Source organism: Frateuria sp. YIM B11624, from assembly GCF_049727805.1.
Classification (GTDB): Bacteria; Pseudomonadota; Gammaproteobacteria; order Xanthomonadales; family Rhodanobacteraceae; genus Frateuria_A.
On record NZ_JBCNYA010000027.1, the window covers coordinates 1 to 56,052 of the forward strand.

52 protein-coding genes (1 of these 52 only partly in view) are annotated in these 56,052 nt (G+C 69.2%); 39 read left to right on the plus strand and 13 right to left on the minus strand.

The annotated features are described in order from the left end of the window. Positions 1-686: 686 nt before the first annotated feature. A complete protein-coding gene (locus tag AAIL17_RS13710) occupies positions 687-1,169 on the minus strand; it encodes a hypothetical protein (protein WP_424683414.1) in 483 nt (160 codons plus the stop codon). On the opposite strand from AAIL17_RS13710, the gene AAIL17_RS13715 reads away from it, so the two are divergent. Both AAIL17_RS13715 and AAIL17_RS13720 read left to right on the plus strand, forming a co-directional pair. After that, positions 1,168-2,466, plus strand: a complete 1,299-nt coding sequence (locus AAIL17_RS13715; protein ID WP_424683415.1) for an SDR family oxidoreductase — start codon at positions 1,168-1,170, stop codon at positions 2,464-2,466. The genes AAIL17_RS13710 and AAIL17_RS13715 overlap by 2 nt on opposite strands. Next, a complete protein-coding gene (locus AAIL17_RS13720; RefSeq protein WP_424683416.1) occupies positions 2,466-2,933 on the plus strand; it encodes a DUF2269 family protein in 468 nt (155 codons plus the stop codon). The genes AAIL17_RS13715 and AAIL17_RS13720 overlap by 1 nt, the downstream gene beginning before the upstream one ends. Before the next feature lie 54 nt (positions 2,934-2,987). Here the strand turns inward: AAIL17_RS13720 and AAIL17_RS13725 are convergent, their stop codons facing one another. Beyond that, a complete protein-coding gene (locus tag AAIL17_RS13725) occupies positions 2,988-4,934 on the minus strand; it encodes an acetyl-CoA hydrolase/transferase C-terminal domain-containing protein (protein WP_424683464.1) in 1,947 nt (648 codons plus the stop codon). A gap of 64 nt (positions 4,935-4,998) precedes the next feature. Between AAIL17_RS13725 and AAIL17_RS13730 the strand changes: the two genes are divergently transcribed. The 3 genes from AAIL17_RS13730 to AAIL17_RS13740 all read left to right on the plus strand — a co-directional run bounded on the left by AAIL17_RS13730 (position 4,999) and on the right by AAIL17_RS13740 (position 9,517). Next, the gene (locus AAIL17_RS13730) at positions 4,999-6,441 is read left to right on the plus strand and encodes a phospholipase D-like domain-containing protein (RefSeq protein ID WP_424683417.1); all 1,443 of its coding nucleotides are present in this window, start codon (positions 4,999-5,001) and stop codon (positions 6,439-6,441) included. A 163-nt stretch (positions 6,442-6,604) separates the two neighbouring features. Then, a complete protein-coding gene (xseA, locus tag AAIL17_RS13735; RefSeq protein ID WP_424683418.1) occupies positions 6,605-7,960 on the plus strand; it encodes an exodeoxyribonuclease VII large subunit in 1,356 nt (451 codons plus the stop codon). A gap of 123 nt (positions 7,961-8,083) precedes the next feature. Continuing rightward, entirely contained in the window at positions 8,084-9,517 is a 1,434-nt protein-coding gene (locus AAIL17_RS13740; RefSeq protein WP_424683419.1) for an aldehyde dehydrogenase family protein, read from the plus strand. A gap of 10 nt (positions 9,518-9,527) precedes the next feature. Here AAIL17_RS13740 and AAIL17_RS13745 read toward each other — a convergent pair whose 3' ends face one another. Then, positions 9,528-10,295 (minus strand): YdcF family protein, encoded by a 768-nt coding sequence (locus tag AAIL17_RS13745; RefSeq protein ID WP_424683420.1) that lies wholly within the window; start codon positions 10,293-10,295, stop codon positions 9,528-9,530. A 192-nt stretch (positions 10,296-10,487) separates the two neighbouring features. Between AAIL17_RS13745 and AAIL17_RS13750 the strand changes: the two genes are divergently transcribed. The 8 genes from AAIL17_RS13750 (at position 10,488) to AAIL17_RS13785 (ending at position 21,456) form a co-directional block, all read left to right on the plus strand. Then, on the plus strand, positions 10,488-11,099 hold the full coding sequence (locus AAIL17_RS13750; protein WP_424683421.1) for an IMPACT family protein: 612 nt from the start codon (positions 10,488-10,490) through the stop codon (positions 11,097-11,099). A gap of 56 nt (positions 11,100-11,155) precedes the next feature. Continuing rightward, positions 11,156-12,871 (plus strand): vWA domain-containing protein, encoded by a 1,716-nt coding sequence (locus AAIL17_RS13755; RefSeq protein WP_424683422.1) that lies wholly within the window; start codon positions 11,156-11,158, stop codon positions 12,869-12,871. 135 nt (positions 12,872-13,006) lie between these two features. Next, a complete protein-coding gene (locus AAIL17_RS13760; protein ID WP_424683423.1) occupies positions 13,007-13,561 on the plus strand; it encodes an RNA polymerase sigma factor in 555 nt (184 codons plus the stop codon). Beyond that, on the plus strand, positions 13,558-14,340 hold the full coding sequence (locus tag AAIL17_RS13765) for a hypothetical protein (protein WP_424683424.1): 783 nt from the start codon (positions 13,558-13,560) through the stop codon (positions 14,338-14,340). Before AAIL17_RS13760 ends, AAIL17_RS13765 begins: the two co-directional genes overlap by 4 nt. 198 nt (positions 14,341-14,538) lie before the next feature. Then, a complete protein-coding gene (locus tag AAIL17_RS13770; protein WP_424683425.1) occupies positions 14,539-16,527 on the plus strand; it encodes an OPT family oligopeptide transporter in 1,989 nt (662 codons plus the stop codon). Positions 16,528-16,649: 122 nt separating this feature from the next. Beyond that, the gene (locus AAIL17_RS13775; protein ID WP_424683426.1) at positions 16,650-18,422 is read left to right on the plus strand and encodes an ABC transporter transmembrane domain-containing protein; all 1,773 of its coding nucleotides are present in this window, start codon (positions 16,650-16,652) and stop codon (positions 18,420-18,422) included. A gap of 451 nt (positions 18,423-18,873) precedes the next feature. Continuing rightward, positions 18,874-19,860 carry a ligase-associated DNA damage response exonuclease gene (locus tag AAIL17_RS13780; RefSeq protein WP_424683427.1) on the plus strand — a complete coding sequence of 329 codons (987 nt, stop codon included), beginning with the start codon at positions 18,874-18,876 and terminating at the stop codon, positions 19,858-19,860. 3 nt (positions 19,861-19,863) lie between these two features. Further along, positions 19,864-21,456: an ATP-dependent DNA ligase gene (locus tag AAIL17_RS13785; protein ID WP_424683428.1), complete on the plus strand. Its 1,593-nt coding sequence runs from the start codon at positions 19,864-19,866 to the stop codon at positions 21,454-21,456. A gap of 27 nt (positions 21,457-21,483) precedes the next feature. On the opposite strand, the gene AAIL17_RS13790 is transcribed toward AAIL17_RS13785, so the two are convergent. Beyond that, entirely contained in the window at positions 21,484-22,251 is a 768-nt protein-coding gene (locus AAIL17_RS13790) for an FHA domain-containing protein (protein ID WP_424683429.1), read from the minus strand. Positions 22,252-22,348: 97 nt separating this feature from the next. On the opposite strand from AAIL17_RS13790, the gene AAIL17_RS13795 reads away from it, so the two are divergent. Together AAIL17_RS13795 and infA are read left to right on the plus strand one after the other, a co-directional pair. Then, positions 22,349-22,633, plus strand: coding sequence for a polyhydroxyalkanoic acid system family protein (locus AAIL17_RS13795; protein WP_424683430.1), 285 nt, complete (start codon positions 22,349-22,351; stop codon positions 22,631-22,633). Positions 22,634-22,716: 83 nt separating this feature from the next. Continuing rightward, the gene (infA, locus tag AAIL17_RS13800; protein ID WP_019466733.1) at positions 22,717-22,935 is read left to right on the plus strand and encodes a translation initiation factor IF-1; all 219 of its coding nucleotides are present in this window, start codon (positions 22,717-22,719) and stop codon (positions 22,933-22,935) included. A gap of 88 nt (positions 22,936-23,023) precedes the next feature. Here infA and clpA read toward each other — a convergent pair whose 3' ends face one another. Both clpA and clpS read right to left on the minus strand, forming a co-directional pair. Next, positions 23,024-25,294: an ATP-dependent Clp protease ATP-binding subunit ClpA gene (gene clpA, locus AAIL17_RS13805; protein ID WP_424683431.1), complete on the minus strand. Its 2,271-nt coding sequence runs from the start codon at positions 25,292-25,294 to the stop codon at positions 23,024-23,026. 64 nt (positions 25,295-25,358) lie between these two features. Then, positions 25,359-25,685, minus strand: a complete 327-nt coding sequence (gene clpS / locus AAIL17_RS13810) for an ATP-dependent Clp protease adapter ClpS (protein WP_424683432.1) — start codon at positions 25,683-25,685, stop codon at positions 25,359-25,361. A gap of 128 nt (positions 25,686-25,813) precedes the next feature. Here clpS and AAIL17_RS13815 point away from each other — a divergent pair, with 128 nt between their 5' ends. The 3 genes from AAIL17_RS13815 to hflD are packed head-to-tail and all read left to right on the plus strand — an operon-like array spanning position 25,814 to position 28,048. After that, positions 25,814-26,296 (plus strand): NUDIX hydrolase, encoded by a 483-nt coding sequence (locus AAIL17_RS13815; protein WP_424683433.1) that lies wholly within the window; start codon positions 25,814-25,816, stop codon positions 26,294-26,296. Further along, on the plus strand, positions 26,293-27,405 hold the full coding sequence (gene mnmA / locus AAIL17_RS13820; RefSeq protein WP_424683434.1) for a tRNA 2-thiouridine(34) synthase MnmA: 1,113 nt from the start codon (positions 26,293-26,295) through the stop codon (positions 27,403-27,405). Before AAIL17_RS13815 ends, mnmA begins: the two co-directional genes overlap by 4 nt. 19 nt (positions 27,406-27,424) lie before the next feature. Continuing rightward, complete coding sequence (gene hflD, locus AAIL17_RS13825) at positions 27,425-28,048, plus strand: high frequency lysogenization protein HflD (RefSeq protein WP_424683465.1); 624 nt, start codon at positions 27,425-27,427, stop codon at positions 28,046-28,048. A gap of 50 nt (positions 28,049-28,098) precedes the next feature. On the opposite strand, the gene AAIL17_RS13830 is transcribed toward hflD, so the two are convergent. Continuing rightward, positions 28,099-29,031, minus strand: coding sequence for a LysR family transcriptional regulator (locus AAIL17_RS13830; RefSeq protein ID WP_424683435.1), 933 nt, complete (start codon positions 29,029-29,031; stop codon positions 28,099-28,101). A gap of 255 nt (positions 29,032-29,286) precedes the next feature. Between AAIL17_RS13830 and acnA the strand changes: the two genes are divergently transcribed. Continuing rightward, positions 29,287-31,965: an aconitate hydratase AcnA gene (acnA, locus tag AAIL17_RS13835; RefSeq protein WP_424683436.1), complete on the plus strand. Its 2,679-nt coding sequence runs from the start codon at positions 29,287-29,289 to the stop codon at positions 31,963-31,965. Positions 31,966-32,248: 283 nt separating this feature from the next. Here the strand turns inward: acnA and AAIL17_RS13840 are convergent, their stop codons facing one another. Next, complete coding sequence (locus tag AAIL17_RS13840; protein ID WP_424683437.1) at positions 32,249-32,689, minus strand: hypothetical protein; 441 nt, start codon at positions 32,687-32,689, stop codon at positions 32,249-32,251. Between the two features lie 98 nt (positions 32,690-32,787). Between AAIL17_RS13840 and AAIL17_RS13845 the strand changes: the two genes are divergently transcribed. Together AAIL17_RS13845 and AAIL17_RS13850 are read left to right on the plus strand one after the other, a co-directional pair. Beyond that, on the plus strand, positions 32,788-34,485 hold the full coding sequence (locus AAIL17_RS13845) for an AMP-binding protein (protein ID WP_424683438.1): 1,698 nt from the start codon (positions 32,788-32,790) through the stop codon (positions 34,483-34,485). Between the two features lie 119 nt (positions 34,486-34,604). After that, positions 34,605-35,252: a hypothetical protein gene (locus AAIL17_RS13850; RefSeq protein ID WP_424683439.1), complete on the plus strand. Its 648-nt coding sequence runs from the start codon at positions 34,605-34,607 to the stop codon at positions 35,250-35,252. 58 nt (positions 35,253-35,310) lie between these two features. Here AAIL17_RS13850 and AAIL17_RS13855 read toward each other — a convergent pair whose 3' ends face one another. Then, positions 35,311-35,679, minus strand: coding sequence for a PilZ domain-containing protein (locus AAIL17_RS13855; RefSeq protein ID WP_424683440.1), 369 nt, complete (start codon positions 35,677-35,679; stop codon positions 35,311-35,313). A gap of 703 nt (positions 35,680-36,382) precedes the next feature. Here AAIL17_RS13855 and AAIL17_RS13860 point away from each other — a divergent pair. From AAIL17_RS13860 to arsC, 4 genes are read left to right on the plus strand one after another with little or no spacing between them, the layout of a single operon-like run. After that, on the plus strand, positions 36,383-37,285 hold the full coding sequence (locus tag AAIL17_RS13860; protein ID WP_424683441.1) for a segregation and condensation protein A: 903 nt from the start codon (positions 36,383-36,385) through the stop codon (positions 37,283-37,285). A 32-nt stretch (positions 37,286-37,317) separates the two neighbouring features. Continuing rightward, on the plus strand, positions 37,318-38,184 hold the full coding sequence (gene scpB, locus AAIL17_RS13865) for an SMC-Scp complex subunit ScpB (protein ID WP_424683442.1): 867 nt from the start codon (positions 37,318-37,320) through the stop codon (positions 38,182-38,184). Then, a complete protein-coding gene (locus AAIL17_RS13870) occupies positions 38,181-39,569 on the plus strand; it encodes a pseudouridine synthase (RefSeq protein ID WP_424683443.1) in 1,389 nt (462 codons plus the stop codon). The genes scpB and AAIL17_RS13870 overlap by 4 nt, the downstream gene beginning before the upstream one ends. After that, the gene (gene arsC / locus AAIL17_RS13875) at positions 39,569-39,919 is read left to right on the plus strand and encodes an arsenate reductase (glutaredoxin) (RefSeq protein ID WP_424683444.1); all 351 of its coding nucleotides are present in this window, start codon (positions 39,569-39,571) and stop codon (positions 39,917-39,919) included. The genes AAIL17_RS13870 and arsC overlap by 1 nt, the downstream gene beginning before the upstream one ends. Positions 39,920-40,101: 182 nt before the next feature. On the opposite strand, the gene AAIL17_RS13880 is transcribed toward arsC, so the two are convergent. Genes AAIL17_RS13880 through AAIL17_RS13890 form a run of 3 tightly spaced genes read right to left on the minus strand, consistent with a single transcriptional unit; the run spans position 40,102 to position 43,071 of the window. After that, positions 40,102-40,917 (minus strand): amidohydrolase, encoded by an 816-nt coding sequence (locus AAIL17_RS13880; RefSeq protein ID WP_424683445.1) that lies wholly within the window; start codon positions 40,915-40,917, stop codon positions 40,102-40,104. After that, positions 40,905-42,050 (minus strand): pyridoxal phosphate-dependent aminotransferase, encoded by a 1,146-nt coding sequence (locus tag AAIL17_RS13885; RefSeq protein ID WP_424683446.1) that lies wholly within the window; start codon positions 42,048-42,050, stop codon positions 40,905-40,907. The genes AAIL17_RS13880 and AAIL17_RS13885 overlap by 13 nt, the downstream gene beginning before the upstream one ends. A gap of 43 nt (positions 42,051-42,093) precedes the next feature. Then, on the minus strand, positions 42,094-43,071 hold the full coding sequence (locus AAIL17_RS13890) for a LysR substrate-binding domain-containing protein (RefSeq protein WP_424683447.1): 978 nt from the start codon (positions 43,069-43,071) through the stop codon (positions 42,094-42,096). 116 nt (positions 43,072-43,187) lie between these two features. Between AAIL17_RS13890 and AAIL17_RS13895 the strand changes: the two genes are divergently transcribed. The 13 genes from AAIL17_RS13895 to AAIL17_RS13955 all read left to right on the plus strand — a co-directional run bounded on the left by AAIL17_RS13895 (position 43,188) and on the right by AAIL17_RS13955 (position 54,478). Continuing rightward, the gene (locus AAIL17_RS13895) at positions 43,188-43,772 is read left to right on the plus strand and encodes an FMN-dependent NADH-azoreductase (protein WP_424683448.1); all 585 of its coding nucleotides are present in this window, start codon (positions 43,188-43,190) and stop codon (positions 43,770-43,772) included. A 171-nt stretch (positions 43,773-43,943) separates the two neighbouring features. Then, a complete protein-coding gene (locus AAIL17_RS13900; RefSeq protein ID WP_424683449.1) occupies positions 43,944-45,605 on the plus strand; it encodes an amidohydrolase in 1,662 nt (553 codons plus the stop codon). A gap of 395 nt (positions 45,606-46,000) precedes the next feature. Further along, on the plus strand, positions 46,001-46,324 hold the full coding sequence (locus tag AAIL17_RS13905) for a hypothetical protein (protein WP_424683450.1): 324 nt from the start codon (positions 46,001-46,003) through the stop codon (positions 46,322-46,324). 3 nt (positions 46,325-46,327) lie between these two features. Then, positions 46,328-46,702, plus strand: a complete 375-nt coding sequence (locus tag AAIL17_RS13910; RefSeq protein ID WP_424683451.1) for a GntR family transcriptional regulator — start codon at positions 46,328-46,330, stop codon at positions 46,700-46,702. Then, complete coding sequence (locus AAIL17_RS13915; protein ID WP_424683452.1) at positions 46,699-47,556, plus strand: ABC transporter ATP-binding protein; 858 nt, start codon at positions 46,699-46,701, stop codon at positions 47,554-47,556. Before AAIL17_RS13910 ends, AAIL17_RS13915 begins: the two co-directional genes overlap by 4 nt. Then, complete coding sequence (locus tag AAIL17_RS13920) at positions 47,553-48,536, plus strand: ABC-2 transporter permease (protein ID WP_424683453.1); 984 nt, start codon at positions 47,553-47,555, stop codon at positions 48,534-48,536. The genes AAIL17_RS13915 and AAIL17_RS13920 overlap by 4 nt, the downstream gene beginning before the upstream one ends. A 28-nt stretch (positions 48,537-48,564) precedes the next feature. Next, the gene (locus AAIL17_RS13925) at positions 48,565-49,266 is read left to right on the plus strand and encodes a hypothetical protein (protein WP_424683454.1); all 702 of its coding nucleotides are present in this window, start codon (positions 48,565-48,567) and stop codon (positions 49,264-49,266) included. A 90-nt stretch (positions 49,267-49,356) separates the two neighbouring features. Continuing rightward, on the plus strand, positions 49,357-49,896 hold the full coding sequence (locus AAIL17_RS13930; protein ID WP_424683455.1) for a DUF2884 family protein: 540 nt from the start codon (positions 49,357-49,359) through the stop codon (positions 49,894-49,896). A 43-nt stretch (positions 49,897-49,939) separates the two neighbouring features. Further along, positions 49,940-50,641 (plus strand): DUF4386 domain-containing protein, encoded by a 702-nt coding sequence (locus AAIL17_RS13935; RefSeq protein ID WP_424683456.1) that lies wholly within the window; start codon positions 49,940-49,942, stop codon positions 50,639-50,641. A 36-nt stretch (positions 50,642-50,677) separates the two neighbouring features. Continuing rightward, complete coding sequence (locus AAIL17_RS13940; protein WP_424683457.1) at positions 50,678-51,094, plus strand: DUF6326 family protein; 417 nt, start codon at positions 50,678-50,680, stop codon at positions 51,092-51,094. Between the two features lie 296 nt (positions 51,095-51,390). Next, positions 51,391-52,287, plus strand: a complete 897-nt coding sequence (locus AAIL17_RS13945) for a class I SAM-dependent methyltransferase (protein ID WP_424683458.1) — start codon at positions 51,391-51,393, stop codon at positions 52,285-52,287. A 78-nt stretch (positions 52,288-52,365) separates the two neighbouring features. Next, entirely contained in the window at positions 52,366-53,859 is a 1,494-nt protein-coding gene (locus tag AAIL17_RS13950) for an AlkA N-terminal domain-containing protein (RefSeq protein WP_424683459.1), read from the plus strand. A gap of 106 nt (positions 53,860-53,965) precedes the next feature. Next, a complete protein-coding gene (locus tag AAIL17_RS13955) occupies positions 53,966-54,478 on the plus strand; it encodes a methylated-DNA--[protein]-cysteine S-methyltransferase (RefSeq protein ID WP_424683460.1) in 513 nt (170 codons plus the stop codon). Positions 54,479-54,490: 12 nt separating this feature from the next. Here AAIL17_RS13955 and AAIL17_RS13960 read toward each other — a convergent pair whose 3' ends face one another. Beyond that, positions 54,491-54,910, minus strand: coding sequence for a hypothetical protein (locus tag AAIL17_RS13960; RefSeq protein ID WP_424683461.1), 420 nt, complete (start codon positions 54,908-54,910; stop codon positions 54,491-54,493). A gap of 47 nt (positions 54,911-54,957) precedes the next feature. Here AAIL17_RS13960 and AAIL17_RS13965 point away from each other — a divergent pair, with 47 nt between their 5' ends. Continuing rightward, positions 54,958-56,052, plus strand: the 5' portion of a protein-coding gene (locus AAIL17_RS13965) for an ectonucleotide pyrophosphatase/phosphodiesterase (protein ID WP_424683462.1). The gene runs 147 nt beyond the window's last position; only the first 1,095 of its 1,242 coding nucleotides appear in the window; it begins with the start codon at positions 54,958-54,960; the stop codon falls past the right edge of the window.

A 56,052-nucleotide genomic window follows, 5' to 3' on the forward strand; every position in this document is an offset into this window, starting at 1 on the left:
GGTGAGATAAGAGCTAGGTGCCGCCTCGCCTTGATGGGTACGCGCCTGCTCATAGAGGAGCTGCCGCCGCTTTACCTTCGGGCGCTCGGGAGTTGAGGCGAGGGAGGCATGCCGTGTGTTTGACGGTGTCGGCGTCGGCCACTGTTTTCGTTGCGCGGGCGTCGTCTCCGCGACGGTGATGGCTGCGGTTGAGGAGCTGGTGGGCTGAAGCCCACCCTACTCAGCGCACCGCAGGGTGAGCTTCAGCCCATCCAGCAAGCACCACACACATCACGCACACACCGATTGCCGTGCCCGCTCTGCAACACCCGGTGAACTCCACACGGCGAGTACCCCTCCCTTGCCTCAGCTCCCGAGCGCCCGCGGTATAGCGGCGGCAGCTCCTCTAAGAGCAAGAGAGGTATTCGGCAAAGCGCAGTGGTACCTAGCTCTTATCTCACCCCGGGCTGAGCAGGCCGTTTCTTTTGGTTACTTTTCTTTGGGTCAGCAAAGAAAAGTGACCCGAGCGCCGTCAGGCGATCGGAAGCCCGCCGCAGGCGAGCCCAGTCGCGGAGGCGCCACGCAAGAGCGACACACAAGCAACACGCCCCCGCGGACATTCCCGCGAGCCCCGGCCCCTCACCCCAGCCCTCTCCCCGGAGGGGAGAGGGAGCAAAAGGCGCGCGCCAGCCGCGCAAATGAGAGATTCAACGGATGTAGCGACGCCGAGCCCAGGCGCCGGCGAACAGGCCCATGCCGAAGGCGACATAGACCACCGCGATCGAAGTGCGGCTGATATGCCGCTCGAACCCCGGCCGGAACCTGGGCGGCGTGACCGTGTAATCGACCACGCAGGCCGCCGTCGCCACCACCGCGGCGCGAGCTGCCGACACCCCCGGCGTCGCGGGACGGCGCAGGCACCACGCTTCGTAGATCCCTGCCCAGAGCAGCGAACTGAAGTGGTGCACGAGATACCCGACAGCCGTGTAGCGCCAGCTCGGCCGCACGTGCCTCTTGGCGCGCCGCCCCCAGAACCACTGGCTGGCCGCGTTGACCCCGGCAAACGGCGCGCGCGCTTCGCACGCACTACACGCCGCCACCACCACGCTCGACAGCACCGCGGCGATGGCGCCGCTGAGGTTGGTGCGGGCGATCCATGAGGGTTTCAGGCGCGCGAGCGGCGTGGGCATGACGGATGGCTCCGGAGGGAACGGGACGCGCCTGCGCGTGCTGGTGCTGGGCGCCGACGGGTTGATCGGCCGCGCCGTGTGCGCTGCGCTGCAGGCGGCCGGCCATCGCCCCGTGCGCGGCATCCGGCACAGGCAGGGTAGCGGCGGCGCGGGTGTAGACCACGTCGAGGTGGACTTCGCGCAGGACACGCAAGCAGCCGACTGGCTGCCACGGCTGCAAGGCATCGATGCGGTGGTCAATGCGGTCGGGATCTTTGCCGAGCACGGCGCGCAGACCTTCCGGCGCATCCACACGCAGACGCCCCGCGCGCTGTTCGCGGCGTGCCGCGAGGCCGGCATCACGCGCGTGGTGCAGATTTCCGCGCTCGGCGCCGACGAGCACGCGGGCAGCCGCTTCCATCGCAGCAAGCGCGCCGGCGACGCGGCGCTGCGCGCGATGGTGCCGACCGGCACGGTGCTGCAGCCGTCGCTGGTGTTCGGCCCGGCCGGCGCGAGCAGCCGCATGCTGATGCTGCTTGCGTGGCTACCGCTGGCGGTGCTGCCCGGCAGCGGGCACCAGCGCATCCAGCCGATCCACGTGGACGACGTGGCTGCGCTGGTGGTGCGCCTGCTGGAGGACGACCGCCGTCCCGCTTGCGTGCCGGCGGTGGGACCGCAGCCGCTGTCGCTGGCGCGCTATCTCGGCGTGTTGCGCCATGCGCTGGGCGGAAACCGGCTGCGCGTGCTCGGCATTCCCACGGCCTGGCTGGCGCGTTTCGGCCGGCTCGGCGGGCACTGGGTCGACCGCGAGGCGCTCGCGATGCTCGATCGGGGCAACACCGCCGATGCCGCACCCGCCACGCGCTGGCTGGGCCATTCACCGCGGCCACCGCGGCTGTTCCTGTCGCGCGCCGAGGCGGCGGACATGCGCGCGCTGCTCGCCTGGCACGTGTGGTCGCTGGTGGGACGCATCGCCGTGGCGCTGGTGTGGCTGGCGACCGCCGTGCTTTCGCTGGGCGTGTACCCGGTGGCCGGCAGCCTCGCCCTGCTCGCCGGTGTCGGGCTGCACGGTGCGATCGCGTACGTGGCGCTGTATGGCGGCGCCCTGCTCGATCTTGCGCTGGGCATCGCCACGCTTGCCTTGCACGGCCGAGCGCTGCGGCTGGCCTACCTCGCGCAGGTTGCGCTGATCCTTTCCTACACGGCCATCATCACGGTCGCCCTGCCCGCGTTCTGGCTGCATCCGTTCGGGCCGATCCTGAAGAACCTGCCGATGCTGGCGCTGATCGGCGCGCTGTACGCCACGGAACGGCGCTGATGGACTATCTCGTCGTCAAGTGGTTGCACGTGCTCTCGTCCACGCTGCTGTTCGGTACCGGCATCGGTACGGCGTTCTATCTGCTGGTGGTGAGCCTGCACCGCGACGTGCGCGTCGTGGCAGTGGTGGCGCGCTACGTGGTGATCGCCGACTGGCTGTTCACCGCGACCACGGTGGTGTTCCAGCCGGTGAGCGGCTTCTGGATGACGCACTGGGCAAGAATTTCCTGGCGCAGCGGCTGGGTCGGCGGGTCGGTGCTGCTGTATGCGCTGGCGGTGGCGTGCTGGCTGCCGGTGGTGGTGCTGCAGATGCGCATGCGCGACCTCGCCGTCGAGGCCGATGCAGCGGGGCAGCCGTTGCCACCAGCGTACTGGCGCGCGTTCCGCTTGTGGATCGCGCTGGGTGTACCGGCTTTCTTCGCCTTCGTGGCGGTGTTCTACCTGATGGTGGTCAAGCCGCCCTTGTAGGGTAGGTGGGCTTCGGCCCACCTCGCCGTACCGGGATGGTGGGCTGAAGCCACCCTACGCGGAATGTGCGTGTCGCAGGGCGGCGAGGACGAGGCGGCGCTGCAGGCGATCGGCGACGCCCTTGGGATGGGCCAGTTGCATGCGATCGAGCGCCGCTGCCTCGCCCGCCACCGGCTCGCCGGGCCGCATGAAGGCCCTGGCCAGCGCGAGGCGCCCGCGCCAGGTCGCGCCCTGCTCCTTCAACCAGCCCAGCGCGGGCAGCAACTGTTGCTCCACTTCGTCGAAATCGCTGCCGAACGGGAACGTCGGCAGCATCCCGCCGCGCCGCAGCGGCGCCAGCGCCTCGGCCAGGCAGTCGGGTCGATGCCGGCGCCACGCCTCGGGGATGCGGAAGCCGGGTGCGAGCTTGCCGTTCGCCTTGGCCTCGGCCGCCAGCGCGTCGAGGAAGCGTGCGTCGCAGATCGACAGCATCGCCTCGATGCACTCGCTGTCGCTCTTGCCGCGCAGGTCGGCGGCGCCGTACTCGGTCACCACGATGTCGCGCAGGTGGCGCGGGATGGTGGTGTGGCCGTAGTCCCAGCGGATGTTGGTGCGCACCTCGCCGCCTTCGCGGCGGGTCGCGCGCAGCAGCAGGATCGAGCGGCCGTCGTCCAGCTCGTGCGCCATCGCCACGAAGTTGTACTGGCCGCCCACGCCGCTGACCACCTGGCCGTCCTCCAGCGCGTCCGACACGGCGGCGCCGAGCAGCGTGGCCATCATGCAGGTGTTGAAGAAGCGCGCGCCGCGGCGCTGCAGCGCGGCCAGGCTCTGATGGTCACCGTAGAGCTGGTTGACGTTGGAGACCGGGCACATGTCGATCGCGTCGGGATCAGCGGCCTCGGTGGCATCCAGCCACTTGTACAGTTCACGGCTGCCGAGGAAGAACGCGCCGCGCAGGTAGTGCCCGCCGGGCGTGGCCGGGTTCAGGCGCCCGGCCGCCGCGGCCTTCTCGAGCGCGAGGTTGTCCCAGCTCCGGCGCTTGAGGATGCCGGCGCGGGCCAGGTGCATGAAGCCGTCCATCACCATTTCGCTGGCGCCGTACAGGCCCGCCTCGAATGGCTCCAGGCCACCGATGCGCCGGGCCAGCGACAGGGTCGGGCTTTCGCCGTCGAGCGCGCGCAGGCCGTCGCGCCAGGCGGTGTTGTCCCGCTGGCGCAGCAGCAAGCTGTGCACCAGCGCATCGGACAACGCGCCGATGCCGATCTGCAGGCAGCCGCCGTCCTTCACCAGCGCGCTGGCGTTGAGACCGATGGCGTACTCGGCCACGCCCACCGGCGTGCGCGGCAGGGCGAACAGGCGCGGTGATTGCGGCGGCGCCAGTTCCAGGTCGAAGAAATCGGCCGGCACCTCCGCGTGCCCGCTCAGGTACGGCAGGTCCGGATGCACCACCGCCACGCACATCGGCCGCGGCTTGCCGGCGCGCTCGCATTGCGCCAGGAAGTCGAGCGTCAGGTCCGGGTTGCTGGAGAGGCTGTAACGCACGCCCGCGGGCGTCTCGCGCCGGGCCACCAGTTGCACCAGCAGGTTGACGTCCTGCGCCACCAGGTCGCGCGCCACGTGCGTGTAGTTCTGGCTGATGTAGTCGCATTGTGCCCGCGGTGCGTGCAGCAGCGCACCGGACTGCAGGTAGAACTCGTGCACCGCCACGTTGGTGGGGAGGGCGTGGCGCTGTTCCGCCAGGGTGTACTCCGGATCGTCGAAGTCGGCGCCGAAATGCCGGTCGAGGAACGGTTGGAGAAAGCGTTGTTCCAGCCCGGGCTTAGGTCGCGGCCGGGTCAACGAAAGCGCGGTGTAGAGGCTGAGCGCACGGGCCGGATCGGCCACCGTCAACCGGTAGAGCGCGTTGAGCAGGCCGTGCGGCTTGCCCAGGCCCAGCGGCGCGGCGACGCACAGGTGCGGCCCCAGCCGATCGGCGATGAGCTGTGCGCAGGCGGCGGTGTCCGTAAGGCGCGCGGGCGGCATGCGCGGATGATGGCAGAAGCGGGGCGCGCCGCGCATCAGGGCCGCGACGTCGGCGCGCCGGACCATGCCCTACACTCGCGCCATGGCGACGACTCCGCTGATTCCATCCGCGCCCAGCCGCTTCCTGGCCGAACAGGCGTTGAGCCGCGCCGCCGGCGCTCCGCTGATCGGCGGCAACGCGGTCGAGCTGCTGATCGATGCGCAGGCGCATTTCGATGCCTGGCTGGCGGCCATCCGCGGCGCCCGCGAGCGGGTGCTGCTGGAGAACTACCTGATCAGCGACGACGTGGTCGGCCGCGCCTTCCGCGACGCCCTGGTCGAGCGCGCGCGCGCCGGCGTCACCGTGGCGGTGGTGTGCGACTGGCTCGGTTGCCTGGGCCAGTCCGGCCATGCGTTCTGGCAACCGCTGCGCCGCGCCGGCGGCGAGGTGCGCGTGTTCAACCCGCCGCAACTGGGCAAGCCGTTCGGCTGGATCACCCGCGACCACCGCAAGCTGCTGGTGGTCGACGGCCAGTTGGGGTTCCTTTCCGGCGTGTGCATCAGCGCGCGCTGGCTGGGCAACGCGGCGCGCGGCGTGCCGCCCTGGCGCGACACCGGCGTGGTGCTGCGCGGTCCGTCGGTGGGCGAGCTGGAACAGGCCTTCGCGCAGAGCTGGGCGAGCCTGGGCAAGCCGCTGGCGCTGCCGCCGCCGGAGGACAGGACCGCCGGCGAGATCGCGCTGCGCGTGATCGCCACCCAGCCTGCCACCGCCGGCATGTACCGCCTGGACCAGCAGGTGGCCGCGATGGCGCGCCGCACCCTGTGGATCACCGACGCCTATTTCGTCGGCATGGCGCCCTACGTGCAGGCGCTGGCCTCGGCCGCGCGCGACGGCGTGGACGTGCGTCTGCTGGTGCCCGGCACCAGCGACATCCCGCTGGTCGCCGGGATGTCGCGCTCGGGCTACCGGCCGCTGCTCAAGGCGGGCATCCGCGTGTTCGAGTGGAACGGCTCGATGCTGCACGCCAAGACCGCGGTGGCCGATGGCCAGTGGGCGCGGGTGGGCTCGTCCAACCTCAACATCGCCAGCTGGTTGGGCAACCGCGAGATCGACGTGGCGGTGGAGGACACCGGCTTCGCCGGGCAACTGGCCGAGCAGTACGAACAGGACCTCACCAACGCGACCGAGATCGTGCTCGCGCCGCGCCGGCGCCGACCGCACATCTCGCGCGTCAGGAGCAGCACCGAGCGTCCGCCGCGGCCCAAACGCCCGGGTGGCAGCACCAGCCGGGCCGCGGCCGGCGCCCTGCGCATCGCCAATACCGTCGGCGCCGCGCTGACCGACCGCCGCGTGCTCGGCGACACCGCGCGCGGCCCGCTGCTGGCCGGCATCGCCGTGCTGGCTGTGCTGGCGGTGGTGGCGCTGGCGTGGCCGAAGGTGGTGAGCTGGCCGATCGCGGTGCTGGCGGCGTGGTTCGCGCTGAACCTGGCGATCCGCCTGTGGCGGTTGCGCAAGCGCAGCGAGTAGCCGCTTTGTGTAGCTTCGTAGGGTGGGCTTCAGCCCACCGGGCGTCCGCGGAAAAGCTGGTGGGCTAAAGCCCACCCTACACCGATCTCCACATGAGGCATTGCCTGCACTTGTCCGTCCAAGCGCATGTTCGGCAAGCGCTTCATGCTAGGCTCGACGGTCCATGCGCTCCCCTGATCAAGCCACCACCCCGCCGCGCAACATCCTCACACCGAGCACGCTCAACCGGCTGGTGCGCGGGCTGCTGGAGGATGCGCTGCCGCTGGTGTGGATCGAGGGCGAGCTGTGCAACGTGTCGCGGCCGGCCTCCGGGCACCTCTACTTCACCCTGAAGGACGCCGGCGCCCAGGTGCGCGCGGCGATGTTCAAGCCCAAGAGCGGCTGGCTGCGCTTCAAGCCCGCCGACGGCATGCACGTGCTGGTGCGCGCGCGGGTGGGCCTGTACGAGCCACGCGGCGAGTTCCAGCTGGTCGCCGAACACATGGAACTGGCCGGCGAGGGCGCGCTGCGGCGCGAGTTCGAACTGCTCAAGGCGCGGCTCGATGCCGAAGGCCTGTTCGAGCCTTCGCGCAAGCGTCCCCTGCCCCGCTACGTCCGCCGCCTCGGCGTGATCACCTCGGCCACCGGCGCGGCGATCCGCGACGTGCTGAGCGTGCTGCGCCGGCGCTGGCCGCTGGTCGAGGTCGAGGTGCTGCCGGTGCCGGTGCAGGGCCGCGAGGCGCCGCCGGCGATCGCGGCGATGCTGCGCAAGGCCTCGGCCAGCCACCGCCACGACGTGCTGCTGCTGACCCGGGGCGGCGGCTCGCTGGAAGACCTGATGGCTTTCAACGACGAGGGCGTCGCCCGCGCCGTGCACGCCAGCGCGGTGCCGGTGGTGAGTGCGGTCGGCCACGAGATCGATTTCTCCATCGCCGACTTCGTCGCCGACCTGCGCGCGGCCACGCCGTCAGCGGCGGCCGAATTGCTGGTACCCGACGCCGTGGCGCTGCGCCGCCACCTCGGCCAGTTGGCGCAACGACTGCAACGGCTGCAGCGCCGGCGCCTGCAGGCACAGACCCAGCGGGTCGACCACCTGCTGGCCCGCCTGCAGGCGCAACGGCCGCAGGCGCGGCTGGCGCGTGACCGCCAGCGGCTCGACCAGTTGCACCGACGCCTGCACGCCGCACTGCGCGAGCAGACGCGCGACCGCGCCATACGCCTCGACCGCCTGCATGCTCGGCTGCTGGCGCAGCATCCGCGCCAGCGCCTGCAACTGCTGCAGCGGCGCCTGGCCGAGCGCGAGCGCTCGCTGCTGCAATGCATGAACCACCGCCTCGAGCGCGCCCGGCTGACCTTGCGCCAGTCCGCTCGTGCACTGCAGGCGGTCAGCCCATTGGCCACGCTGGAGCGCGGTTACGCCATCGTGTTCGACAGCGAGGGCCGCGTGCTGCGGGCGGCAAAAAATGCGCCGCCCGGCACGCCCTTGCGCGCGCGGCTGGCCGAAGGCGAGCTTTCGCTCAAGGTCACCGAGGACCCGTAGGGTGGGCTTAAGCCCACCACCGTCGCACCGGGATGATGAGCTGAAGCCCACCCTGCGCCTTGCGGCTCACGCGTCGGCAACGCAGGCGGCGGCAACCTTTCATGCGCCCTCCGGGAGACGTCCATGCTCGACAAGACCTACCCCTACTACCTCGCCAACCGCCCGCAACAACCCAACGCCGACCTCGAGGTGCGCGACAAGTACAGCGGCAAGGTGGCAACCCGCGTGGCCGTGCCCGATGCCCGCGCGATCGAGAAGGCGATCGCCGCCGCGGTAAAGGCCGCCGCTCCGATGCGTGCGTTCAAGCCGTGGGCACGGCAGGCGGTGCTGGAACACTGCGTGGCGCGCTTCGAGGAGCGCCGCGACGAGCTGGCGATGGCGCTGTGCGTGGAGGCGGGCAAGCCGATCAAGGACGCCGCCGGCGAGGTGACCCGGCTGATCGAGACCTTCCGCATCGCCGCCGCCGAGGCCGTGCGCATCGATGGCGAAACACTCAACCTGGAACTCGCCCCGCGCCTGGATGGCTACCACGGCTACACGAAGCGGGTGCCGATCGGGCCGGTGTCCTTCATCACGCCCTTCAACTTCCCGCTCAACCTGGTCGCGCACAAGGTGGCGCCGGCGATCGCCGCCGGCTGCCCGTTCGTGCTCAAGCCGTCCGAAAAGACGCCGATCGGCGCGCTGATCATCGGCCAGGTGCTGGCCGAGACCGACCTGCCCCGCGGCGCCTTCTCGATCCTGCCGGTAGACGGCCAGCACGCCGCACCGCTGGTCGAGGACGAACGCTTCAAGCTGCTCTCCTTCACCGGCGGGCAGATCGGCTGGGATCTCAAGGCCCGCGCCGGACGCAAGAAGGTGGTGCTGGAACTGGGCGGCAACGCCGCGTGCATCATCGATGGCGACCAGGCGGACAAGCTCGACGCGATCGTCCAGCGGCTGGTGTTCGGCGCCTTCTACCAGTCCGGCCAGAGCTGCATCGGCGTGCAGCGCATCTACGCGCACGCCTCGCTCTACGAGCCGCTGAAGAAGAAGCTCGTCGCTGCCACAAAGAAACTCAAGTCGGGCGATCCGAAAAAGAAGGACGTGTTCATCGGCCCGATGATCGACGAGGCCGCCGCCGAGCGCCTGCAGGGCTGGATCGAGGAAGCCCGCCGCGCCGGCGCGAAGCTGCTGTGCGGCGGCAAGCGGCAGGGCAACATGCTGGAGGCGACGCTGATGGAGGACGTGCCGAGCGAGGCCAAGGCCAACCGGCTGGAAGCGTTCGGCCCGTTCGCGCTGCTGGCGCCGTTCGACACGCTGGACGAGGCCATCGCGCAGGCCAACGACGCCGACTACGGCCTGCAGGCGGGCATCTTCACCGACTCGCTGGAGCACGCCATGCGCGCCTGGGACGAACTGGAACAGGGCGGCGTGATCGTCAACGACATCCCCAGCTTCCGCGTCGACAACATGCCCTACGGGGGCATCAAGCTGTCGGGCTTCGGCCGCGAGGGCGTGCGCTACGCGATCGAGGACATGAGCGAGCTGCGATTGATGGTGATGCGGCGGCCCGGGTGACGGCGGCCGCTCAATCCCCCACCGGCTCCTCGCGTTCCGGCGGCACGTCCGTGCGCCCGCGCCACGCGTACCAGTGGTACAGCGCCATCCCTACGTACTCGTGCAATACCGAGTTGGTGGCATAGAGGTTGTACGCGCTGGGCACCCACGACCACAGCCCGCGCAGGTAGTCCGAGCGCACCGGGATCACCTCCATCCCGAAATGCCGGAACGCGAATACCGCGCGTCGCAGGTGGCGCGCCGAACTCACCAGCCAGATCCGCTCGGCGCCGATCTGCTGCAGCCTGGCGCGCGCAAGCCGCGCGTTTGCCCAGGTATTGAGGCTGCGCGGTTCGAGCACGAGGTCCCCGGCCGGCACGCCCAGGTTCAGCAGCGTGCGACTGTAGGTGCGCGCCAGCGGCTCGCCGGTGCGGTCGGCATCGCCGCCGCTGACCAGCACCGTGCAACGCGCGCCGGCCGCGTGGCAATCGCGGTAGAGCACCACCGCCTCGGAAATGCGCGAATAGGCTGTCTCCCCCGGCTCCAGCGGTCCGCCCGGCGGATAGGTCGACCCCGCGGTCAGCAGCACGATGGCGTTGGAAGGCGCCCAGTCCAGTGCCGGCCGCTGCACGTAGGGGGCCTGCCAGTAGCGCAGCAGGATCTTGGGCAACGGTCCGCAGCCGACCGCCAGCGCGAAACCCAGCGCCAGCAGCAGGCCCGCCTGGCGCAGCCGCGGCCAACCCAGCAGGCCGGCCAACCAGGCGGCGGCGAGCAGCACGATCAACAATTGCATGGCCATCGGCCCTTCCTCTTCAGACGGTCGAGCTCGGCATTATGCAGAGCCCATGCTGAGCGCCGTGCACACGGCCCGCCCAGGCAGCGGCGGCGCACTAGGGCGTCGCGCTGCATGGCATGCGCCCGGCCCGACGCACGACCACGGCGGCAGGCCATGGCGTGGTACCGTGCCGGCGTTTTCCGGTCCCCTCCGCGCATGTCCGAATCCCTGCACGTCCTCGTCGCCGCCTGCCGGCATGCGCAGGACATCCGCAAGAGCCGCTTTCTCGCACAGGCCGCGCCGGTGCAGGCGGCCGCGCAGGCGATGGCCTTCCTGCACGAGGTGGCCGATCCCGCGGCCACGCACAACTGCTGGGCCTACCGCATCGGCCAGGACTACCGCTTCAACGACGACGGCGAGCCCGGCGGCACGGCGGGGCGGCCGATCCTGCAGGCGATCGAGGGGGCCGGCGTCGACCGCGTGATGGTGGTGGTGACGCGTTGGTACGGTGGCATCAAGCTCGGCGCGGGCGGCCTGGTGCGCGCCTATGGCGGCACCGCGGCCGAATGCCTGCGCCTGGCCGAGCGCGCGCCGCTGGTGGCGATGGCGCGGCTGGGCGTGCGATGCAACTTCGCCGACCTGCCCCTGCTCAAGGCACGTTGCCCCGCCTGGGATGCGCACATCGAACGCGAGTCCTTCGACGCCGGGGGCGCCACGCTGGAGCTGGAACTCCCGGCCGGGCGGCTGGACGAAGCCCGCGCGCGCATCGTCGACCTGACCCGCGGCCAGGCCCGTGTATGGTCGCTGGACGACGAAGCACGGGCCTAACCCCTTTTTGCCGCCGGCTCCGTTTCATCTCCCACACCCCCGAGGGAGATCCGCCGATGAACGTCCTGCGTAGCCTGCTGCTGGCGCTGTTCGTGCTCCTGGTCGGCTGCACCGCGCCCAGGCCATCCACGCCCGAAGCGCCCGCCAAGACCCGCTCTGCCGTGCCCGTGCCGCCAGCCCCGCCGCCGCTGGCCGAAGCTGCGGCGCCGGCCGACACGGCCATGCGCAAGGTCGCGCCGCTGCCCGCCCCGCCGGCGCAGGGCATGCGCCTGATGGCGCAGGTCGCCGCCGCGCCCGGCATTTATCCGATGCCATCCTGGATGGCCCCGCCGACCAACACCGAGCACTACACGCATCGCGAGGACAACCCGGTGCAGCTCGCCGCCGAGCAGCCGGTGTCGACCTTCGGCATCGACGTGGATACCGGGTCCTACACCAACGTGCGACGCATGTTGAACGAGGGCGCGCTGCCGCCGGCCGACGCAGTGCGTGCCGAGGAATTCGTCAACTATTTCGACTACGGCTACACGCCGCCGACCGATCGCACCCAGCCCTTCAGCGTGACCACCGAGCTCGCCCCGGCGCCGTGGAACGCCCAGCGCCAACTGCTGCTGATCGGCATCCAGGGCTACCGCGTGCCGGCGTCGCAGATCCCCGCGGCCAACCTGGTGTTCCTGATCGACACCTCCGGCTCGATGAACGAGCCGGACAAGCTGCCGCTGCTCAAGGCTTCGCTGCGGCAACTGGTGCGCCAGTTGCGCAGGCAGGACCGCGTGGCGATCGTCACCTATGCGGGCAGCGCCGGCGTGGCGCTGCCGTCCACGCCGGGCGACCGGCACGCCACCATCGAGGCGGCCATCGACGCACTCGGCGCCTATGGTTCGACCAACGGCGGCGCCGGCATCGACCTGGCCTACGCGCAGGCCGAGCAGGGTTTCATCAAGGGCGGCGTCAACCGCGTGATCCTGGCCACCGACGGGGACTTCAACGTCGGCATGGTGGACCAGCAGGCGCTGAAGACGCGCATCGAGGACCACCGCAAGAGCGGCATCGCGCTGACCACGCTGGGCTTCGGCGAAGGCAACTACAACGACGCCATGGCGGTGATGCTCGCCGACGTGGGCAACGGCAGTCACCATTACATCGACAGCCTGCAGGAAGGCCGCCGCGTGCTGGTGCAGGAGATGTCCGCCACGCTGCTGACGATCGCGAAGGACGTGAAGATCCAGGTCGAGTTCAACCCCGCGCAGGTGAAGGAATACCGGCTGATCGGCTACGAGAAGCGCGTGCTGCGCCGCGAGGACTTCAACAACGACAAGGTCGACGCCGGCGAGATCGGCGCGGGCGCCAACGTCACCGCGCTGTACGAGATCGTGCCGCAGGGTTCGGACGGCGGACGCATCGATCCGCTGCGCTACGGCGCGGCGAAGGTCGCCGCGAAGCACGGCGATGAACTGGCCTTCCTGCGCCTGCGCTACAAGCTGCCGGGGCAGTCGCACAGCCGATTGATCGAACGGCCGATCGCCGCGCAGGCCTCGGCCCGGGCCAGCGAGCGCCTGCGCTTCGCCGCCGCCGTCGCGGCCTTCGCCGACCAGTTGCGCGGCGGCAAGGGCACCGGCGATTTCGGCTATCGCCGCATCGCTGCGCTCGCCGGCCAGGCACGCGGCAACGATCCGCAGGGCTATCGCGCCGGCTTCGTGCAACTGGTCGGCTTGGCCGACGGCCTCGCCACCCATGCGCCGGACGGCGGCGCGCCCACCGCGGCGCGCTGAGGGCCACCGGCCCCGTCGCCGCGACGGCGGCAGTGGATGCGCATCACGTCCCGCGCATCCCTCCCCGGCCGCAGGCGCGCGGCGGGGCCGGACCCGATGGCAACGCCTGGAACAAATCGCTTACCCTCGCCGGCCATGGACGCCGCGGTCGACCCGGATGCGATGCTGATGCTGGCCTACGCCCGCGGCGACCTGGCCGCGTTCGAGACGCTTTACGCACGCCACCGCGGCACGCTCTACCGCTTCGTGCTGCGCAGCCTGCGCGACCCGGCGCTGGCCGAGGAGGTGTTCCAGGAAACCTGGAGCCGGGTGATCGCCACCCGCGCGCGCTACCAGCCGCAGGCGCGCTTCCGCACCTGGCTGCTGCAGATCGCGCATCACCTCATCGTCGACCAGTTCCGCGCGCGCAAGCCGCAGGCCGGCAACGAGGAGACCGAAGCGGTGTTCGCCCACCTGGCCACGCCCGAGGGCGAGCAGCCGGAGCATGCACTGTCCGAGTTCGAACGCCGCCGCCACCTGCAACGCGCGATCGAAAGTTTGCCCGACGAGCAGCGCACCGCCGTGTTGCTGCGGCTGGAGCACGAACTGAGCCTGGAGGAAATTGCCGAAGTCACCGGCACCGGGCGCGAGACGGTGAAATCCCGCCTGCGCTATGCCATGGACAAACTGCGCGAGACGCTTGCTGAATGACCACCCCGCTGCCACCGCAGGAACCGGAAAAGCTGCCCGGCGAAGCCGAGCTGGCGGCGCTGTACCGCAAGCTGCCGCAGGCCGAACCCGGCCCGGCGCTGGACGAGGCGGTGCTGCGCGCGGCGGCGCAGGCACTGGCGGACGAAGGCCGGCACGCACCGGCCGCGGCGACCGTGCGGCGCCGTCCGCGCTGGCCGATCGCCTGGGGCAGCGCCGCGGCGCTCGTACTCGCCGCCGGCCTCGCCTGGCACATGCGCGAGATGCCCGAGGCCGCCGCGCCTGCCACACCAGGCGCCAGCGCCGACGCCACCCGCAAGGAGACGGCTCCTCCCCCGGCACCCGTGGCTGATACCGAACCGCTGCCGTCCCCGTCGCTGCCGCCTCCGCCGGCCAGGCAGGCCGCCGCAACCGCGAAGCCGAACGAACAGGCGCGCAAGGCCGTCGTGCGTCCTGCCGCCAAGCCGCAGGTCATGCGGCAGGCGGTGGTGCCGCTGCGTCCGGCGCCGCCACCGGTCGAGGAAACGGTCGAGCCGGCTCCGGCACCGGCGCCTGCCTTGGCGCTGCCAGCGCCGCCGCCCGCACCGGCTGCGCCGCCCGCCCCTCCGGCGACGATCACCAGCTTCGTCCCCGCAGGCCCGGCGGCCGAGCTGCAGGCGATCCGCGAGCTGTTCGCCGCGGGCCGCGACAAGGAGGGACGCGAGCGCCTGGTCCGCTTCCATGAGGCGCACCCGGGCTGGTCGCTTCCCGACGACCTGCACGCCCGCCTGCCCAGGCGCTGACCTCACGTGCCCGCAGGGTTGGCTTCAACCCCGTGCGTCTCGCTGGAACGACCGGTGGTCTGCTACGAAAGGGCACGCGATCGGTGGGGGCGTCCGCGCCCATCCACGCTATGCTCCCTCAGCGGCCGCGGGGAGCAGCCGTGAGGGGCACGCCGGTGGCCGGCGTGCAGGGGTCCAACAAAACGGAATCCACATCACGTGACAGTCCAGACCAACAGCGCCGACCGGCGCACCGAACTGACCTTGCGCGGCGTCATCATCGGCGTCGTGATTACCGTCGTGTTCACCGCGGCCAACGTGTTCTTCGGCCTCAAGGCCGGGCTGACCTTCGCCACCTCGATCCCGGCGGCGGTCATCTCGATGGCACTGCTGCGCGGGTTCAAGAACTCCACCATCCAGGAAAACAACGTCGTGCAGACGATCGCCTCGGCGGCCGGCACGCTGTCTTCGATCATCTTCGTGCTTCCGGGCATGATCATGATCGGCTGGTGGACCGGCTTCCCGTTCTGGCTGTCGTTTGCCGTTTGCGCGCTGGGCGGCGTGCTCGGCGTGATGTATTCGATTCCCCTGCGTCGCGCCCTGGTCACCACCTCCGACCTGCCTTACCCGGAAGGCGTGGCTTGCGCGGAGGTGCTCAAGGTCGGCGCCGGCGAGATCGGCTCGGATCCGGCCGAGGGCAGAGCCGGCCTGTTGGCGGTGATCTGGGGTGCCATCGTCTCGGCCGTGTTCGCCATCGTGGTTGCGACCCAGATTTTCGCCGCTGATGTGGCGAGCTATTTCCGTCTCGGCAACCGCGGCGCCACCAGCGGCTTCGATTTCAACCTTTCGTTCGCGCTGTTCGCGATCGGCCATCTGGTCGGACTGTCGGTGGGCATCGCGATGCTGGTGGGCGCGATCATCGGCTGGGGCTGGGGCGTTCCCTACTACTCGCTGCTTACCCATGACGTGACCACCGCCGCGGCGGATCTGGCGCAGGCCACGTGGAGCCACAAGGTGCGCTTCGTCGGCGCCGGCGCGATCGGCGTATCGGCGATCTGGACTCTGGCCAAGCTGGTCAAGCCGGTGATCAGCGGTCTGACCTCGGCGATGGCCGCCTCGCGCGTGCGCAAGGCCGGCAAGGCCGACACGCTGCCGCGCACGGAGCAGGACATCCCGATCGGCCTAGTCGGCCTAGTGACGCTGGCCTGCTTCGTGCCGATCGCCTGGCTGCTCGGCTATTTCGGCTCGATCAGCGGCCTGGGCGACCACGTGGCCGCGCTGGCCATCGGTGGCGTGGCGTACGTGGTGCTGATGGGCTTCTTCGTGTCGACCGTGTGCGGCTACATGGCCGGCCTGATCGGCTCGTCCAACAGCCCGCTGTCGGGCGTGGGCATCCTGGTGGTGATCGGCGCGGCTCTGCTGTTGGTGGCCGGTATCAAGCCGCACGTCTCGCCGGACGCGGGCAAGGCGTTGGTCGCCTTCGCGCTGTTCATCACCTCGGTGGTGTTCACCGTAGCCGCGATTGCCAACAACAACCTGCAGGATCTGAAAACCGGCCAGTTGGTGGACGCCACGCCGTGGAAGCAGCAGGTCGCGCTGGTCATCGGCGTCATCGCCGGCGCGGCGGTCATTCCGCCGGTACTGGATCTGCTCAACGGCGCCTACGGTTTCGTCGGCGTGGCCGGTGCCGGCCCACACGCGTTGCCCGCACCTCAGGCCGGCCTGATCTCCGCCCTCGCGCAGGGCGTGATCACCGGCAACATCGATTGGAGCCTGATCCGCGTGGGCGGCATGATCGGCATCGCGATCATCGTGCTGGACGAGATCCTGGCGCGCACCACGCGTTACATGCGCCTGCCGCCGCTGGCCGTCGGCCTGGGCATCTACCTGCCCACCACCAGCACGCTGATGGTGGTGGTCGGCTCGGTGGTCGGCTGGTATTTCGATCGCCGCGCCGATCGCACCGCCAAACCGGAAACCACCCGCCAGCTAGGCGTGCTGCTGGCTTCGGGACTGATCGTCGGCGAGAGCGTGATCGGTGTGGCGATCGCCTTCATCGTGGGCATCTCCGGCAAGCCGACGCCCCTGGGTCTGGTAGGCCCGGGCTTCGCCGATGCGGCCATAGTCATCGGAGGCCTGGCCTTCGCCGCCGTGGTGTTCGGCATGTATCGCTGGGTGTGGCGCATGGCGCAGACCAGCGAAGCCTGAGGCCGCTCAGGCATGTGGAAAAGCGGGGCGCCTGGCGCCCCGTTTTCTTTCCGGTCGCTCGAACGATTGAACCGGTCCGTACCGGCCCCAACTGTTTTGCTGTCCCTCCCACGGCGAACCTCATGAGCGCTCCCCGCGAACCCGATGCGCGCCCTGCCCGGCGCATTGGCGCCCTGCGCCAGCTCTGGCCTTTCCTCAAGCCGCACAAGGCCTTGGCGATCGGCTGGCTGGTGTTCCTGGCGCTGTCCTCCGGCTCGACGCTGGTACTGCCGATGGCCGTGCGCCACATGATCGACGCCGGCTTCATCCACGCCAGCGGCGAGGCGGTCAACCGCACCTTCCTCGGGCTGTTCGGCGTCGCGCTGGTGCTCGCCTTCGCCACCGCGGGGCGCTACTTCTGCATCACGCTGCTGGGCGAACGCTCGCTGGCGGCGCTGCGCAGCAAGCTCTACGCGCACGTGATCCGGCTGGACGTGGGCTTCTTCGAGCGCTCGCGCGTGGGCGAGCTGACCTCGCGCCTGGGTACCGACACCGAAGTGGTGCAGGCGCTGATCGGTTCGGGCATTTCGGTGGCGTTGCGTAGCGCGGTGATGCTGCTGGGCGCCAGCGCCATGATGGTGTGGACCAGCCCGCGACTGGCCGGCCTCACCGCGCTGGTGATCCCGGCGGTGATGCTGCCGATCCTGGTGTTCGGCCGGCGCGTGCAGAAGCTCTCGCGCGCCAGCCAGGACCGCCTGGCCGACGCCGCCGCGATCGCCAACGAGACGCTCAACGCCGCCCCGGCGGTGAAGGCCTACGCGCGCGAAGGCATCGAAAGCCAGCGCTACGGCCTGGCGATCGCCCGCGCGCTGGACAGCGCGCGCCGGCGCATCGGCATGCGCGCGCTGCTCACCGCGGCGGTGATCGTACTGTTCTTCGGCGCGATCACGCTGGTGCTGTGGGTCGGCGCGCGCGATGTCATGGCGGGCGACCTGGGCGCCGGGATCCTCGGCCAGTTCGTGCTGTACGCAGTCTTCGCGGCCGGTTCGGTGGCCGGCCTGTCCGAGGTCTGGGGCGACGTGCTGCGCGCCGCCGGCGCGATGGAGCGCATCGGCGAACTGTTCGAGGAACGCGCGCAAATCGCCGATCCGCTGCAGCCGCTCGCCCTGCCGCGGCCGGTGCGCGGCGCGCTCGCCTTCGACCACGTCGGCTTCCACTATCCCTCGCGCCCGGACGCCCCGGCGCTGCACGACTTCACGCTCGACATCCGGCCCGGCGAGACGGTCGCGCTGGTCGGCCCCTCGGGCGCCGGCAAGAGCACCGTGTTCGCGCTGCTGCTGCGCTTCTACGATCCGCAGACCGGCGCCATCCGACTCGATGGCATGGACCTGCGCGCGCTGGCGCTGCCCGAGCTGCGCGGCGCCATTGCATTGGTGCCGCAGGAGACGGTGATCTTCGCCGGCAGCGCCGCCGACAATATCCGCTTCGGCCGCCAGGACGCGGGCGACGACGAGGTGCGCGATGCCGCGCACGCCGCCGAGGCGCACGAGTTCATCAGCGCTCTGACCGAGGGCTACGCCGCTGAACTGGGCGAGCGCGGCGTGCGCCTCTCCGGCGGCCAGCGCCAGCGCATCGCCATCGCCCGCGCCATCCTGCGCGACGCCCCGCTGCTGCTGCTCGACGAGGCGACCTCCGCGCTCGACGCGCAATCGGAAGCCGCCATCCAGCAGGCACTCGAACGCCTGGAGAAAGGCCGCACGACCCTGGTCATCGCCCATCGCCTGGCCACCGTGCAGCGCGCCGATCGCATCGTGGTGATGGACGGCGGCCGTATCGTCGCCCAGGGTACGCACGAGAGCCTGCTGGCCGAGGGTGGGCTCTACGCCGAGCTGGCGAGGTTGCAGTTCGTCGCCTGACCGCGCGATGTGGCTCCCTCGCTTGGCTCCCTCTGCCCTCCGGGGAGAGGGCTGGGGTGAGGGGCCGGGGCTCGCGGAGCTCGCTGCGAGCGGTGTCTTCTTTGTCGCTCTTGCGGGGCGTTCCCCGGCTTGGCTGGACTGCGAAGAGCTTCCGATCGCCTGCGGCGCTCGGGTCACTTTCTTTGCTGGCCCAAAGAAAGTAACCAAAGAAACGGCCTGGCTCAGCCCGGTGAGGGATAAGAGCTAGGTGCCCCTGCGCCTTGCCGGGTAGGTCTCTTGCTCTTAGAGGAGCTGCCGCCGCTATACCACGGGCGCTCGGGAGCTGAGGCAAGAAGAGTGCGGGTTTGTGCCGGTCCGCTCTGCGCCCCACGGAGCCTCGGACTCGCTGCACAGTCATCCAGCGGGTCTTTTGTTGCCGCCAACTTGACGTCCACGCACCGAGCATCCGCCTATGCCCGACCTGCTCCTCCAACCCCGCCCCGAGGGCCTCTATTGCCCGGCCGGCGCTTTCTACATCGACCCGGCCGAGCCGGTGGCGCAGGCCGTGGTGACGCATGCACACGGCGACCATGCGCGCCAGGGCAACGCGCGCTACCACGTGGCGCGCGCCGGGCTCGGGCTGATGCGCGAGCGGCTGGGCGAGCCCGCGGCGATCGACGCCTACGACTACGGCGAGCCGTTCACCCTCGGCGAGGTGCGGGTGTCGCTGCATCCTTCGGGCCACATGCTGGGTGCGGCACAGGTTCGGATGGAACACGCCGAGCGCGTGGTGGTGGTCTCGGGCGACTACAAGCGCGAGAGCGACCCTACCTGCGCGCCGTTCGAACCGGTTCCGTGCGACACGTTCGTCACCGAATCGACCTTCGCGCTGCCCGTGTACCGCTGGCCGCCGATGGCGCAGGTGATCGACGAACTCCTTGCCTGGTGGGACGCCTGCGCCCGCCGCAAGGTCCCGGCCCTGCTGTTCTGCTATGCCCTGGGCAAGGCGCAGCGGCTGCTGGCCGAACTCGCGCCGCGGATCGACCGGGTGGTCCACCTGCACGGCGCGCTGCTGCGCCTGACCGAGCTGTACCGCGACGCCGGCGTGGCGATGCCGCCGACGCAGCCGCTGGAGGAAGCGGCGCGCGGCGCGGCGCTGGTGGGCGAACTGATCCTCGCGCCGCCGTCGGCCGCGGGTTCGCCGTGGATGCGGCGCTTCCCCAACGCCTCGACCGCGTTCGCTTCCGGCTGGATGCAGATCCGCGGCAACCGCCGCCGGCGCGGCTACGACCGCGGCTTCGTGGTGTCCGACCACGCCGACTGGAACGGCCTGCTGCGCAGCGTGCGTGACAGCGGCGCCGGGCGCATCTACGTCACCCACGGCGACGGCGACGCGCTGGTGCGCTACCTGCGCGAACAGGGCCACGATGCGCTGCCGTTGGCTGCGTTGGGATCCTGAGCGATGCGCCGCTTCGTCCAGCTCTACGCCGCGCTCGACCGCACCGGTTCGACCAGCGCCAAGCGCGACGCGATCGCCGCCTACCTGCACGACGCGCCGCCGGCCGATGCCGCCTGGGCGGTGTACGTGCTCGGCGGCGGCAAGCTGCGCCGGCTCGCCAGCGTCACCGAGCTGCGCCAGGCCACGCGCGAGGCCACCGGTTATCCCGACTGGCTGATCGACGAAAGCTACGCGCACGTGGGCGACCTGGCCGAGGCCATCGCGTTGCTGCTGCCCTCGGGCCAGGCGTCCGACGACGCGCCGCTGCATGCGTGGATGGAACAGCGGCTGCCGGCGCTCGCGCAGCTCGATGCGCCGGGCCGCGTGGCGCAACTGAAATCCTGGTGGCAGGCGCTGCCGGCGAACGAGATCTATCTGCTCAACAAGCTGATCACCGGCGCGTTGCGCGTGGGCGTGTCGCAGCGCCTGGTAGTGCAGGCGCTGGCGTTGTGGTCGCAACTGCCCACCGACCTGATCGCCCATCGCCTGAGCGGCGACTGGGCGCCCAGCGCCACGTCGCTCGCCGCGCTGGCGCAACCGGCCGAAGACGACGCCCACCGCGAACACCGGCCCTATCCGTTCTTCCTCGCCTCGCCGCTGGAAGCGCCCGTGGAAAGCCTGGGCGAGCGCGGCGAGTGGCTGGCCGAGTGGAAATGGGACGGCATCCGCGCCCAGCTCATGCGCCGCGACGACGAGGCGCGGCTGTGGTCGCGCGGCGAGGAGCGGCTGGACGGCCGCTTCCCGGAGATCGAGCAGGCCGCCTGCGCCCTGCCCGCCGGCTGCGTGCTCGACGGCGAAATCCTCGCCTGGGACGACGAGGCGGCGGCGCCGCGACCGTTCACCGCCTTGCAGAAGCGCATCGCCAAGCTCAAGCCCGGACCGACGCTGCTCGCCGGGACGCCGGTACGCTTCATGGCCTACGACGTGCTGGAACTGGACGGCGTCGACCTGCGCGACACGCCGCTGCGCCAGAGGCGCGAGCATCTCGCCGCGCTGCTGGAGGGCATGCCGCCGGCGCTGCTGCTCTCGCCGGCGGCCCACACGGATGACTGGGACGCACTCGCGCAACTGCGCGGGCAATCGCGCGAACGGCGCACCGAAGGCCTGATGCTCAAGCGCCTGGACTCGCCGTACCGCGTCGGCCGCAAGCGCGGCGACTGGTGGAAGTGGAAGGTCGATCCGTACACGCTGGACGCGGTGCTGATCTACGCCCAGTCCGGCCATGGCCGGCGCGCCGGCCTGTTCACCGACTACACCTTCGGCGTGTGGGATCGCGGCCATCTGGTGCCGGTGGCGAAGGCGTATTCGGGACTGGACGATGCCGAGATCGCGCGGCTGGATGCCTGGATCCGCGCGCATACGCTCGAGCGCTTCGGTCCGGTGCGCTCGGTCGAGCCCGAGCACGTGTTCGAGCTGGCCTACGAGGCGATCCAGCGTTCCAGCCGGCACAAGTCGGGCGTGGCGGTGCGCTTCCCGCGCATCCTGCGCTGGCGTACCGACCTGTCGATCCGGGACGCCGACCGGCTGGACGACCTCAGGCGCATGGCTGCGGAATGAGCCCTCCCCCGCGAAGGCACGGGCGCGCTAGAAGCGCACCAGCAGGATCAGCGCGATCAGCAGCGCCAGCACCGCGGCCGTGGCGATCAGCCACCACACCTCGCCGCGCGGACCGGCTTCATCCTCGGGCAGGTGCTCGGGCGCCGGTTCGGGCGGCGTGCCGACCGGCGCCGGCAGCAGGCCGGGCGCGTCCACCAGGAAGCGGTGCATGGCGATGCCCAACTGGTCGCCCGGGTGCAGCGCCGCCTGCTCCACCGCCACGCCGTTGAGCAGCAACGGATAGCGCGGCGGCGTGGATCCGGCGGCCACGCGCAGTTCGCCGCCCTTCCAGAACAGCGCGAGCGTGGCCGGCGCGGCCTGCGGCAGCTCCAGCGGCTGGTCGCCCTGCGGCCCCAGTTCCAGCCGCTCCTGCAACGGGAACACACGGCCGGACAGCGGCCCGGCCACCGCGCGCAGGGCCGCCGTGCAGCGACCCTGTTCGGACAGCGCCACCGGCGCGCGCGTCGCCGGCGCGTCGTCCGCGCACAGCAGCATGCGGCAATCGCCCAGGCTCAGGATGTCGCCAGGGCGCAGCAGCGCCCGCTCGCGCACGGGGCGCGCGTTGACGTAGACGCGGCCGGCACCCGAGAGTACCTCCAGCACCCAGCCACGGCGGTCCTGCAGGATGCGCAGATGGTGCGCCGCGCCCTGCTGGGCGGACACCACCAGGTCGTTGTCCGGTGCGCTGCCGATGCGCAGCGCGACCTGCGCCCAGCGGAAATCCTCACGAGCCGAATTGGGGAACTCGATGCGCATCTAAAGACCGATCCAAAGACCGCCGGGACTCTAGCAGATGGATGGCATCTCCTTCGCGCACGCCGCGTAAGATGGGCGCCCCACACGGAGCCCATCCATGCCCAAGATCGACATCCGCCGTCCGCACAACCTTCCGCCGGACCAGGCCCGCGCCGTGGTCGACAAGGTCGCCGCGCGCATGCGCGAGAAGTTCGACATGCAGAGCCAGTGGGAGGGCGACACCCTGCGTTTCTCCCGCTCGGGGGTGAGCGGCGCGATCGCGATGGCGCCGGAATCGGTGCACGTCACCGCCGAGCTCGGCCTGATGCTGTCGCCGCTCAAGGGCATGGTGGAGCAGGAGATCCGGCGCAAGCTGGACGAGTATTTCGGGGGCGCCGCCTGAGGTTCCTTTGATCGGGCGCCCGGACGTGGCATACTTTCCCGCTTACGCGGCCGCCACGGCCGGGCCCAGACACACCGGAACGCATGGCCAAAGACGACGTCATCGAAATGGAAGGCACGGTCCAGGAGACCCTGCCCAACACCATGTTCCGCGTACAGCTGGAGAACGGGCACGTGATCACCGCCCATATCTCCGGCCGCATGCGCAAGCACTACATCCGCATCCTCACGGGCGACAAGGTCAAGGTCGAGATGACTCCCTATGACCTGACCAAGGGGCGGATCACCTACCGCATGAAGTAGGTTTCCGGATAACGAAAAAGGCCGCGCACCGCGCGGCCTTTTTCGTGTCCGGCTCCGGAGCCCTCCCCTGTCTAGGGAGGGGACCGGGTCACTCGACCACGACCGGCATCTTCTCGGCCGCCTCGGTCTCCACGTGCAGTTCGCCGTCGCGCACGCCCAGGATCACCTTGCCGCCATCGGCCAGCTTGCCGAACAGCAGCTCGTCCGCCAGCGCCCGCTTGACCTTCTCCTGGATGACGCGGGCCATCGGCCGCGCGCCCATCTGCGGGTCGAAGCCGTGCTCGGCCAGCCAGCGGCGGGCGTCGGCATCGACGTCCAGGCTGACGTGCTTGTCGGCGAGCTGCGCTTCCAGCTCGATCAGGAACTTGTCGACCACGCGCAGGATGTGCTCGAAGTCCAGCGCATGGAACTGGATCACCGCGTCCAGGCGGTTGCGGAATTCCGGCGTGAACATCTTGCGGATCGTCTCCAGCGAGTCGGTCGCATGATCCTGCTTGACGAAGCCGATGCTCCGCCGCGACGCCTGCTGGGCGCCGGCATTGGTGGTCATCACCAGGATCACGTTCTTGAAGTTCGCCTCGCGGCCGTTGGTGTCGGTAAGCACGCCGCGGTCCATCACCTGCAGCAGGATGTTGAACACGTCCGGGTGCGCCTTCTCGATCTCGTCCAGCAGCAGCACGGCATGCGGGTGCTTGGTCACCGCCTCGGTGAGCAGGCCGCCCTGGTCGAAGCCGACGTAGCCCGGGGGTGCGCCGACCAGGCGCGAGACCGAATGCGCTTCCATGTACTCGGACATGTCGAAGCGGATCATCTCGATGCCCAGCTGCAGCGCGAGCTGCTTGGTCACCTCGGTCTTGCCCACGCCGGTCGGACCGGCGAGCAGGAAACTGCCGATCGGCTTGGTCGGATCGGCCAGGCCCGAGCGGGCCATCTTGATCGACGCGGCGAGCGCCTCGATCGCCTGGTCCTGCCCGAACACCACCATCTTGAGGTTGCGCTCGAGGTTCTTCAGCACGTCGCGGTCCGAGGCGGACACCTGCTTGGCCGGGATGCGCGCCATCTTGGCGACGATGTACTCCACCTCCGGCACGTCGATCCTGCTGACGCGCTGGTCCTCCGGCAGCAGGCGCTGGCGTGCGCCGGCCTCGTCGATCACGTCGATGGCCTTGTCCGGCAGCAGGCGGTCGGGAATGTGCTTGACCGACAGGTCCACCGCGGCCTTCAGCGCCTCGTTGGTGTAGGCGACGTTGTGGTGTTCCTCGAAGCGGCTCTTCAGGCCCTTCAGGATCTCGATGCTGTCGGCCACGGTAGGCTCGACCACGTCGATCTTCTGGAAGCGGCGGGCCAGCGCGCGGTCCTTCTCGAAGATGCCGCGGAATTCCTGGAAGGTGGTCGAACCGATGCAGCGCAGCTCGCCGGAGGCCAGCATCGGCTTGATCAGGTTGGAGGCGTCCATGGTGCCGCCCGACGCCGAACCCGCACCGATGATGGTGTGGATCTCGTCGATGAACAGGATCGCGCCCGGCTGCTTCTTGAGCTGGGTGATCACCGCCTTCAGGCGCTTCTCGAAGTCGCCGCGGTACTTGGTGCCGGCCACCAGCGCGCCCAGGTCCAGCGACCAGATCACGGCGCTTTCCAGCACCTCCGGCACCTCGCCTTCGACGATGCGCTTGGCCAGGCCCTCGGCCAGCGCGGTCTTGCCCACGCCAGCGTCGCCCACGTAGAGCGGGTTGTTCTTGCGGCGGCGGCAAAGCACCTGGATGGTGCGCTCGATCTCGTCCTGGCGGCCGATCAGCGGATCAATCTTGCCCTCCAGCGCCAGTTCGTTGAGGTTGGTGGCGTATTCGTTGAGCGGGTTGCCCTTGGTGTCGGCGCCTTCCTCGCCCTCGCGCTCGCTGCCGGGCATGCCGGTGCTCGGCTCGTCGCCGATCTTGGCGATGCCGTGCGAGATGTAGTTGACCACGTCCAGCCGGGTGATCTCCTGCTGGTGCAGGAAATAGACCGCGTGCGAATCCTTTTCGCCGAAGATCGCCACCAGCACGTTGGCGCCGGTGACCTCCTTACGGCCGGAGGACTGCACGTGGTACACCGCGCGCTGCAGCACGCGCTGGAAACCGAGCGTGGGCTGGGTATCGCGCTCGTCGCCATGCGGCAGCACCGGCACGGTCTCGGCAATGATCCGCTCGAGCTCGGCCGACAGCCGCGGCAGATCCACGCCGCAGGCGCGCAGGGCGCCCAGGGCGGACTGGTTTTCGGTGAGTGCGAGCAGCAGGTGCTCCACGGTCATGAACTCGTGGCGCTGCTCACGGGCCTGCTTGTAGCAGTGGCCGATGGTGACTTCGAGATCCTTGCTGAACATCCGGACCTTCTCCGCTGGGGAATGACAGGGCGGGCTTGCCGCGATGGCTACAAGATGGGGCCGCTCATAGCTTTTCCATAGTGCACAACAAGGGATGCTGATGAGTCCGTGAGTACTCGTTCACCTGGGTCACTTTCGTCTCCGCCACTTCGCGCGTAAACACGCCGCACACGCCCTTGCCGCGGGTATGCACGTGCAGCATCACCTGCACCGCGCGTTCCTGGTCCATGGCGAAAAAGCCTCGCAGCACTTCGACCACGAAGTCCATGGGAGTGAAATCGTCATTCAGCAGCACAACTTGAAAAAGCGGCGGTCGTGCCACTTCCGGACGGCTGGTTTCGACGGCCAGGCCGTGTCCGCTGCCAGGGTCGTTTTCGGGTTCGTGGGCCATGGTTCGTAGGGGACTTTTTGCTGGAATGGAGTATACGACGCGGCGGATGCAGCACTGGTCGCGCCGCCGTGCAGGCCGTGCCTCAGCTAGGTGATGGCACAATGACGCATTTCCAGTCCCACGTCCCGATGCCTGCCACTTCCGCCACCCCTGCCGTCTGGCGTCCCCATGTCACCGTCGCCTGCGTGGTGGCGCGTGGCGACCGTTACCTGATGGTCGAGGAGGAAGTCGACGGGCGGCTCGCCTACAACCAGCCGGCCGGCCACCTGGACGACGGCGAGAGCCTGGCCGAGGCCGCCGTGCGCGAGACGCTGGAGGAAACCGGCTGGACGGTGGAACTGGACCATTTCATCGGCGTGCACCAATGGCGCAGCACCGAGCATGGCGAGGGCGTGGTGCGTTTCAGTTTTGCGGCACGGGCGCTGGCCCACGATCCGCGGCGTCCACTCGACACCGGCATCCGCCAGGCGCTGTGGCTGACCCGGGCCGACATCGCTGCACTCGGCGAGCGCCTGCGCAGTCCGCTGGTGCTGCTCAGCATCGACGCCTGGCTGGCAGGCCAGCGCCTGCCGCTCGGTTCGCTGTCGAGCCTGCTCGGCACGCCGCAATGAAAGTGATGCTTGGCGTCTCTGGTGGCGTCGACTCCTCGGTCGCCGCGCTGTTGCTGCAGCAGGCAGGCCACCAGGTCGAAGGCCTGTTCATGCAGAACTGGGAGGAGGACGACCGCGAGGGCCCCTGCACCGCCGATGCCGACCGCAAGGACGCGTTGGCCGTGTGCGGCCGCCTGGGCATTCCCTTCCACGTGCGCAACTTCGCCTCCGAATACTGGGATGGCGTCTTCGAGCACTTCCTGGCCGAGTACCGCGCCGGCCGCACGCCCAACCCGGACGTGCTGTGCAACCGCGAGATCAAGTTCAAGACCTTCCTGGACGAGGCGCGCGCCCTGGGGGCGGACAAGATCGCCACCGGCCATTACGCGCGCGTCGATGAGCGCGACGGACGCTACCGCCTGCTTCGCGCAGTGGACACGGCCAAGGACCAGACCTACTTCCTGCACGCGCTGGGACAGCGGCAACTGGCTGCCACGCTGTTCCCGGTGGGCGAGATCGAGAAGTCGCAGGTGCGCGAGATGGCCCGCCAGGCGGCGCTGCCCACGCATGCGAAGAAGGATTCGACCGGCATCTGCTTCATCGGCGAGCGCGATTTCCGCAGCTTCCTGGCGCAGTACATCCCGGCCCGGCCCGGCGGCATGCGCACGCCGGAAGGCGCCTTGGTCGGCGAGCACCAGGGCACCATGTACTACACGCTGGGGCAGCGCAATGGGCTGGGCATCGGCGGGCGCCAGGGCCGGAGCGGCGAGCCGTGGTACGTAGTCGGCAAGGACGTGGCGGCCAACGTGCTCTACGTCGCGCAAGGCGGCGAGAACCACTGGTTGCAGTCGACGCGCCTGCTCGCCGAGACACCCACGTGGGTAGGCGGATCGGCGCCGGCGGCCGTGTTCCGCTGCACCGCCAAGACCCGCTACCGGCAGGCGGACCAGGCGTGCGAGGTGCGCGTGTCGCCCGCCGGGCTCGACGTGCGCTTCGACGTTCCCCAGCGGGCCGTGACACCGGGCCAGTCGGTGGTGTTCTACGACGGCGAGGCCTGCCTGGGTGGCGCCGTGATCGCCGCCACCGACGCACCGTTCGGCGGCCTCTCCCCACTTCGTGCAGGTAGCTGACGTGCTCGACACCCTCGCCATGAACGAACCGCGCGTGCTGGCGCTGGCCGGCCTGTTCCAGGCGGTGGGCCTGGCGCAGCAACTGGCCAACCAGGGCCGTTGCGACGATGGTGCGATGGAGTCGAGCGTGGCCAGCGTGTTCCGCATCGACGCGCCCTCGGTGGCTGCCGTCTACGGCGGCGTGGGCGGGGTGCGGCTGGGCCTGCGCAACCTGATCGGCCAGCTCGACGACAGCAGCCGCGACATGGCGCTGACGAGGATGGCGGTCACCGTGATGCGGCTGGAACGCAGCCTCGCCCATCGCAGCGAGCTGACCGCGAAACTGCAGGACGGCATCGTCGCCGCCCAGCGGCAGGTGGCCCATTTCGGCCAGGATTCGCCTCAGGTCGTTCGTCGGCTGGCCGACCTCTACGCCTCCACGCTGTCCACCCTCAGTCCGCGCGTGATGGTCAGCGGCAACCCGCAGTTCCTGCAGCAGCCCGCGGTGGTCGAGAAGGTACGCGCGAACCTGCTGGCTGCCGTGCGCTCGGCGGTGCTGTGGCGGCAGGTGGGCGGGCGGCAGTGGCAGATCATCCTCAACCGGCGCCAGTGCAGCATGCTGGCGCGCGGCTTGTTGACCGGGGCGACGCTGGACAACGGCTGAGGCAGGGCGTGGGCTGAAGCCCCCCCACCCGGCTCTCCGTAGGGTGGGCTTCAGCCCACCGGCTCCACCACCAGCCCCGGCCGCCCCCGCGCCACATCCTGCAGCAACGCAGCGAACGCCTGGATGTCCGCATGCCAGGGCGACGCCTCGCGCCAGTACAGCGCGATCTGCCGCCCGGGCTCCGCGCCCTCCAGCGGCACCACCGTGAGCTCCGGCTTCGAGGCCAGCCGTTCGCGCGCCAGCGCGGGCACCAGCGCATAGCCGCCGCGCAGGCCGACCAGCGCCGCCAGGCTTTCCAGGCTGACATCCTGCACGTGGCCGCCATGGCCGCCCTGCCCGTCGATGCCGCCGGGATGGCTTTCGGCCATCAGCGTGGCGTCGCCTTCATCCAGTTGGTCCAGGGTGACGCTGCCGCGACCGGCCAGCGGATGGTCGGCGCGGAACAGCACCTGCCAGGGCTCGGCGAACAAGGGCCGCATGGCGATGCCGCTGGCGGCGTTGGCCGGCGGTGCCAGCACGGCATCCAGCTCGCCCTCGTGCAGGCGGCGCAGCAGCCCGCGCGGCTTGCCCTCCGAAAGACTCAGCCGGGCCGCCGGAAAGTGCTGCGGGAACGGCTCGACCAGGTGCGGCAGCAGGTAGGGGCCGAGCGAAGCCGGCACGCCCAGGCGCAATTCGCCGCCGAAGGCGACGGTGCCGGCGCGCGCGGCTTGTTGCAGGTGTTCGGCGGCATCCAGCACCACAGCGATCCGCTCCAGCAGCAGTTGCCCGCCCGCGGTCGGCACGATGCGGCGTCCACCGCGCTCGAATAGCGGCGCGCCGAGCGCCTGCTCGACCTTCTGCACCTGGTGCGACAGCCCCGACGGGCTGATGTGCATGGCCCGCGCGGCGCTGTTGAAGCTGCCGTGGCGGTGCACCGCCTGCACCAGCGCCAGGTCGCGCAGCGATACCGCCGAGAGCGCCGTCGAAATCATCGAATGCTGCATGTCACCAAAAGCGTTTGTGCGGGAGGGAAGGCCGTCGCATGCTTGGCGGCCAACGGCGGAACGCCGGCTTTGTGCCGGCCATTCTAGCCGCCCCGTTCGCCCGCGCCGCGAGGGCGCCTGCCCGCCAAGCCGCCCGGCACCGATGCGTCGACGACGCACGCCACGGTATTTGCGATAATTGCAGGCCTTTGCGCGCAGGGCCTGCCGCAACGCCGCCCTCCCCAGCCGCTTCAAGTTCAAGCCAGGAGTTCCGTCATGAAAGACTCGTTTTCCATCCGCGACAGCCTCGAGGTCAACGGCAAGCGCTATGCGTACGCCAGCCTCGCCAAGTTCGGTGAGCGCTTCGACCTCAAGCGGCTGCCGTATTCGCTGAAGATCCTGCTGGAGAACCTGCTGCGGCACGAGGACGGCGTCAACGTCACCGCCAAGGAAATCGAAGCGGTCGCCAACTGGCAGCCCAAGGCCGAGCCCGACACCGAGATCTCCTTCATGCCGGCCCGCGTGGTGCTGCAGGACTTCACCGGCGTGCCCTGCGTGGTCGACCTGGCGGCCATGCGCGACGCGGTGGTCAAGCTCGGCGGCGACGCCACCCAGATCAACCCGCTGGCGCCGGCCGAGCTGGTGATCGACCACTCGGTGCAGGTCGACGTGTTCGGTTCCGAATCGGCGCTGGAAAAGAACGTCGAGATCGAGTTCGAGCGCAACCAGGAGCGCTACGCGTTCCTGCGCTGGGGCCAGAAGGCGTTCAACAACTTCAAGGTCGTGCCGCCGCGCACCGGCATCGTGCACCAGGTGAACCTGGAGCACCTGGCCCGCGTGGTGTTCACCACGGAGAAGGACGGCCAGCTGTGGGCCTACCCGGACACCGTGTTCGGCACCGATTCGCACACCACCATGATCAACGGCGTGGGCGTGCTCGGCTGGGGCGTGGGCGGCATCGAGGCCGAGGCGGCCATGCTCGGCCAACCCTCGTCGATGCTGATCCCGCAGGTGGTCGGCTTCAAGCTGACCGGCAAGCTCTCCGAAGGCGTCACCGCCACCGACCTGGTGCTGACCGTGACCCAGATGCTGCGCAAGCTCGGCGTGGTGGGCAAGTTCGTCGAGTTCTTCGGCGACGGCCTGAAGCACCTGCCGCTGGCCGACCGCGCCACCATCGGCAACATGGCGCCGGAGTACGGCGCGACCTGCGGCATCTTCCCCGTAGACCAGGAGGCACTCAACTATCTGCGCCTGTCCGGCCGCAGCGAGGAGCAGATCAAGCTGGTCGAGGCCTATGCCCGCGCGCAAGGCATGTGGCACGACGAGAACAGCGTGACGCCGGAGTTCACCACTACGCTGGAGCTCGACCTCGCCGACGTGCGCCCGTCCATGGCCGGCCCCAAGCGCCCGCAGGACCGCGTGCTGCTCGAAGGCGTCAAGCAGAGCTTCCACGACGTGGTCGGCCCGCTGACCGCCAGCCGCAAGTCGGGCAGCGGCAGCGTGGGCGTGACCAAGGACGGTGAGAACTTCACGCTGAAGGACGGCTCCGTGGTGATCGCCGCGATCACCTCCTGCACCAACACCTCCAACCCGGCGGTGATGCTGGGCGCCGGCCTGGTCGCCAAGAAGGCGGCGGCCAAGGGGCTGAAGGCCAAGCCGTGGGTGAAGACCTCCATCGGCCCGGGCTCGCTGGTGGTTACCGACTACCTGGAAAAGACCGGCCTGCTGAAGGAACTGGAGAAGGTCGGCTTCTACATCGTCGGCTACGGCTGCACCACCTGCATCGGCAACTCGGGCCCGCTGCCGGCCGAGATCAGCCAAGGCATCGGCGCCGGTGATCTCGCCGTCGCCTCGGTCCTCTCCGGCAACCGCAACTTCGAAGGCCGCGTGCATCCGGAAGTGAAGATGAACTACCTGGCCTCGCCGCCGCTGGTGGTCGCCTACGCGCTGGCCGGCACGCTGGACATCGACCTCACGAATGACCCGCTCGGCATCGGCAGCGATGGCCAGCCGGTGTACCTGAAGGACATCTGGCCTACAAATAAGGAAATCTCCGACACCATCGCCGGCGCAATCAACCCGGCCATGTTCGAGAAGAACTACGCCGACGTGTTCAAGGGCGATAGCCGCTGGAACCAGATCCGCTCGGCCGAAGGCGCGCTGTACGGCTGGGAGGACTCCACCTACATCAAGAACCCGCCGTACTTCGACGGCATGACGATGGAGCTGTCCAAGGTCGACGACCTGCACGGCGCGCGCGTGCTGGGCCTGTTCGGCGATTCGATCACCACCGACCACATCTCGCCGGCCGGTTCGATCAAGAAGGACAGCCCGGCGGGCCGCTTCCTGATCTCCAGGGGCGTCGAGCCGAAGGACTTCAACTCCTACGGTTCGCGCCGCGGCAACGACGATGTAATGGTGCGCGGCACCTTTGCCAACATCCGCATCAAGAACCTGATGCTGGACGGCGTCGAGGGCGGCTACACCGTGCACGTGCCCTCGGGCGAGGAAATGGCCATCTACGACGCGGCCATGAAGTACAAGGCCGAAGGCACGCCGCTGGTGGTCATCGCCGGCAAGGAATACGGCACCGGCTCCTCGCGCGACTGGGCCGCCAAGGGCACGCTGCTGCTGGGCATCAAGGCGGTGATCGCCGAGAGCTTCGAGCGCATCCACCGCTCCAACCTGGTCGGCATGGGCGTGCTGCCGCTGCAGTTCAAGCACGGCCAGAACGCGCAGTCGCTGGGCCTGACCGGCAAGGAGTCGATCGACATCCTCGGCTTCGACGGCGGCGAGTCGAAGGAAGCGACGGTGGTCGCCACCGCGGCCGACGGCACGAAGAAGGAGTTCACCGTCCACGTCATGCTGCTGACGCCGAAAGAGCGCGACTTCTTCCGCCACGGCGGCATCCTGCAGTACGTGCTGCGCCAGCTGGCGGGCCGCAAGGCGGCCTGAGGCTTGCGGTAGCTCCGCCGAAAAGGCCGCCTCCGGGCGGCCTTTTCGTTTCTGGAGTTCCTGCCTGCTTTTTTGATGTTCCTTCCCCCGCTTGCGGGGGAAGGTGCCCGGAGGGCGGATGGGGGAGGTCTCGCCTCAGACCCATCTATCAAAGCGCCCGGTGACGAGTACTTTTTCGCAAGGCTTCCCCCATCCGCCCGTCGGCACCTTCCCCCGCGGGCGGGGGAAGGCTCGATAGGAGGTGCGCGGAATCGGTGGGTTCCAGCCCCCCCTTCGCGAGGTACTACAACTGCCGCTTCCACGTCGCGCTGTAGCAGCGCCATTCGTCCCCTTCCCTGCGCCATGCCGTCTCCACCTGGTACACGCCCGCCGCATCCGGCAACAGGCGACTGCCCTGGGTCAGACTCGCGGTGAAACTCGCCACCAGCCGCTCGCCGCGCCGTTCCATCGAGATCGGCCCCAGCGTCACGCCGACGTGCTCACCGCGCAGGCGCGCCAGGCGGATGAGGTTGGCCAGGTCCTTGCGCTCGAGCCGGCCGCCGTTGCCGTCGAAGTCCTCGCTGAGCGGCTCGACCACGCCGCCCGCGTCGGCCCGTTCGGCCGCCTGTTCGACCGAAGCGATCGCCTCGCGCACGCGCGTTTCGTCCGGCGTGTGACGGCATCCGGCAAGCGCCGCGAACAGCACCGCAAGGCCAAGGGAAAACCACCATTTACGCGCCTGCATGGACCCTCCGATGCTCGCCGCAGCGCGGCTTGCTGCCGTGCGCGGGCGTATGCTCCAATGCCTCGGCCGCATGGCCGAACGGGGAACAGGAACACTACATGAGCAACGAGCGTCCGTGGCTTGCCCACTATCCGCATGATGTGCCCGCGCAGATCGACGTCAATGCCTATGCATCGGTGGCGGCGGTGGTGGAAGAAGCCTTCGGCCGGTTCCGCGACCGCCCGGCCTTCGCCAGCTTCGGCAAGTTCCTGAGCTACGGAGAAATCGAGACGCTGAGCCGCCAGTTCGCCGGCTACCTCACCGGCGCGCTGGGCCTGAAGAAGGGCGACCGGCTCGCCATCATGATGCCCAACGTGCTGCAGTACCCGATCGCGCTGTTCGGCGCGCTGCGCGCCGGGTTGGTGGTGGTCAACACCAATCCGCTCTATACCGCGCGCGAGCTGAAGCACCAGCTCGAGGACTCCGGCGCCAAGGCGATCGTGGTGCTCGACAACTTCGCCTCCACGCTGCAGGAAGTCATCGGCGAAACCCACGTCGAGCACGTGATCACCACCGGCATCGGCGACCTGCTGGGCTTTCCCAAGGGCGCGCTGGTCAACTTCGTGCTCAAGCACGTCAAGAAAATGGTACCGGCCTACTCGCTGCCGCAGGCGGTGCGCTTCCGCGACGCGCTGGCGCAGGGCGCCGCGCACCCCATGCCCACGGTCGAACTCGGCCACGACGACCTGGCGTTCCTGCAGTACACCGGCGGCACCACCGGCGTGGCCAAGGGCGCGATGCTCAGCCACGGCAACATGGTCGCCAACATGCTGCAGGCCAGCGCCTGGATCGGCGACCTCGCGAAGCCCGGCGAAGAGGTGATCATCACGGCGCTGCCGCTGTACCACATCTTCTCGCTGTGCGCGAACGGCCTGGTGTTCATGCGCCTGGGCGGCCTAAACTGGCTGATCACCAATCCGCGCGACATGCCCGGCTTCGTCAAGGAACTGAAGAAGTCCGGCTTCACCGCGCTGACCGGCGTCAACACGCTGTTCAACGGCCTGCTCAACACGCCCGGCTTCGCCGAGCTGGACTTTTCCCGCCTGCATCTGACCTTGGGCGGCGGCATGGCCGTGCAGCGTGCGGTGGCCGAGCGCTGGAAGAAGACCACCGGCTGCACCCTGGCCGAGGCTTACGGCCTGACCGAAACCTCGCCGGCGGTGTGCATCAACCCGCTGGACCTGAAGGACTACAACGGCTCCATCGGCCTGCCGGTGCCTTCCACCGACGTGGCCATCTGGTCGGAGGACAACCAGCCGCTGCCGATCGGCGAAGTGGGCGAACTGATGGTGCGCGGTCCGCAAGTGATGCAGGGCTACTGGCAGCGCCCCGAGGAGACCGTCAAGGTGCTCGGCGCCGACGGCTGGCTGCACACCGGCGACATCGCGCGGATGGATGCCAACGGCTACGTCTACATCGTCGACCGCAAGAAGGACATGATCCTCGTGTCCGGCTTCAACGTGTATCCGAACGAGGTCGAGGACGTCGTCATGCAGCATCCGGGCGTGGCCGAGGTGGCCGCGGTCGGCGTACCGGACGAGCACTCCGGCGAGGTGGTCAAGCTGTTCGTGGTGCGCAAGGACCCGGCGCTCACCGCCGAAGCGCTCAAGCAGTTCTGCCACGACAACCTGACCGGCTACAAACGGCCGCGCCAGATCGAGTTCCGCGATTCGCTGCCCAAGTCCAACGTGGGCAAGATCCTGCGTCGCGAATTGCGCGACGAGGAGAAGAAGCCCATGGAGATCTCCGCCGGCTGACATGCGGACGCGCACACCGCCTACGTTGGCGGCATCGCCACGGGCGGCGGCTCGCCCCGCGACAAGAGGAGCGCCGTCCTGCTGGCGGAAAGCACTCGCCACTCCCTACGGAGGAAACGATGAAGCTCCCGCTGACTTTTCCCTGTTTCCTGCTCTTGCTTGCATCGGCAGGCACGGCAGCGAAAGAGGCCACGCCTGCCGCCGATACCATGGCCAAGGCCGAGGCCTCTCCGGCCGCCGCAGGCAAGACCCCTCCGGAGATGAACAAGCTTTATCCCCGGATCGGAACATGGCAGGCCACCATCAGGACCCTGCCCAGCCCCGGCTCGCCGCAAGGGGGCATCGACGACGGCGTCATGACGATCAAAAAGGGTCCCGGCGGGTTTTCCATCGTGCAGGATTTCCAGTCGCGCGGCGCCAGCGGCCACCTGGTCGGCCAGAGCACCACGTGGTGGGACAAGCCGACCGGCTCGTACAAGAGCGTCTGGTGCGACAACATGCAAGGCTGCACGGAATTCACGACCATGGTGCAGGGCAACTCCTGGACCGTCGAACTGGACGGCATGGCCAACGGCAGGAAAGTCCACACGACCATCCGCGCGACCATGAGCCCGGACCACGACTGCATCCACGAGGAGTTCGCCAACGCCTATGACGGCGGGCCTCCGCGAACGGAAACGGTCAGCGAATACCGGCGGATGATCCCCGGCGTGCCAGCGGAAAAGCAGCCGTCCTGCGGGAAGGGAAGCGACGGGTCGTCGCGGTAGCCGGTCGGTCGACCGGCGGAACCGGTGCCCGCGTGAGCCCGGCATCCGGCCGGAGGCGTCACTCCTCCCGCCAATGCTCCAGGATGTCCGCGTAGCCACCCAGCAGGTTCCACAGCGGGACCTGTTTGTCTTCGGGGATACGCGAGTAGGCGAAGCCGATGTGGCGGTCGGAAATGCGCGCGACCACCGCCTCCAGATGGATGTGCAGGTCGCGGCCGAAGATCATGTCCAGCACCCAGGCCTGGCCCAGTTCCCCCTGCCAACCCAACGGCCGGCGCAGCAGCGCGCCCGTGGCCGAGATGTCGACCAGTTCGGTCGGGTGCGACTGCACGCCGTGGCTCATCAGCACGGTCGTCTCGATGCGCATGCGCGCGGGCCGCAGGAACTTCGGGCCCGATTCGTCCGCCACGTTGTCTTCGATCGTCATCTAGCTCCCCAAGCGAGGCGCGCCCCGCGCCTCCTGCGACGTCCCTGCGATCGTACGACGCATCCCGCGTCTCCATCGACAGGCAAGCTGCCTTGCAACCCACCTGGCATTCATGGCGGCTTGCGCGGCGAGGCGCCGGTCGTCTCACGGCACGCGAAGCAAACGCCATGCCATCCTCGGGGCGGGGGCGACATCATCCCACAACCGCCAGGCAGGCCGCAGGAAGTGCCGCGCGCGGGGTTTGCCGGACGCAACGTGTCACATGCTGCCCCAGGCGTACGCACCGCCTGGTCCCGCCGACGAACGGGCCATCGGCGCATACTGGACTTGCCGCAACGCTGCCGCTAACCTGTCGTCCATGCCTTAGGTTCCAGCGTGCGCCGTGCCGGTCGGTACCGGTCACCGCGGCACGTATCCCAGGTTCCGGCAGATCGATTTGAACCGTCCGCGGCGCCGTGTCGCCATCCTGTCCTGCGTCCTTGCCACGGCCCGATGCCCGGCGCGGACGCCATGGTGGTCGCCTGAACCCGCCTGATCGAACCGCCGCCAGAGCGGCTTCGTCATGCGACATCGCAGCGATGGCTGCCGTCGGCCCCGGGGCCGCGGTCGCGAGGGGAAAAGTCCGTCCACAGGGCTCCGCCCGACAAGGACGACAGGTTTGAAAGCATTGCCGGCCGCGTGAGCGGCCCCACGACATGCATTGATGAGCACAGAACCGCAGCAGCCGGCCGTACCGTCGCAGGACGCCTTCGCGTCGATCCCCCAGCAGCAGGAGATGCCGCTGGCGATCGTGCGCGGCGAACCGTTGCTGCAGATGCCGCAGGACCTGTACATCCCGCCGGACGCACTGGAGGTTTTCCTCGAGGCGTTCGAAGGTCCGCTGGACCTGTTGCTGTACCTGATCCGCCGGCAGAACCTGGACATCCTGGACATTCCGATTGCCGAGATCACCCGGCAATACATGGAATACATCGACATGATGCGGGACGTGATGCGGCTGGAACTGGCCGCCGAGTACCTGCTGATGGCCGCGATCCTGGGCGAGATCAAGTCGCGGCTGCTGCTGCCGCGCCCGCCGGCCGAGGAAGGCCTCGAGGACGACCCGCGCGCCGAACTGGTGCGCCGCCTGCAGGAATACGAGCGCTTCAAGAAGGCCGCCGAGGACATCGACACCCTGCCCCGCGTCGAGCGCGATACGGTGGCCGTGCACGCCGAGGTGGGCGAGCGCAACGTGGTCAAGCTGCCGCCGCCGCTGGACCTGAAGGAAATGCTGCTGGCGCTCAAGGACGTGATGCACCGCGCCGAGCTGTTCGGCCACCACGCGATCAAGCGCGAGGCCCTGAGCGTGCGCCAGCGCATGGGCGAACTGCTGAGCCGGCTCGAGGACGGCACCTTCCACCGCTTCGAAAGCCTGTTCGACGTCAGCGAAGGACGCCTGGGCGTGGTGGTCACCTTCCTGTCGATGCTGGAGCTGGCCAAGGAAATGCTGGTGGAGATCGTGCAGGAAGAACCGCTGGCGCCGATCTACGTCAAGGCCAAGGCTGCGCTGGCCGAGGAAAACGCCGAACTGCCGGACGACATGCCGGTTTCCGCCGCCGCCGAATGAGGCGCCGGTCCACCCGAACCATCCCCTAGGCCATGCAGATCGAGCAACTCAAACCGATCATCGAGGCGGCCCTGCTCGCCGCCAGCCAGCCGCTCACCGTGGCGCAGCTCGGCGAGCTGTTCGTCGAAGAGGAGCAGGTCGACCGCGAGGCGATCGCCCGGGCGCTGGAAGCGCTGGCCGAAGACTGCGCGGGCCGCGGCATCGAGCTGAAGGAAGTCGCCTCCGGCTTCCGCTACCAGGTTCGCCAGGACGTGCACCCGTGGGTGTCGCGCATGTGGACCGAGAAGCCCAGCCGCTACTCGCGCGCGCTGCTGGAAACGCTGGCGCTGATCGCCTACCGCCAGCCGATCACCCGTCCGGAGATCGAGCAGATCCGCGGCGTGGTGGTCTCTTCCAACATCATCAAGACGCTGGAGGAGCGCGAGTGGGTCCGCGTGGTCGGCCACCGCGACGTGCCGGGCAGGCCGGCGCTGTTCGGCACCACCCGCGCCTTCCTGGATTACTTCAACCTCAAGTCGCTGGACGAGCTGCCGCCGCTGTCCGAGATCCGCGACATGGAAGACCCGCAATTGCGGCTCGACCAGGAACCGCTGCCCCCGCCGGTGATCAAGGACCTGCCGATCGATCCGGACGAGGAAGGCGCCGAACCCGGGCGGGACGAAGCCCCTGCCGCGTCGGACGAGACCACCGGAGCCGGCGACGACGACCTGGTTTCCGCCGAGGAAACGTCGGCATCTACCGAAACCGTCGCCGAAGCCGCCGACAGCAACCAAACCACCGCCGCGCCCGACGATGAGGCGCCCGCCCCCACCCCATCTGCCACTGCCGACGAGGCAGCAGCCCAGGCGGACGTCGACACCGACGCCGCCGAGCAGGACACCGAGGAGTACCGCGCATGACTGCGCCGCAGAAATCCGTCTTGACCCTCAAGCGCGAAACCCGCGCCGAGGCCGCCGACATCCCCGCCCTGGAGGAGCGCCTGCACAAGGTGCTGGCCAACGCCGGCCTGGGCTCGCGCCGCATGCTGGAGCAGCGCATCCAGAACGGCGAGGTCGAACTCAACGGCGCCCCGGCCGGGATCGGTGCCAGCGTTCACGCCGGCGATCGCGTGGTGCTCGACGGCAAGCAGTTCGTCGTCGCCACCGACAGCCGCGACGATGCCGAGGTGCTGCTCTACCACAAGCCCGAAGGCGTGGTGACCACCCGCGAGGATCCCGAAGGCCGCCCCACCGTGTTCGAACAGCTGCCGCGCCTGAAGGGTGCGCGTTGGGTCGCGGTGGGCCGCCTGGACATCAACACCACCGGCCTGCTGCTGCTCACCACTGACGGCGAGCTGGCCAACGCGCTGATGCACCCCAAGAGCGGGCTTGGCCGCGAATACCTCTGCCGCGTGCATGGCGAGGTGCCCGACGAGACCATCGAGAAGCTCAAGGCCGGCGTGGAGCTCGAGGACGGCCCGGCCCGCTTCGACGAGATCGCCATCATCAGCCGCGGCGGCAGCCACAGCTGGTTCCGCGTGGTGATCCGCGAGGGCCGCAACCGCGAAGTGCGTCGCCTGTGGGATTCGCAGGGCTTCCTGGTCAGCCGCCTCAAGCGCATCCGCTACGGCAGCATCGAGCTGCCGCGCACCCTGCGCCGCGGCGAGAGCGAGGCGCTGTCCGAGGACGCCATCAAGGACCTGCGCAAGTCGGCCGGCCTGGGGCCGGCCCAGCCGGTGCTGACGCTGAGCCCGGTGCTGCACCAGCGCCGCGCCAGCCGCAGCGTCACCGAATACCGCCCCGAGCGCGGCACGCCGACCGGCTGGAGCGGCGCCTACCATGACGAGGCACGCGAACTGCGCGCGTTTGACCGCATCCGCGAGGAGCCGGCGCGCGGCAAGCAGCAGCGCCGCCGTCCGGGCAAGGAGGTCAACGGCAACGTGGCCCGTCCCGAGCGCCCGGCCAACCCCGCCCGCCGCAAGAACAAGCGCGGCGTGGCGCCGGGCCAGGAACTGCCCTCGGTGCGCACGTGGTTCGCCGGCGAAAGCCGCGAGGGCGGCGCCCGTGGCAATGCTCCCGGCGGCAACCGTCGCGGCGGCAAGCCCTCCGGTGGCGGCCGCGGTGGCGAGGCGCGCGGCGCCAGCCCCTACGCCGGCTTCGGCGGTGGCGGCGGCAATCGTGGCAACCGCCAGGGCGGTGCCCCGGGCCAGGGCGGCCGTCCGCAGAATCGCGGCAACCGTCCGCAGGGCCACGGCGGCAGCCGTCCGCACGGCGGCCGCGGCGGCAACCGATCCGGCAACCGCTGATGGCCGTGCGCATCTACCACAACAGCCGCTGCTCCAAGTCGCGCGGCACGCTGGAACTGCTGCAGGCACGCGGTATCGAACCGGAGGTGGTCAACTACCTGGATACGCCGCCCAGCGCGGAAGAGTTGAGGACCCTGCTCCGCCTGCTCGGCATGACGCCGCGCCAGCTGCTGCGCACCGGCGAGGCAGAATACAAGGAGCTCGGGCTGGCCGATCCGGCCGTGGGCGACGAGGCCATCGTGCAGGCAATGGTCGAGCACCCGAGGCTGATCGAGCGCCCCATCGTGGTGGCCGACGGCAAGGCGGCCCTCGGCCGTCCGCCGGAAGCGGTGCTGGCGATCCTGCCCTGATCGCAGGGTGGGCTTCAGCCCACGATTTCGCCGAGGTTGAACCCGCCCTCGCAGACGGTCGGAGCCGCACCCAGCGGGTAATCGACCGCAAGCTGCCCAAAAAGAAGCCGCCCTCGGGCGGCTTCTTTTCATCCAACACGGGCGGCGCATGGATGGTGCATGACTGTCTGGACATCGGACGGTCAACCGGGTCCCAGCATGAACTCGTCGGCGTCCATCCAAGCGGGAAAGCGTTCGCGATGCGCCAGCAACGGCGCCGGATCCAGCCGCACGGTGGCGACCTGCTCCTGCGTACCCAGTTCGATCAATGCCTCGCCCACCGGATCGATCACCGCGCTGTCGCCCGCGTACGGCAAGTCGTTGCCGTCCACGCCCACGCGGTTGACGCCGATCACGTAGGCCAGGTTCTCGATCGCCCGCGCGCGCAGCAGCGTGCGCCAGGGTTGCCGGCGCGGCGCCGGCCAGTTGGCGACGAACAAGGCGAGGTCGTAGTCCATGCCGCCGGCGGCGTTCTCCAGCCGGCGATTGCGCAGCCATACCGGGAAGCGCAGGTCGTAGCAGACCTGCGGCAGGATCCGCCAGCCCTTCAGCTCCACCACCAGCCGCTCGCGGCCGCCGCCGTAGCGGGTGTGCTCGCCGGCCATGCGGAACAGGTGGCGCTTGTCGTACTGCGCATGGCTGCCGTCCGGACGCATCCAGAACAGGCGGTTGTAGACCGTGCCGTTCTCGTTGATCGCCAGGCTCCCGCAGATCACCGCATCCACCTCGGCCGCGAGCGCGCGCAGCCAGGCCACGCCCTCGCCTTCCATGGTGTCGGCGCTGGCCCGGGTGTCGTTGCTGAAGCCGGACAGGAAGGTCTCCGGCAGCACGATGAGGTCGCTGCCGCGTGCCTGGCGCACCAGCGTGCCGTAGTAGTCGCGGTTGGCGGGCGCGTCGTGCCAGCGCGTGGCGCCTTGCACCAGGCTGACCGTCAACGGCTGCAGGCTCACAGGCGGCATAGGCGCTCCGCGGCGGCGGTCATGGTCGCGTCGCTCTTGGCAAAGCACAGGCGCAGCAGGCGCGTACCCGGCGGCTGTTCGTAGAAGGGCGTCAGCGGGATGCCGGCCACGCCGCCGTGCTCGACCAGCCAGCGCGAGAAGGCGAGGTCGTCCTCGTCGCGGATGGCCGAGTAGTCGACCAGCTGGAAGTAGCCGCCCGGCACATCCAGCAGCTTGAAGCGCGAGGGCGCCAGCAGCGCGCGGAAGCGGTCGCGCTTGACCTGGTAGAAGTCCGGCAGCTCCAGGTAATGCGCCGGGTCGTTGGCCATGATCTCGGCGAAGGCCGCCTGCGCCGGATGGAAGGTGCAGAAGGTCAGGTACTGGTGCACCTTGCGGAACTCGGCCGACAGCGCCGCCGGCGCCACCGCGTAACCGACTTTCCAGCCGGTGCAGTGGTAGGTCTTGCCGAAGCTGGAGACCACGATGCTGCGCTCGGCCAGCTCAGGGTGGCGCAACACGCTCTCGTGCCGCGCGCCGTCGTAGACGATGTGTTCGTACACCTCGTCGGAAAGCACCACGATGTCGGTGTCGCGCGTGATCTCGGCCAGCGTGTCCAGGTCGTCGGCCGAGAGCACGGCACCCGAGGGGTTGTGCGGGCTGTTGATCAGGATCATGCGCGTCTTCGGAGTGATCGCATCGCGCACGCGCTGCCAGTCGATGGCGAAACTCGGCACGGTGAGCGGGATGTGCACCGCGCGCGCGCCCTGCAGCTCGATGGCCGGCTCGTACGAGTCGTAGGCCGGGTCGAACACGATCACTTCCTCGCCCGTGCGCACGGTGGCCGCGATCGCCGAAAACAGCGCTTCGGTCGCCCCCGAAGTCACCGTGACCTCGGTCGCCGGATCCACGCGCCGCCCGTACAGCCGCTGGGTCTTGACCGCGATCTGCTCGCGCAGCGGCGCCGTGCCGATGCCCGGCGCGTACTGGTTCCTGCCTTCGGCCATGGCGCGCGTGAGCGCATCACGCAGCGCCTGCGGCGGCTCGAAGTCGGGAAAGCCCTGGCCCAGGTTCACCGCCTGATGATCCAGCGCGAGCTGGCTCATCACGCTGAAGATGGTGGTGCCGACCTTGGGCAGCTTGGTGTCGATGTTCATTCGCGCGGATGTCTGGAAGGCCAAACAACAAGCCTAGCATGGCTTACGTGCGCGGCTGGTCGAGCGGATCCAGCGGACGTTTGCGGCATTGCTCGTGCTTCTGCCGCGTGGCTTCGGGCAGGCGTTCGGCGAGGAAGTCGACCAGCGCGCGCACGCCCGGCAGCATGCCGCGCCGGCTGGGATAGACGAAGTGCATGGTGCCCTCCGGCGCGCTCCAGTCGGGCAGTACGACCTCCAGTTCGCCGAGCGTGACCGCCGGCGCACAGACGAACTCGGGCAGTAGCGCCACGCCGAGTCCGCGACGGGCAGCCTCCAGCAGCAGCGCGAACTCGCCGGTGACCAGGCGCGCCGACATCTCCACCGAGACGCGCTCGCCGTGTGCATCGATGAGCTCCCACACCTGCGCGCCCTCGTGCTCGAGCATGGTGAGCGCCGGCAGCGCGGACAGTTCCGCCGGCACCGTCGGCCGCCCCAGGCGGTCGAGCAGCGCGGGACTGGCCACAGCCAGCACGCGCGACAGGCCGAAGGTGCGCATCACCATGTTGGCATCGGCATCGAGCTTGTTGCGCACGCGAATGGCGATGTCGTAGCCCTCCCCCACCACGTCCACCCGGCGGTTGCTGGAGAGCACGCGCACCTGCACCTTGGGGTACTGCGCCAGGAAGTCCGGCAGCACGTGCGCCACCACCGTCTGCGCCAGCGACACCGGGCAGCTCAGCCGCACCACGCCGCGCGGCTCGGCGCGCAGTTCGTCGACCGCTTCCTGCGCGGCGCGCGCCTCCTCCAGCACCGCGCGGCAATGGGCGTAGAAGCGCTCGCCGACCTCGGTGACCACGAAACGCCGCGTAGTCCGCTGCAGCAACCGCACCCCCAGGCGTTCCTCCAGCTGGGCCACGCGCTTGCTCAGCCGCGATTTGGGGACACCCAGCGCGCGCCCGGCGGCCGAGAAGCCGTTGTGCTCGACCACCATGGCGAAGAAGTACAGGTCGTTGAGGTCCTGCAGCGTGCCGTCGAGGGTCATGCCTTTGTTTCCTTGTAGAAACGATAAGTTCAATATTAGCCGACTTATCAGGCCATTGTCGCAAAACTATCGTAGCTCCTGTCGCCGGCATGCCGGCCTTCGACTGGAGTCACGCCATGAAACTGCTGCACATCGATTCGAGCGCCCTGGGTAGCCACTCGGTCTCGCGCGGGCTGACCGCGGACATCGTGGCGCAGGTCAGGTCCGCCCGCCCCGACGCCACCGTCCGTTACCGCGATCTTGCCGCGCAGCCGCTGCCGCATTGGACGCCGGTGGCCGACGCCAGCGATCCGGCCGCGTTGCTGGGCAACGAGGTGATGGACGAGTTCCTCGCCGCCGACGTGATCGTGCTCGGCGCGCCGATGTACAACTTCGGCATTCCCAGCCAGCTCAAGGCCTGGATCGACCGCATCATGGTGGCCGGCAAGACCTTCCGCTACACCGCCAACGGCCCCGAGGGCCTGGCCGGCGGCAAGCGGGTGATCGTGGCTTCCAGCCGCGGCGGGTTCTACAGCGAAGGCACCGCTGGCGCGGTGATGGATTTCCAGGAGAACTACCTGCGTGCGGTGCTGGGGTTCCTCGGCATCACCGACGTGGAGTTCGTGCGCGCCGAGGGCGTGGCGGTCAGTGCCGAGCACAAGGAGCAGGCGTTGGCTACGGCACGCGACGCGATCGGGACGCTGTTGCCGAAGGCGGCGTAATCCAGGCGCCGCTCGTCCCGGAAACGCCGGAGTCGGTGGGCCTCGCCAGCCCTTTGACTTCGGCGTGTCCCGCCTACGCCGGCGCGAACGGTTTTCTTCCTGTGCCGCGCGCAGTGGAAAAACCCGGCCCGGCCCGACACACTGCGGCTTTCCCCACAGGAAGCCGCGCGCATGAACCGCACCCTGCGTCTGTCCCTGCTCGCCCTGCTGGCCGCTGCGCCGGCGCTGCAGGCCGCCGATCTGTACGTGCACAACGTCAAGGGCTACACCCTCGATGGCCACGGCAAACTGCAGCACTTCGACGCCCTGCTGGTGGATGACGGCAAGGTCGTGGCCACCGGCACCGATACGGCGCTGGCCGGGCGCGCGGGCGATGCCAAGGTGGTCGATGGCCACGGCAAGACCCTGCTGCCCGGCCTGATCGATGCCCACGGCCACGTGCTGGACCTGGGCTACGCACGCAACCAGGCGGACCTGACCGGTACGCAGTCGCTGGAGGAGGCACTCGCCCGCGTCAAGGCCTACGCCAAGGCGCATCCGGACGCGCGCTGGATACTCGGCGGCGGCTGGAACCAGGTGATCTGGAAACTCGGCCGCTTCCCCACCGCCAGGGAGCTGGATGCGGTGGTTTCCGACCGGCCGGTCTGGCTGAGCCGCGTCGATGGCCATGCGGCCTGGGCCAACAGCGCCGCCATGAAGCTCGCCGGGATCACCCGCGACACCAAGGACCCACCCGGCGGGCGCATCGAACGCGACGCCCAGGGCAACCCGACCGGCGTGTTCGTCGACGGCGCCGTGTCCCTGATCCAGGCGCCCGAACCCACCGACGCCGAGCGCGCCGCCGCCCTCGATGCCGCCCTGGCGGAGATGGCGAGCGTCGGCATGACCGGCGTGGGCGACGCTGGCATCGACCTGCCCAACTACCGCCTCTACAAGCGCTATGCCGACGAGCACAAGCTCACCGCGCGCATCTACGCGATGATCCGCGACACCGGCGAGGCCTTCGACACGATCACCGCCGAAGGTCCGCTGGACGGCTACGGCAACGGCTTCCTCACCGTGCATTCGGTCAAGCTGTTCGCCGACGGCGCGCTGGGCAGCCGCGGCGCGGCGATGCTCAAGCCCTACACCGACGACCCGCACAACCACGGCCTGCTGTTCATGAGCCCGGGAACGATGGAGTCGAAGATCGAAAAGGCCTTCGCCAAGGGCTACCAGGTCAACATCCATGCGATCGGCGATGCGGCCAACCGCGAGGTACTGGACAGCTTCGCCGCCGCCTACAAGGTGCGCCCGCAGGCGAAGGCGTTGCGCAACCGCGTCGAGCACGCGCAGATCCTCTCGCTCAAGGACATCCCGCGCTTCGTGCCGTTGAATCTGATCGCCTCGATGCAACCGACCCACGCCACCTCGGACATGAACATGGCCGAGGACCGCGTGGGCCACCAGCGCATCGAAGGCGCCTACGCCTGGCGGCGTTTCCTCAACCAGGGCACGGTGGTGGCGTTCGGCTCGGACTTCCCGGTCGAGTCACCCAACCCCTTCTACGGCCTGCATGCGGCGGTGACCCGGCAGGACCACCAGAACCAGCCGCCGGGCGGCTGGTATCCGGACCAGAAGCTCAGCCTGGTCGAGGCCCTGCGCGCCTTCACCCTGAGCGCCGCCTACGCCGCCCATGCGGAGAAGACGCAAGGCTCGCTGGAACCGGGCAAGTACGCCGACTTCATCCTGGTCGACCGGAACATCTTCACCATCAATCCGCAGGACCTCTGGAAGACCAAGGTGCTGGGGACCTGGGTCGGCGGCAAGCAAGTCTATTCAGCGCCGAAGTAAACGTAGGGTGGGCTTCAGCCCACCTTCCCTGCTTAAGGCAACGTGCCCGGTGGGCTGAAGCCCACCCTACGCTGGCTGGAGCCCAGGCCGGCCGGCCCGTAACTCCTGCCAGGGCGCCATTCCCGCGAAGACGGGAGTCCACCCTCGCCCGCCCATCGAAGCCACCCGGGATTCCTGCTTTCGCGGGAATGACGACCGGCGAGGGGCAGCTGCTTCGGCATGACGAGCCGCCCGCGGGCTCGAGGCCGCCCACAGCAGGGCGCTCCAACACGCTGACTCGCAAGCCATTTCCCAGATAGGCCATCAGTCATGGCCTGTTGCCTGTTGACGCTTTTCGGAATGGTGTTATAGTTCACTACAACACCGGTCCACGAGGTCACTAAAGGAGACCCGCCATGAAAGCGCAGAACCTGATTGCCCTGGCCGCCGCCACGCTGTTCACCGCGACGGGCCTGGTTGCCCTGAACACCCCCGTGCGCACCGCGCCGGCTTCCGAAATCAACGGCATCCGCGTGGTCACCCTGGCCCCGGTCGAAGTCAATCCGACCGCCAGCGAGCTGCGCGCCGCCGCGCTGGTGGACGGCGCCGACATCACCAGCGCCACCCTGGCGCCGGCGCTGGGTGCGCACGCCGAAGCGGGCGCCACCCTGCTCGGGGCGCAGTTGGCCATGCCCTACTATTCGTTTGGCACCCAGATCGCCCGTGCCAGCAAGGAATAACGTATGACCATCACCTGGAACGACAGCGTCCCGATCTACCGCCAGCTTCGCGAACGCGTGGTGGCGATGATCCTGGATGGCGCCTTGAACGAAGGCGACCCGCTGCCGTCGGTGCGCCAGGTGGCGGCGGATTTCCAGATCAATCCGCTGACCGTATCCAAGGCGTACCAGGAGCTGGTCGACGATCAACTGGTCGAAAAAAGGAGAGGACTGGGCATGTTCGTCAACGAGGGGGCCCGCGAGGCCTTGTTGAAGTCCGAGCGCGAGCGCTTCCTGCGCGAGGAATGGCCGGCCCTGTTTGCGCGCCTGCAGCGCCTGGGACTGGATCTCAAAACGCTGATGCGCGAAGCGCCGGCCACCACGGAACAGCAGCCATGAGCGCCATCGTCACTGCGCGGAACCTGAGCAAGCGCTACAAGAATACGGTCGCGCTGGACAGCGCGAACTTCGAGATCCAGTCCGGCCGCATCGTCGGACTGATCGGTCCCAACGGCGCGGGCAAGACCACCGCGCTCAAGGCCATCCTGGGCCTGACGTCCTTCGATGGCGAGTTGTCGGTGCTGGGCTACGATCCGCGCACCCAGCGCGACAAGCTGATGGAACAGGTCTGCTTCATCGCCGATGTGGCGGTGCTGCCGCGCTGGATCCGCGTGCGCGAGGCGATCGACTTCGTCGCCCACGTGCACCCGCGCTTCGACCGCACCAAGTGCGAGGGTTTCCTCAAGCGCACCAAGCTCACGCCGGACCAGCGCGTGCGGCAGATGTCCAAGGGCATGATCGTGCAACTGCACCTGGCCCTGGTGATGGCCATCGACGCCCGCCTGCTGGTGCTGGACGAGCCCACGCTCGGCCTGGACATCCTCTACCGCAAGCAGTTCTACCAGAGCTTGCTGGAGGACTACTTCGACGAGAACAAGACGATCATCGTCACCACCCACCAGGTGGAAGAGATCGAACACATCCTCACCGACCTGATGTTCATCCGCGACGGCAAGATCGTGCTGGACACCGACATGGAGGCCGTCGGCGACCGTTTCGCCGAAGTGATGGTCAATGCCGACAAGGCCGCCGAGGCACGTGCGCTGCAGCCGATCGACGAGCGCCAGGTCTTCGGCAAGAGCATCTTCCTGTTCGACGGCGCCGACCGCGCAAGGCTGGAGACGCTGGGCGAGATCCGCCGACCGTCCGTCAGCGACCTGTTCGTCGCCACCATGAAAGGGACCTACGCATGAAAACCCTTGTCGGCAACAATCCGCTTGGAAGCAACATGTTCTGGCTCGTCAAGCGCGAGTTCTGGGAACACCGCGGCGGCTTCCTGTGGGCACCGCTGGTCACCGGCGGCATCTTCCTGCTGCTGAACGTCATGGGCATCATCACCATGGAAGTGGTGGGCGCCCGCCACGGCATCAGCTTCGGCGCCACCGGCAACCTGCAGCACGTCATCTCGAAGATGGACGCGGGCGACCTCAGCCAGGTCGGCATGGCGCTGGACGTGGCGATGTACTCGGCGATGGCGCTGATCTTCGTGGTGCTCGGCTTCGTGGTGTTCTTCTACTGCCTCGGCGCGATCTACGACGAGCGACGCGACCGCAGCATCCTGTTCTGGAAATCGCTGCCGCTGTCCGACTCGGAAACCGTGCTGTCCAAGGTCGTCAGCGCCACCATCGTGGCGCCGGTGATCGCCACGATTGCCGGCATCGTCGCAGGCATCCTGCAGTTGCTGATCCTGGCCATTACGCTGTCCTTCCATGGCGTGCACGTGTGGCAGTTGCTGACGCTGGCCCATCCGTTCCGTGTCACTGTCAACATGCTCGGCCACATTCCGCTTTACCTGCTGTGGGCGCTGCCCTCGGTGGGCTGGCTGATGGCCTGCTCGGCCTGGGCCCGCACCAAGCCGTTCCTGTGGGCCATCGCCCTGCCGGTCGCCACCGGCCTGCTGGTCACCTGGTTCGGCATCATGGGCCTGTTCAACCTGTCGGCCGGCTGGTTCTGGCAGAACATCGTGGCCCGCGCCCTGTTCAGCGCCTTCCCCGGCGCGAGCCTGGTCGGCAGCGACGACCTCATCCACACCGGCAAGAACAATCTCGACTTCATGGACCTCGGCAACGCGTACCAGTTGCTCGGCTCGGCCAACCTGTGGATCGGCGTGGTGGCCGGTGCGGCGCTCATCGCGGCGGCGATCTGGTTCCGCCGCTGGCGCGACGAGGGTTGATCCCCGGACACGGCCAAGGAGAATCCCGATGAAATCCAACGCACTCACCCTCGGCCTTGCACTGGCCCTGTTGCTGCCGCTGGCCGGCTGCGGTCGATCCGAACAAGCCGGTTCGGGCAACGACGACGGCGTGACACAGGCGATGGCGGAGGTCCAGAAACAGACCTCGCCGTCGGCCCTGTCGGCGGAGATCCACAAGGGCATGGAACAGGCCAAGCGGGAGCTGGCGACCAGGGACATCGACGTGGACAGCGTCCACATCGGCAAGGGCCCGCACCACCAGAACGATTCGCGGCCCCGGGCCGTGATCACCCCGCAAGGCGATCTGGTGATCGCAGGCAAGACAGTGCAGGCCACGCCGGAACAGCACGCCATGCTGCTCGACTACCGCCAACAGATCATCGGCATCGCCGAGGCCGGCATGGACATCGGCGCAGACGGCGCCAGCCTGGGCACCCAGGCGGCCAAGGAGGCGATCTGGGGCGCACTCACCGGCAAGAGCGACAAGGAGATCGAAGCCGCCATCAAGCCGCAGACGGACCAGATCCAGGCCTCTGCCCTCCGCCTCTGCCAGCGCATGCCCGCCCTGCTGACCTCGCAGCAGAAGCTCGCCGCCGCCATGCCGGAGTTCAGGCCCTACGCCACGATGACGCAGGAGGACGTCGACGACTGCGGCCGGGACATGGCCGACAAGAACGGCAAGAAGGGTGTTGCCGCGTTTTCCGACTGATCCCGTAGCGGCCGTCCCGGCGCGCACGCCGAAGCCCGATTCCCTTCGACGACGCCCGATGCATGCGGGCACGACAAGCCTCGAGGTCCCATGATGTTGATCCGTAACACTGCCATCGCCCTCGTTCTCGCCGCCGGCTTCGCGCTCGGCGGCTGCGGCAACGGCTTCCACACCACCACCATCGCCAACGGCGGCATCGTGGTGAACGGCGATGAAGTCACCCTCCACGGCACCGGCGGCAGCGAAGCCACCATGGATGCCGCCGGCAAGCTGGAAGTGGACGGCCGCGAGGTGGCGGTCGACGCCGCGCAGCGGCAGTTGCTGAAGCAGTACTACCAGGGCGCCCTGGCCGTGCGCGAACACGGCCTGGCCACCGGCAGGGCGGGCGCCGGCGTCGCGGTGCAATCGCTGAAGAATGCCGCGGCACACGTGACCGGCGGCGACAGCGAGCAGGCCGATGCGGGACTCGACGACGCCACCCAGCGGGTCAATCGGGAAGCCTCGAAGATCTGCGTGGACATCCAGCAGATCCGCCTCGCCCAGGACCGGCTGGCCGGCTCGCTGCCCGCGTTCAAGCCGTTCGCGGGGATCATCGACGACGACGGGTCCGATTGTTCGAAGGACTCCTGACGCCCCGTTCCGCGACGACGAGCCAGCTGCGATGGAGGCAAGCATGAAAGGGAACGCGAGGGTCGCAGGCCTGCTCTACCTGGTGACCGTGGTCACCGGCATGTTCTACCTGGGCTACGTGCCTTCGCAGCTGGCGACCCATGGCGACGCGGCGGCCAGGGTAGCGGCCATCCTCCAGGCGCAGACGCTGTTCCGGCTGGGCATCGCGGCCGAACTCATCTGCCACGCCGCGTTCCTGCTGCTGCCGCTGGCGCTGTACCGCCTGCTGGCTGGCTCTGGACGGAACGCCGCGGTGCTGATGGTTGCCTTCGCCGCTGCCAGCGTGCCGCTTGCGTACGCCAACCTAACGCACCGCTTCGAAGTGCTTTCGCTGCTTGGCGATGCGGAGTACCTGCGCGCATTCACGGCCGCACAACTGCACGCCCAGGTCATGCTGCAGCTCGATGCCTACCGGCACGGCCTGCTCGTGCTCGAGGTCTTCTGGGGCGTCTGGCTGCTACCGTTCGGCTACCTGGTTTTCAGGTGCGGCTTCCTGCCCCGGCTGCTGGGCGTGCTGCTGGTGCTGGGGGGCCTGGGCTATCTGGTGGATGTCTTCGCCACCCTGCTGCTGCCTTCCTATCCGGCCTCGGCCGTCGCCGACTACATCCTGCTGCCGGCATCGCTCGGCGAGATCGGCACCTGCCTGTGGCTGCTGGCGGTCGGCGTACGCCTGCCGGCAAAGCCGGCAATCGCCGAGCCCGCCTGACGCGCATTCCGGCTCACACATTCCAAGGAGGAACCGATGACTTCGATGCGACTGCAGGATGTGACGATCCACGTGAGATTCAAGCTGTCCGCGCTCTGGGCGGCCATCATGTCTTGCTACATCTACGGCGACTTCTGGGGCCTGTACCGACCAGGCAATCTTCGCGAAATCCTCGACGGCGGCGGTCCCCTGGGACCGATCAGCCAGGGCTCGCTGGTAGCCGTATCCGTACTGGTGGCCATCCCTGCGGCCATGATCTTCCTGTCGCTGGCGCTGCCGCCGCTGCTCGCCCGCTGGCTCAACATCCTCATCGGCGCTGCGCTGACGGCGATCGTACTCGCCACCCTGCCGGGCGCATGGGCCTTCTACGTGTTCATGAGCCTGGTCGAAATCGCGCTGCAACTCGGCATCGTCTGCTACGCCTGGCGCTGGCCGCGGCAGTCGCCAGCCTGACTGATCCGCGTCGGCGGCAGCGGCGGCATCCTGCGCGGTTGCGTCCGCTGCAAGCCCTCGCGTTTATCGAACGATGACGCGCCCAGGCGCAAGTTCTCATCGGGGACGCGGGATCATCTCCTGCCCGATGGAGCGCTTATGCGCACGGCAATCTTCATCCACTGGCTTGCCACGCAGGCAAGCTGCGCGCGCCATGCCGGAACCGCAGCGATTGCCCGTGCAGCGACCTGGGAGCCGATCGGCGCAATGCGCCCGTGTCCCACTCGCGCGTCGAGACGGACGGCACGGGGGATGGTATGAGCAACGCGTCGCGGGACGATGCCTCAGGCCGGGGCGGCGCACGCTTCGCGCGCGCCGTACGTCCGGCGTTTCCGGATGGGCATTTCTATTCCCCCGTGGTGGACGTGCCGCAGACCCTGGCCGACGAGGAGCGGCTCTGGGGCCATGTGTCGCAACCGGCCGGTCTGGATCTCAACCCAGCGGGCCACCGCCAACTGCTGACGCAGGTGTTCCCGTCACTGATCGACGGCTACGATTATGCGAGCGAAGGGCCGGCCGACGAGCAGCTTGACCGCTTCTACGACTTCAACGGTCAGTTCGAACGCCAGGATCCGCGGGTACTGTTCTGCATGCTCCGGATGATCAGGCCCCGGCGCATCATCGAGATCGGCTCGGGCTACTCCACGCTCCTGATGATGGACGTGAACCGGCGTTTCCTCGGCGGCGAAACGGCTATCACCTGCGTGGATCCCTATCCCCGCCCGTTCCTGCGCCAGGCGCACTACGCGGGCGAGGTCACCCTGCTGGACAGGCGCGCGCAGGACCTGCCGGTCGGCATGCTCACCGCGCTGGATGCCGGCGACGTGCTGTTCGTCGATTCATCGCACGTATCCAAGACCGGCAGCGACGTCAACCGCATCGTCCTGCAGGTGCTGCCGCGGCTGAAGCCGGGGGTGTACATCCATTTCCATGACATCTTCATTCCGGACGACTACCCGAAGGAATGGATCGAGATGGGTTTCTCCTGGAACGAGCAATACCTGCTGCAGGCGTTCCTCGACTTCAACCCGTGTTTCCGAGTGATCTACGGCTGTGCCATCGCGCGCGAACTGCACGCGCGCGAATTGCGCCGGTTCCTGGGCGACAACCCGCCCAATGGCGGCAGCCTCTGGCTGCAGCGCTGCGACGCATAGCCGATACGCCCGAAGCCTGGCGCATTGATGTCCGAAAACGGCGAGTATCCCGTTGGAGGCGGTGCTAGCCTGCATCGCATGTCCCCATCGCACGCCACCCTGCCCGACCACCACGTCTGCGAACAGGCGCGCCTGAGCCGGGATCCCCGTTTCGACGGGCTGTTCTTCACCGCGGTGACCAGCACGCGCATCTATTGCCGTCCGGTCTGTCCGGCGCCCTCGCCCAAATCGTCGAACGTGCGCTATTACGCCAACGCCGCGGCCGCCGAGGCCGATGGCTTCCGGCCGTGCCTGCGCTGCCGGCCCGAACTTGCGCCCGGCAATCCCGCCTGGCATCCGGGCGAGCACGTGGTGGCGCGCGCGTTGAAGCTGATCGATGCCGGTGCGCTGGCCGAGGATTCGCTCGAGGGCCTGGCGACCCGCGTCGGCGTGGGCACGCGCCAGTTGCGGCGGCTGTTCGTCGAGCACCTGGGCGCGCCGCCGCTGAGCGTGCACACCACGCGACGGCTGCTGTTCGCCAAGCAGCTGCTGACCGAGACCGCGCTGCCGGTGACCGAGGTGGCGCTGGCCTCCGGCTTCGGCAGCCTGCGCCGCTTCAATGCCGCCTTCGCCCAGGCCAACCGCACCGCGCCGCGCGAGCTGCGCCGACAGCCGCGCGCCGCCACCGGGAACGCACTGGTGCTGCGGCTCGGCTACCGCCCGCCGTACGACTTCGACGGCGTGCTGGATTTCCTGCGCACCCGCGCGCTGCCGGGCATCGAGCAGGTCGACGCACACACCTACGCACGCGTGTTCGGGCCGGCCGACACACCCGGCTGGCTGCGCCTGTCGGCCTGGCCGGAGGGCGAGCATGCGTTGAGGTTGGAGCTGCACTGCCCACAGCCGGCGCGACTGCTGCCGCTGGTGACGCGGCTTCGCCGGATGTTCGACCTGGATGCCGAGCCACGCGCGATCGCCGCCACCCTGGGCGCCGGCGGCGTGCTGGCGCCGCTGGTGCGCATGCGGCCGGGCCTGCGCCTGCCGGGAGGATGGGACGGCTTCGAGATCGCGGTGCGCGCCGTGCTCGGCCAGCAGGTGAGCGTGGCCGCGGCGCGCACGCTGGCCGCGCGCATCGTCGAGCGCTGGGGCGAGCCGCTGGCCGTACCAGCGTTGCCTGGCCTGGCGCGGTTGTTCCCCACGCCGGAACGGCTGGTCGATGCCGACCTGCGCGAGATCGGCGTGATCAGCGCGCGCGCCGAAACCATCCGCGGCATCGCGAGGGCGCTGCTCGATGGCCGCGCGGACTTCCGCGCAGAGCAGTCGCTGCAGGAATTCGTGGCGCGCTGGACCGCGCTGCCCGGCATCGGCGAATGGACCGCCAGCTACATGGCGATGCGGGCGCTCAGCCATCCGGACGCCTTTCCCGCGGCCGACCTGATCCTGCGCCGCGCCGCGGCCGGCGACGGCGGTGAACTCAGCACCCGCGCGCTCTCGGCGATGGCCGAGGCGTGGCGGCCGTGGCGGGCCTATGCGGTGATGCACCTCTGGCGCAGTGTCGCCGACCAGGCGCCTGCCCAACGGAAGCGGGCATGATGGCTTCGCTGCCCGTTGATTCGGTTGCGCCGAGTCGAGCGCGACAGATTTTTGTCCGGTCCCTCCCGCGTGCGGAGAACCGATGCCGGTACAATGGACTCCATCCATGAGCTCCATCTGGTACGACAACCTGTCTACGCCCATCGGCTGCCTGCGCCTGGTCGCCGACGGGCAAGGCCTGCGCGAGGTCTGGTTCGAGACCGGGCGCCACCAGCGCGACCCTGCGCCCACGTGGACGCATTCGCCGCCGGCGCTGGCATTCGCGCGCGTGCAACTGGAGGAATATTTCGCCGGTACGCGGCAACTGTTCGACCTGCCGCTGCACCCGATCGGTACGCCGTTCCAGTTGGCGGTATGGCAGGAGCTGGCACGCATCCCCTATGGCACGACGATCAGCTACGGCGAACTGGCGCAGCGCATCGGCCAGCCGCAGGCGGTGCGCGCGGTGGGCGCGGCCAACGGACGCAACCCGCTGCCGATCGTGCTGCCCTGCCATCGGGTGATCGGCGCGAACGGCAGCCTCACCGGCTTCGGCGGCGGCCTGCCGACGAAGCGGTTCCTGCTGGCGATGGAAGACGGCGTGGCGCGCGGCGACCTGTTCGGCCTCGCATCGCGCTGATCGACGGCAGCCTCAACCGCCGCTGCGCGACGGCGCCGGCCCCTTGTCCGGATGCACCACCGGCGGCGCCACGGCGCTCTGGTAGCGGTCGAGCAGATCCTGCTGGCGTGCGCGGTAGAGCTCGCGCTGGGACTGGTCGGCCTGGTCCAGCCGCACTGCCTGGACCGGATTGGCGGCGTACGGACGCCGCGCCACGTCCATCTGGTTACGCCGCAACTGTTCCTCCAGCTGATTCTTCTGCAACTGGTCGCGCACTTCGTGCTCACGAACGACCTGCTGGAAGCGGGCGTTGGCCGGCGGCTGGAGCACGACCACCGGAGGCGGTGCCGCAGGCCGCGGCGGCTGCGCCTGCCAGGCACTGGCCGTGGCCGGCAGCGCCAGCACGAAGACCGTGGGCAGCAGGCGAAGCGATGCGCGGGTTTTGAACGACATGGAGGCGATGCGATGATGCGGGGTTGGTTCATCGTACGGGTCCGCCTATGAAAATCCTGTTTCGCGCGCTGTGCTGCCTGGCGCTCGCATTCAGCGCCGGTTGCGCCACCACGCCGCGCCATGCCGGCAAACCCACGCCGCTGCTGCTGGTGTCCATCGACGCCTACCGCGCCGACTATCTCCAGCGCGGCCTGACCCCGACCGTGGCCGGGCTCGCGCGCGACGGCGTGCGCACGGCGATGCAGCCGTCCTTCCCGTCGCTCACCTTCCCCAACCACTACACGATCGTGACCGGCCTGCGCCCGGACCACCACGGCATCGTCAACAACACCATGTATGACGCGCAGCTGGGCAAGTTCTCGCTGGGCAACCGCAAGGCGGTCAGCGACGGACGCTGGTGGGCGCAAGGCACGCCGCTGTGGGAGACCGCCGACCGCCACGGCCTGCGCACGGCGACGATGTTCTGGCCGGGCTCGGAGGCCGACATCCACGGCCGCCACCCGGACTACTGGAAACCCTACGACGGCACCGTGACGCCCACCCAGCGCGTCGACCAGGTGCTCGCCTGGCTGGACCTTCCGCCGGACCAACGACCCACCTTCCTCACTCTGTACTTCGATGCCGTCGACCACGCCGGCCACCACTACGGTCCGGATTCGCCGCAGGTCGACCAGGCCCTGCGCGAAACCGACCAGGCACTGGCGCGTCTGGTCCAGGGCCTCAAGCAGCGCGGCCTGTACGACCGCATCAACCTGATCGTGCTGGCCGACCACGGCATGGCATCCACGCCGCTGGACCACAGCGTACTGATCGAACGCGAGCTCGACCTCGACGACGTGCAGGTGGTCAGCCTGGGCGTGCTGGCCGGCTTCAATCCCAGGCCGGGCCACGACTTCGCACCCATCGAGGCGAAGCTGGAGCGTCCGCACCCGCACATGCGCTGCTGGGACAAGACTCGTGTGCCGGCGCGCCTGGCCTACGGCCACAACCCGCGGGTACCGCAACTGTTGTGCCTGGCCGACGTCGGCTGGCGCATCACCACGGCGCAGTGGCTGGCCTCGCACAAGGGCCGCGTCAGCCTGGGTGAGCATGGCTACGACAACGCCGCGCCGCAGATGCGCGCGCTGTTCGTGGCGCACGGG

Coding starts and splice junctions, on each gene's coding strand:
- AAIL17_RS13715 (WP_424683415.1), top strand. CDS start 1,168: ATGACGGATGGCTCCGGAGGGAACGGGACGCGCCTGCGCGTGCTGGTG.
- AAIL17_RS13710 (WP_424683414.1), bottom strand. CDS start 1,169: ATGCCCACGCCGCTCGCGCGCCTGAAACCCTCATGGATCGCCCGCACC.
- AAIL17_RS13720 (WP_424683416.1), top strand. CDS start 2,466: ATGGACTATCTCGTCGTCAAGTGGTTGCACGTGCTCTCGTCCACGCTG.
- AAIL17_RS13725 (WP_424683464.1), bottom strand. CDS start 4,934: ATGCCGCCCGCGCGCCTTACGGACACCGCCGCCTGCGCACAGCTCATC.
- AAIL17_RS13730 (WP_424683417.1), top strand. CDS start 4,999: ATGCCCTACACTCGCGCCATGGCGACGACTCCGCTGATTCCATCCGCG.
- xseA (WP_424683418.1), top strand. CDS start 6,605: ATGCGCTCCCCTGATCAAGCCACCACCCCGCCGCGCAACATCCTCACA.
- AAIL17_RS13740 (WP_424683419.1), top strand. CDS start 8,084: ATGCTCGACAAGACCTACCCCTACTACCTCGCCAACCGCCCGCAACAA.
- AAIL17_RS13745 (WP_424683420.1), bottom strand. CDS start 10,295: ATGGCCATGCAATTGTTGATCGTGCTGCTCGCCGCCGCCTGGTTGGCC.
- AAIL17_RS13750 (WP_424683421.1), top strand. CDS start 10,488: ATGTCCGAATCCCTGCACGTCCTCGTCGCCGCCTGCCGGCATGCGCAG.
- AAIL17_RS13755 (WP_424683422.1), top strand. CDS start 11,156: ATGAACGTCCTGCGTAGCCTGCTGCTGGCGCTGTTCGTGCTCCTGGTC.
- AAIL17_RS13760 (WP_424683423.1), top strand. CDS start 13,007: ATGGACGCCGCGGTCGACCCGGATGCGATGCTGATGCTGGCCTACGCC.
- AAIL17_RS13765 (WP_424683424.1), top strand. CDS start 13,558: ATGACCACCCCGCTGCCACCGCAGGAACCGGAAAAGCTGCCCGGCGAA.
- AAIL17_RS13775 (WP_424683426.1), top strand. CDS start 16,650: ATGAGCGCTCCCCGCGAACCCGATGCGCGCCCTGCCCGGCGCATTGGC.
- AAIL17_RS13780 (WP_424683427.1), top strand. CDS start 18,874: ATGCCCGACCTGCTCCTCCAACCCCGCCCCGAGGGCCTCTATTGCCCG.
- AAIL17_RS13785 (WP_424683428.1), top strand. CDS start 19,864: ATGCGCCGCTTCGTCCAGCTCTACGCCGCGCTCGACCGCACCGGTTCG.
- AAIL17_RS13790 (WP_424683429.1), bottom strand. CDS start 22,251: ATGCGCATCGAGTTCCCCAATTCGGCTCGTGAGGATTTCCGCTGGGCG.
- AAIL17_RS13795 (WP_424683430.1), top strand. CDS start 22,349: ATGCCCAAGATCGACATCCGCCGTCCGCACAACCTTCCGCCGGACCAG.
- infA (WP_019466733.1), top strand. CDS start 22,717: ATGGCCAAAGACGACGTCATCGAAATGGAAGGCACGGTCCAGGAGACC.
- clpA (WP_424683431.1), bottom strand. CDS start 25,294: ATGTTCAGCAAGGATCTCGAAGTCACCATCGGCCACTGCTACAAGCAG.
- clpS (WP_424683432.1), bottom strand. CDS start 25,685: ATGGCCCACGAACCCGAAAACGACCCTGGCAGCGGACACGGCCTGGCC.
- AAIL17_RS13815 (WP_424683433.1), top strand. CDS start 25,814: ATGCCTGCCACTTCCGCCACCCCTGCCGTCTGGCGTCCCCATGTCACC.
- mnmA (WP_424683434.1), top strand. CDS start 26,293: ATGAAAGTGATGCTTGGCGTCTCTGGTGGCGTCGACTCCTCGGTCGCC.
- hflD (WP_424683465.1), top strand. CDS start 27,425: ATGAACGAACCGCGCGTGCTGGCGCTGGCCGGCCTGTTCCAGGCGGTG.
- AAIL17_RS13830 (WP_424683435.1), bottom strand. CDS start 29,031: ATGCAGCATTCGATGATTTCGACGGCGCTCTCGGCGGTATCGCTGCGC.
- acnA (WP_424683436.1), top strand. CDS start 29,287: ATGAAAGACTCGTTTTCCATCCGCGACAGCCTCGAGGTCAACGGCAAG.
- AAIL17_RS13840 (WP_424683437.1), bottom strand. CDS start 32,689: ATGCAGGCGCGTAAATGGTGGTTTTCCCTTGGCCTTGCGGTGCTGTTC.
- AAIL17_RS13845 (WP_424683438.1), top strand. CDS start 32,788: ATGAGCAACGAGCGTCCGTGGCTTGCCCACTATCCGCATGATGTGCCC.
- AAIL17_RS13850 (WP_424683439.1), top strand. CDS start 34,605: ATGAAGCTCCCGCTGACTTTTCCCTGTTTCCTGCTCTTGCTTGCATCG.
- AAIL17_RS13855 (WP_424683440.1), bottom strand. CDS start 35,679: ATGACGATCGAAGACAACGTGGCGGACGAATCGGGCCCGAAGTTCCTG.
- AAIL17_RS13860 (WP_424683441.1), top strand. CDS start 36,383: ATGAGCACAGAACCGCAGCAGCCGGCCGTACCGTCGCAGGACGCCTTC.
- scpB (WP_424683442.1), top strand. CDS start 37,318: ATGCAGATCGAGCAACTCAAACCGATCATCGAGGCGGCCCTGCTCGCC.
- AAIL17_RS13870 (WP_424683443.1), top strand. CDS start 38,181: ATGACTGCGCCGCAGAAATCCGTCTTGACCCTCAAGCGCGAAACCCGC.
- arsC (WP_424683444.1), top strand. CDS start 39,569: ATGGCCGTGCGCATCTACCACAACAGCCGCTGCTCCAAGTCGCGCGGC.
- AAIL17_RS13880 (WP_424683445.1), bottom strand. CDS start 40,917: ATGCCGCCTGTGAGCCTGCAGCCGTTGACGGTCAGCCTGGTGCAAGGC.
- AAIL17_RS13885 (WP_424683446.1), bottom strand. CDS start 42,050: ATGAACATCGACACCAAGCTGCCCAAGGTCGGCACCACCATCTTCAGC.
- AAIL17_RS13890 (WP_424683447.1), bottom strand. CDS start 43,071: ATGACCCTCGACGGCACGCTGCAGGACCTCAACGACCTGTACTTCTTC.
- AAIL17_RS13895 (WP_424683448.1), top strand. CDS start 43,188: ATGAAACTGCTGCACATCGATTCGAGCGCCCTGGGTAGCCACTCGGTC.
- AAIL17_RS13900 (WP_424683449.1), top strand. CDS start 43,944: ATGAACCGCACCCTGCGTCTGTCCCTGCTCGCCCTGCTGGCCGCTGCG.
- AAIL17_RS13905 (WP_424683450.1), top strand. CDS start 46,001: ATGAAAGCGCAGAACCTGATTGCCCTGGCCGCCGCCACGCTGTTCACC.
- AAIL17_RS13910 (WP_424683451.1), top strand. CDS start 46,328: ATGACCATCACCTGGAACGACAGCGTCCCGATCTACCGCCAGCTTCGC.
- AAIL17_RS13915 (WP_424683452.1), top strand. CDS start 46,699: ATGAGCGCCATCGTCACTGCGCGGAACCTGAGCAAGCGCTACAAGAAT.
- AAIL17_RS13920 (WP_424683453.1), top strand. CDS start 47,553: ATGAAAACCCTTGTCGGCAACAATCCGCTTGGAAGCAACATGTTCTGG.
- AAIL17_RS13925 (WP_424683454.1), top strand. CDS start 48,565: ATGAAATCCAACGCACTCACCCTCGGCCTTGCACTGGCCCTGTTGCTG.
- AAIL17_RS13930 (WP_424683455.1), top strand. CDS start 49,357: ATGATGTTGATCCGTAACACTGCCATCGCCCTCGTTCTCGCCGCCGGC.
- AAIL17_RS13935 (WP_424683456.1), top strand. CDS start 49,940: ATGAAAGGGAACGCGAGGGTCGCAGGCCTGCTCTACCTGGTGACCGTG.
- AAIL17_RS13940 (WP_424683457.1), top strand. CDS start 50,678: ATGACTTCGATGCGACTGCAGGATGTGACGATCCACGTGAGATTCAAG.
- AAIL17_RS13945 (WP_424683458.1), top strand. CDS start 51,391: ATGAGCAACGCGTCGCGGGACGATGCCTCAGGCCGGGGCGGCGCACGC.
- AAIL17_RS13950 (WP_424683459.1), top strand. CDS start 52,366: ATGTCCCCATCGCACGCCACCCTGCCCGACCACCACGTCTGCGAACAG.
- AAIL17_RS13955 (WP_424683460.1), top strand. CDS start 53,966: ATGAGCTCCATCTGGTACGACAACCTGTCTACGCCCATCGGCTGCCTG.
- AAIL17_RS13960 (WP_424683461.1), bottom strand. CDS start 54,910: ATGTCGTTCAAAACCCGCGCATCGCTTCGCCTGCTGCCCACGGTCTTC.